The 57671-nt window shown below is 67.4% G+C and carries 53 protein-coding genes, 1 tRNA gene and 4 pseudogenes; 42 read left to right on the plus strand and 16 right to left on the minus strand.

Going from position 1 to position 57671, the window contains the following annotated elements:
* Both A5707_RS01465 and A5707_RS01470 read left to right on the plus strand, forming a co-directional pair.
* On the plus strand, window positions 1-491 hold a 491-nt coding region (locus A5707_RS01465), incomplete at its 5' end, for an MmpS family transport accessory protein (RefSeq protein ID WP_232000591.1).
* Window positions 491-1129 carry a DUF2561 family protein gene (locus tag A5707_RS01470; RefSeq protein ID WP_065012754.1) on the plus strand — a complete coding sequence of 213 codons (639 nt, stop codon included), beginning with the start codon at window positions 491-493 and terminating at the stop codon, window positions 1127-1129. The genes A5707_RS01465 and A5707_RS01470, both read left to right, overlap by 1 nt.
* A gap of 127 nt (window positions 1130-1256) precedes the next feature.
* Here the strand turns inward: A5707_RS01470 and A5707_RS01475 are convergent, their stop codons facing one another.
* From A5707_RS01475 to A5707_RS01490, 4 genes are read right to left on the minus strand one after another with little or no spacing between them, the layout of a single operon-like run.
* A complete protein-coding gene (locus A5707_RS01475) occupies window positions 1257-2903 on the minus strand; it encodes a cytochrome b (RefSeq protein ID WP_065012755.1) in 1647 nt (548 codons plus the stop codon).
* Window positions 2900-4111 carry a ubiquinol-cytochrome c reductase iron-sulfur subunit gene (locus A5707_RS01480; protein WP_065012756.1) on the minus strand — a complete coding sequence of 404 codons (1212 nt, stop codon included), beginning with the start codon at window positions 4109-4111 and terminating at the stop codon, window positions 2900-2902. Before A5707_RS01480 ends, A5707_RS01475 begins: the two co-directional genes overlap by 4 nt.
* The gene (locus tag A5707_RS01485; protein ID WP_065012757.1) at window positions 4108-4959 is read right to left on the minus strand and encodes a c-type cytochrome; all 852 of its coding nucleotides are present in this window, start codon (window positions 4957-4959) and stop codon (window positions 4108-4110) included. The genes A5707_RS01480 and A5707_RS01485 overlap by 4 nt, the downstream gene beginning before the upstream one ends.
* Window positions 4956-5567, minus strand: a complete 612-nt coding sequence (locus tag A5707_RS01490; RefSeq protein ID WP_065012758.1) for a cytochrome c oxidase subunit 3 — start codon at window positions 5565-5567, stop codon at window positions 4956-4958. The genes A5707_RS01485 and A5707_RS01490 overlap by 4 nt, the downstream gene beginning before the upstream one ends.
* A gap of 211 nt (window positions 5568-5778) precedes the next feature.
* Between A5707_RS01490 and trpD the strand changes: the two genes are divergently transcribed.
* Entirely contained in the window at window positions 5779-6789 is a 1011-nt protein-coding gene (gene trpD / locus A5707_RS24300) for an anthranilate phosphoribosyltransferase (RefSeq protein ID WP_232000595.1), read from the plus strand.
* On the opposite strand, the pseudogene A5707_RS01495 reads toward trpD, so the two are convergent.
* A pseudogene (locus A5707_RS01495) lies at window positions 6727-8514 on the minus strand (DEDD exonuclease domain-containing protein); the annotation flags it as partial. The gene trpD and the pseudogene A5707_RS01495 overlap by 63 nt on opposite strands.
* A 140-nt stretch (window positions 8515-8654) precedes the next feature.
* Here A5707_RS01495 and A5707_RS01500 point away from each other — a divergent pair.
* The 4 genes from A5707_RS01500 (at window position 8655) to pimB (ending at window position 12131) form a co-directional block, all read left to right on the plus strand.
* Window positions 8655-8888 carry a hypothetical protein gene (locus A5707_RS01500; RefSeq protein WP_065012759.1) on the plus strand — a complete coding sequence of 78 codons (234 nt, stop codon included), beginning with the start codon at window positions 8655-8657 and terminating at the stop codon, window positions 8886-8888.
* A 126-nt stretch (window positions 8889-9014) separates the two neighbouring features.
* Window positions 9015-10148: a peptidoglycan hydrolase RipC gene (gene ripC / locus A5707_RS01505; protein WP_419866373.1), complete on the plus strand. Its 1134-nt coding sequence runs from the start codon at window positions 9015-9017 to the stop codon at window positions 10146-10148.
* A 64-nt stretch (window positions 10149-10212) separates the two neighbouring features.
* Window positions 10213-10977, plus strand: a complete 765-nt coding sequence (locus A5707_RS01510) for a hypothetical protein (protein ID WP_156657446.1) — start codon at window positions 10213-10215, stop codon at window positions 10975-10977.
* 20 nt (window positions 10978-10997) lie between these two features.
* A complete protein-coding gene (pimB, locus tag A5707_RS01515; RefSeq protein ID WP_065012761.1) occupies window positions 10998-12131 on the plus strand; it encodes a GDP-mannose-dependent alpha-(1-6)-phosphatidylinositol monomannoside mannosyltransferase in 1134 nt (377 codons plus the stop codon).
* 15 nt (window positions 12132-12146) lie between these two features.
* Here the strand turns inward: pimB and A5707_RS01520 are convergent, their stop codons facing one another.
* On the minus strand, window positions 12147-13946 hold the full coding sequence (locus A5707_RS01520; RefSeq protein ID WP_065012762.1) for an AMP-dependent synthetase/ligase: 1800 nt from the start codon (window positions 13944-13946) through the stop codon (window positions 12147-12149).
* A gap of 164 nt (window positions 13947-14110) precedes the next feature.
* On the opposite strand from A5707_RS01520, the gene A5707_RS01525 reads away from it, so the two are divergent.
* The 5 genes from A5707_RS01525 (at window position 14111) to A5707_RS01545 (ending at window position 17610) form a co-directional block, all read left to right on the plus strand.
* Window positions 14111-14500: a polyketide cyclase / dehydrase and lipid transport gene (locus A5707_RS01525; protein ID WP_065012763.1), complete on the plus strand. Its 390-nt coding sequence runs from the start codon at window positions 14111-14113 to the stop codon at window positions 14498-14500.
* A gap of 84 nt (window positions 14501-14584) precedes the next feature.
* A complete protein-coding gene (locus A5707_RS01530; protein WP_065012764.1) occupies window positions 14585-15022 on the plus strand; it encodes an SRPBCC family protein in 438 nt (145 codons plus the stop codon).
* On the plus strand, window positions 15015-16277 hold the full coding sequence (locus A5707_RS01535) for an ArsA family ATPase (RefSeq protein WP_082969186.1): 1263 nt from the start codon (window positions 15015-15017) through the stop codon (window positions 16275-16277). Before A5707_RS01530 ends, A5707_RS01535 begins: the two co-directional genes overlap by 8 nt.
* A 67-nt stretch (window positions 16278-16344) precedes the next feature.
* Entirely contained in the window at window positions 16345-16728 is a 384-nt protein-coding gene (locus A5707_RS01540; RefSeq protein WP_065012766.1) for a hypothetical protein, read from the plus strand.
* 144 nt (window positions 16729-16872) lie between these two features.
* Entirely contained in the window at window positions 16873-17610 is a 738-nt protein-coding gene (locus tag A5707_RS01545) for a lysophospholipid acyltransferase family protein (RefSeq protein WP_065012767.1), read from the plus strand.
* An 11-nt stretch (window positions 17611-17621) separates the two neighbouring features.
* On the opposite strand, the gene A5707_RS01550 is transcribed toward A5707_RS01545, so the two are convergent.
* Window positions 17622-18938, minus strand: a complete 1317-nt coding sequence (locus A5707_RS01550; RefSeq protein WP_065012768.1) for a glycosyltransferase 87 family protein — start codon at window positions 18936-18938, stop codon at window positions 17622-17624.
* Between the two features lie 61 nt (window positions 18939-18999).
* Between A5707_RS01550 and A5707_RS01555 the strand changes: the two genes are divergently transcribed.
* The 3 genes from A5707_RS01555 to A5707_RS01565 all read left to right on the plus strand — a co-directional run bounded on the left by A5707_RS01555 (window position 19000) and on the right by A5707_RS01565 (window position 21990).
* Complete coding sequence (locus A5707_RS01555) at window positions 19000-19896, plus strand: hypothetical protein (protein ID WP_065012769.1); 897 nt, start codon at window positions 19000-19002, stop codon at window positions 19894-19896.
* A 154-nt stretch (window positions 19897-20050) separates the two neighbouring features.
* Window positions 20051-20557 carry a polyadenylate-specific 3'-exoribonuclease AS gene (locus A5707_RS01560; RefSeq protein WP_065012770.1) on the plus strand — a complete coding sequence of 169 codons (507 nt, stop codon included), beginning with the start codon at window positions 20051-20053 and terminating at the stop codon, window positions 20555-20557.
* A gap of 44 nt (window positions 20558-20601) precedes the next feature.
* Window positions 20602-21990 (plus strand): class II 3-deoxy-7-phosphoheptulonate synthase, encoded by a 1389-nt coding sequence (locus tag A5707_RS01565; RefSeq protein WP_065012771.1) that lies wholly within the window; start codon window positions 20602-20604, stop codon window positions 21988-21990.
* Window positions 21991-22021: 31 nt separating this feature from the next.
* On the opposite strand, the gene A5707_RS01570 is transcribed toward A5707_RS01565, so the two are convergent.
* Complete coding sequence (locus A5707_RS01570; RefSeq protein ID WP_065012811.1) at window positions 22022-23221, minus strand: protein kinase domain-containing protein; 1200 nt, start codon at window positions 23219-23221, stop codon at window positions 22022-22024.
* Window positions 23222-23300: 79 nt separating this feature from the next.
* Here A5707_RS01570 and A5707_RS01575 point away from each other — a divergent pair, with 79 nt between their 5' ends.
* Window positions 23301-23705 carry an Rv2175c family DNA-binding protein gene (locus A5707_RS01575; RefSeq protein ID WP_065012772.1) on the plus strand — a complete coding sequence of 135 codons (405 nt, stop codon included), beginning with the start codon at window positions 23301-23303 and terminating at the stop codon, window positions 23703-23705.
* Here A5707_RS01575 and A5707_RS01580 read toward each other — a convergent pair.
* Window positions 23692-25206 (minus strand): alpha-(1->6)-mannopyranosyltransferase A, encoded by a 1515-nt coding sequence (locus tag A5707_RS01580; protein ID WP_065012773.1) that lies wholly within the window; start codon window positions 25204-25206, stop codon window positions 23692-23694. The two genes, A5707_RS01575 and A5707_RS01580, sit on opposite strands and share 14 nt — an antisense overlap.
* A 6-nt stretch (window positions 25207-25212) precedes the next feature.
* Window positions 25213-26292 carry a bifunctional (2E,6E)-farnesyl/geranyl diphosphate synthase gene (idsA2, locus tag A5707_RS01585; protein WP_065012812.1) on the minus strand — a complete coding sequence of 360 codons (1080 nt, stop codon included), beginning with the start codon at window positions 26290-26292 and terminating at the stop codon, window positions 25213-25215.
* A 231-nt stretch (window positions 26293-26523) separates the two neighbouring features.
* Between idsA2 and A5707_RS01590 the strand changes: the two genes are divergently transcribed.
* Window positions 26524-27420 carry a mycobacterial-type methylenetetrahydrofolate reductase gene (locus A5707_RS01590; protein ID WP_065012774.1) on the plus strand — a complete coding sequence of 299 codons (897 nt, stop codon included), beginning with the start codon at window positions 26524-26526 and terminating at the stop codon, window positions 27418-27420.
* Here the strand turns inward: A5707_RS01590 and A5707_RS01595 are convergent.
* Both A5707_RS01595 and A5707_RS01600 read right to left on the minus strand, forming a co-directional pair.
* The gene (locus A5707_RS01595) at window positions 27417-28040 is read right to left on the minus strand and encodes an LppM family (lipo)protein (RefSeq protein WP_065012813.1); all 624 of its coding nucleotides are present in this window, start codon (window positions 28038-28040) and stop codon (window positions 27417-27419) included. The two genes, A5707_RS01590 and A5707_RS01595, sit on opposite strands and share 4 nt — an antisense overlap.
* 102 nt (window positions 28041-28142) lie before the next feature.
* Entirely contained in the window at window positions 28143-28736 is a 594-nt protein-coding gene (locus A5707_RS01600) for a GNAT family N-acetyltransferase (RefSeq protein WP_065012775.1), read from the minus strand.
* Window positions 28737-28936: 200 nt separating this feature from the next.
* Here A5707_RS01600 and A5707_RS01605 point away from each other — a divergent pair, with 200 nt between their 5' ends.
* The 20 genes from A5707_RS01605 to A5707_RS01700 all read left to right on the plus strand — a co-directional run bounded on the left by A5707_RS01605 (window position 28937) and on the right by A5707_RS01700 (window position 50775).
* The gene (locus tag A5707_RS01605) at window positions 28937-29338 is read left to right on the plus strand and encodes a DUF3040 domain-containing protein (RefSeq protein WP_065012776.1); all 402 of its coding nucleotides are present in this window, start codon (window positions 28937-28939) and stop codon (window positions 29336-29338) included.
* Between the two features lie 297 nt (window positions 29339-29635).
* The gene (gene mraZ, locus A5707_RS01610; protein WP_065012777.1) at window positions 29636-30067 is read left to right on the plus strand and encodes a division/cell wall cluster transcriptional repressor MraZ; all 432 of its coding nucleotides are present in this window, start codon (window positions 29636-29638) and stop codon (window positions 30065-30067) included.
* Window positions 30042-31217, plus strand: coding sequence for a 16S rRNA (cytosine(1402)-N(4))-methyltransferase RsmH (rsmH, locus tag A5707_RS01615; protein WP_082969187.1), 1176 nt, complete (start codon window positions 30042-30044; stop codon window positions 31215-31217). The genes mraZ and rsmH overlap by 26 nt, the downstream gene beginning before the upstream one ends.
* A complete protein-coding gene (locus A5707_RS01620) occupies window positions 31217-32275 on the plus strand; it encodes a hypothetical protein (protein ID WP_065012779.1) in 1059 nt (352 codons plus the stop codon). The genes rsmH and A5707_RS01620 overlap by 1 nt, the downstream gene beginning before the upstream one ends.
* A gap of 98 nt (window positions 32276-32373) precedes the next feature.
* Window positions 32374-34272 (plus strand): peptidoglycan D,D-transpeptidase FtsI family protein, encoded by a 1899-nt coding sequence (locus A5707_RS01625; protein ID WP_419866375.1) that lies wholly within the window; start codon window positions 32374-32376, stop codon window positions 34270-34272.
* Window positions 34273-34383: 111 nt separating this feature from the next.
* Window positions 34384-35919: a UDP-N-acetylmuramoyl-L-alanyl-D-glutamate--2,6-diaminopimelate ligase gene (locus tag A5707_RS01630; RefSeq protein WP_065012781.1), complete on the plus strand. Its 1536-nt coding sequence runs from the start codon at window positions 34384-34386 to the stop codon at window positions 35917-35919.
* Window positions 35916-37397, plus strand: a complete 1482-nt coding sequence (locus A5707_RS01635; RefSeq protein ID WP_065012782.1) for a UDP-N-acetylmuramoyl-tripeptide--D-alanyl-D-alanine ligase — start codon at window positions 35916-35918, stop codon at window positions 37395-37397. Before A5707_RS01630 ends, A5707_RS01635 begins: the two co-directional genes overlap by 4 nt.
* Window positions 37394-38473 carry a phospho-N-acetylmuramoyl-pentapeptide-transferase gene (mraY, locus tag A5707_RS01640; RefSeq protein WP_065012783.1) on the plus strand — a complete coding sequence of 360 codons (1080 nt, stop codon included), beginning with the start codon at window positions 37394-37396 and terminating at the stop codon, window positions 38471-38473. The genes A5707_RS01635 and mraY overlap by 4 nt, the downstream gene beginning before the upstream one ends.
* A gap of 1 nt (window position 38474) precedes the next feature.
* The gene (gene murD / locus A5707_RS01645) at window positions 38475-39932 is read left to right on the plus strand and encodes a UDP-N-acetylmuramoyl-L-alanine--D-glutamate ligase (RefSeq protein ID WP_419866374.1); all 1458 of its coding nucleotides are present in this window, start codon (window positions 38475-38477) and stop codon (window positions 39930-39932) included.
* A gap of 15 nt (window positions 39933-39947) precedes the next feature.
* On the plus strand, window positions 39948-41534 hold the full coding sequence (ftsW, locus tag A5707_RS01650; protein WP_419866376.1) for a putative lipid II flippase FtsW: 1587 nt from the start codon (window positions 39948-39950) through the stop codon (window positions 41532-41534).
* The gene (gene murG / locus A5707_RS01655) at window positions 41531-42727 is read left to right on the plus strand and encodes an undecaprenyldiphospho-muramoylpentapeptide beta-N-acetylglucosaminyltransferase (protein ID WP_065012785.1); all 1197 of its coding nucleotides are present in this window, start codon (window positions 41531-41533) and stop codon (window positions 42725-42727) included. Before ftsW ends, murG begins: the two co-directional genes overlap by 4 nt.
* On the plus strand, window positions 42724-44184 hold the full coding sequence (murC, locus tag A5707_RS01660; protein WP_065012786.1) for a UDP-N-acetylmuramate--L-alanine ligase: 1461 nt from the start codon (window positions 42724-42726) through the stop codon (window positions 44182-44184). Before murG ends, murC begins: the two co-directional genes overlap by 4 nt.
* Entirely contained in the window at window positions 44181-45131 is a 951-nt protein-coding gene (locus A5707_RS01665; protein ID WP_065012787.1) for a cell division protein FtsQ/DivIB, read from the plus strand. The genes murC and A5707_RS01665 overlap by 4 nt, the downstream gene beginning before the upstream one ends.
* A 335-nt stretch (window positions 45132-45466) precedes the next feature.
* A complete protein-coding gene (gene ftsZ, locus A5707_RS01670; RefSeq protein ID WP_065012815.1) occupies window positions 45467-46612 on the plus strand; it encodes a cell division protein FtsZ in 1146 nt (381 codons plus the stop codon).
* Window positions 46613-46633: 21 nt separating this feature from the next.
* Window positions 46634-47341, plus strand: coding sequence for a peptidoglycan editing factor PgeF (gene pgeF, locus A5707_RS01675; protein WP_065012788.1), 708 nt, complete (start codon window positions 46634-46636; stop codon window positions 47339-47341).
* On the plus strand, window positions 47338-48111 hold the full coding sequence (locus tag A5707_RS01680) for a YggS family pyridoxal phosphate-dependent enzyme (RefSeq protein ID WP_065012789.1): 774 nt from the start codon (window positions 47338-47340) through the stop codon (window positions 48109-48111). Before pgeF ends, A5707_RS01680 begins: the two co-directional genes overlap by 4 nt.
* 58 nt (window positions 48112-48169) lie before the next feature.
* Window positions 48170-48820 (plus strand): cell division protein SepF, encoded by a 651-nt coding sequence (locus A5707_RS01685; protein ID WP_065012790.1) that lies wholly within the window; start codon window positions 48170-48172, stop codon window positions 48818-48820.
* A gap of 149 nt (window positions 48821-48969) precedes the next feature.
* On the plus strand, window positions 48970-49260 hold the full coding sequence (locus A5707_RS01690; RefSeq protein ID WP_065012791.1) for a YggT family protein: 291 nt from the start codon (window positions 48970-48972) through the stop codon (window positions 49258-49260).
* 254 nt (window positions 49261-49514) lie between these two features.
* Entirely contained in the window at window positions 49515-50321 is an 807-nt protein-coding gene (locus A5707_RS01695) for a DivIVA domain-containing protein (RefSeq protein ID WP_065012792.1), read from the plus strand.
* 85 nt (window positions 50322-50406) lie between these two features.
* Entirely contained in the window at window positions 50407-50775 is a 369-nt protein-coding gene (locus A5707_RS01700) for a hypothetical protein (protein WP_065012793.1), read from the plus strand.
* A 13-nt stretch (window positions 50776-50788) separates the two neighbouring features.
* On the opposite strand, the pseudogene A5707_RS01705 reads toward A5707_RS01700, so the two are convergent.
* Window positions 50789-51487 (minus strand): annotated as a pseudogene (locus tag A5707_RS01705) (phosphoribosyltransferase); the annotation flags it as partial.
* 227 nt (window positions 51488-51714) lie between these two features.
* Here A5707_RS01705 and A5707_RS01710 point away from each other — a divergent pair.
* Window positions 51715-52824, plus strand: coding sequence for an NAD(P)/FAD-dependent oxidoreductase (locus tag A5707_RS01710; protein WP_232000592.1), 1110 nt, complete (start codon window positions 51715-51717; stop codon window positions 52822-52824).
* A gap of 112 nt (window positions 52825-52936) precedes the next feature.
* On the opposite strand, the gene A5707_RS01715 is transcribed toward A5707_RS01710, so the two are convergent.
* The gene (locus tag A5707_RS01715; RefSeq protein ID WP_065012795.1) at window positions 52937-53371 is read right to left on the minus strand and encodes a type II toxin-antitoxin system VapC family toxin; all 435 of its coding nucleotides are present in this window, start codon (window positions 53369-53371) and stop codon (window positions 52937-52939) included.
* A gap of 3 nt (window positions 53372-53374) precedes the next feature.
* A pseudogene (locus A5707_RS01720) lies at window positions 53375-53695 on the minus strand (type II toxin-antitoxin system Phd/YefM family antitoxin); the annotation flags it as partial.
* A gap of 142 nt (window positions 53696-53837) precedes the next feature.
* On the opposite strand from A5707_RS01720, the pseudogene A5707_RS01725 reads away from it, so the two are divergent.
* Window positions 53838-54888, plus strand: a pseudogene (locus tag A5707_RS01725) (IS481 family transposase).
* Between the two features lie 54 nt (window positions 54889-54942).
* On the opposite strand, the gene A5707_RS01730 reads toward A5707_RS01725, so the two are convergent.
* Window positions 54943-55028: transfer RNA gene (locus A5707_RS01730), tRNA-Leu, on the minus strand.
* Window positions 55029-55104: 76 nt separating this feature from the next.
* On the opposite strand from A5707_RS01730, the gene A5707_RS01735 reads away from it, so the two are divergent.
* From A5707_RS01735 to A5707_RS01745, 3 genes are read left to right on the plus strand one after another with little or no spacing between them, the layout of a single operon-like run.
* Window positions 55105-56469, plus strand: a complete 1365-nt coding sequence (locus A5707_RS01735) for a M20/M25/M40 family metallo-hydrolase (protein WP_065012797.1) — start codon at window positions 55105-55107, stop codon at window positions 56467-56469.
* Window positions 56470-56504: 35 nt separating this feature from the next.
* Window positions 56505-57035 carry a YbhB/YbcL family Raf kinase inhibitor-like protein gene (locus A5707_RS01740; RefSeq protein ID WP_065012798.1) on the plus strand — a complete coding sequence of 177 codons (531 nt, stop codon included), beginning with the start codon at window positions 56505-56507 and terminating at the stop codon, window positions 57033-57035.
* A 17-nt stretch (window positions 57036-57052) separates the two neighbouring features.
* Window positions 57053-57658, plus strand: a complete 606-nt coding sequence (locus A5707_RS01745) for an alpha/beta hydrolase family protein (protein WP_232000593.1) — start codon at window positions 57053-57055, stop codon at window positions 57656-57658.
* Window positions 57659-57671 lie beyond the last annotated feature (13 nt).

Consider the following 57671-nt stretch of genomic DNA (forward strand, 5'->3'; position numbering starts at 1 on the left):
TCGAGGACCGGCCGGAGTGGTGCTCGTCGGTGGTGGCGGCGGTGGCGGAGCAGCTGCCGGCGGCGGCTCCGGTACCGCCCACCAGTGAGCCTCCGCCGCCGCCACCGCCCACCAGCGAGGCTCCGCCGCCTCCTGCGCCGGAACCGGCCCCGGCACCGGAGCCGCCGCCGGCAGCTGCTCCGCCACCGCCGCCACCACCGACGAGCACCACTCCGGCCGGTCCTCGACAGGTCACGTATTCGGTGACCGGTACCAAGGCGCCCGGGGACATCATCTCGGTGACCTACATCGATGCCTCTGGCCGGCGGCGCACCCAGCACAACGTCTATATCCCGTGGTCGATCACCGTCACGCCGATCTCGCAGTCTGAAGTCGGCTCAGTGGAGGCGTCAAGCCTTTTCCGGGTCAGCAGGCTCAACTGCACGATCACCACCAGCGACGGAGCGGTGCTGTCGTCGAACGAAAACAACGCACCGCAGACGAACTGCTGATGGTCAACAGATATTCGGACAGCCGAGGCGGGTGGACTATGGCGTCGTCGACCACGGCCGATCGCGTTCTAGTCGGGGTTTGCGCCGCGGTCTGGCTGGTGCTCATCGGCGTCAGCGTGGCCGCCACGGTCGCGCTCATCGACCTGGGACGGGGTTTTCACGAGACGGCGGGTAACCCGCACACCTCGTCGGTGCTGTACGCCATCATCGTCATTTCGGCGCTGATCATCGTCGGGGCGATCCCGGTGCTACTGCGTGCTCGACGCACGACTCGGGCGGTGCCCGCGGCCCAGTCGGGGCACATCTCGGCGCGTGCCGCGGCTGGACCCCCGGTCAGGCCGGGCTATCCGCAGGCCCGCGGCTTCGACGGCCAGACGGAACGGTTGACCGCGCTGCGGTCGGTCAGCGCGTTGACGGACGCGACAGTAGACCGCGTCTGGTTGCGCGGCACCGTCGAACTGGTGACCGCGATGGGGGTTGCGCTGGTCGCCGTCGCGACGGCGACGTACCTGATGGCCATCGGGCATCAGGCCGCGGCCTGGACGGCGTACGTGATCGCCGGCATCGTGACGGTGGCCATGCCGGTGATCCCATGGCGCCACGTGCGGCAGCTCCGCCACATGCTCGCCGACCACTGATTACGCAGAACCGCCGCCGCCAAACTTCCGCCCCGGACACGTTCGAGGCGTTGACGCGCGGGGACACGACGAGGGGCGGCCACCAGCCACCTCAACCCGCGGTCATGGGACCGGGGCCAGCGCGGAGCTAGTGCTCGTGCTCGCCGTCGCGGGAACCGTTGGTGCTGTCTTGGTGCTCGCGAAGCGCGGTGAGGGCACGTTGCTCGCCGGCATGCGCCGCTTCCCGTAGCGCGGCATCTTCGGACGCCGGGTCGGCGAATAGCAGGCTGCCCGAGCCGGGGGAGCCGGCCGAGCCGAGCTTGTTCATCTTGTTGGGAACCGGCGCGCCCTGGTATTCCAGGGGTATCGGGTGGCCATGGCTGTCGACCGGGCCAAGCGGCTGGTGCAACTCGATGTAGGCACCATGCGGCAAACGCTTGATGATGCCGGTCTCGATGCCATGCTCGAGCACCGCACGGTCGCTGCGCTGCAAGCCGATACACCACCGGTACGTGACGAAGTAGATGATCGGCGGAAGCACCACCATCCCGATGCGTCCGATCCATGTCGTCGCGTTCAACGAGATGTGGAATTTCCAGGCGATGATGTCGTTCATCGCCGCCAGGGTCAGCACCATGTAGAACGCGATCGCCATCGCGCCGATCGCCGTACGGACCGGGGCGTCCCGCGGGCGCTGCAGCAGGTTGTGGTGCGCGTAGTCGCCCGTGAACCTTTTCTCCAGGAACGGGTAGATGGTCAGCAGCACGAATACCAAGCCCATGATCAGCGCCACGCCGACCGGGCCGGGAATGGTGTGGTGCCAGAAGTAAAACTCCCAGGCCGGCCAGAGCCGGGCCAGGCCTTCTGTCCACATCATGTAGAAGTCCGGCTGGCTACCCGCCGACACCTGAGATGGCTTGTAGGGCCCCAGGTTCCAGATCGGGTTGATCTGCAGCAAGCCGCCCATCAAGCCCAGGATGGCGGTAGTCAGCGCGAAGAAGGCGCCAGACTTGACCGCGAACACCGGCATGACCCGCACCCCGACGACGTTCTTCTCGGTGCGGCCGGGTCCGGGGAACTGGGTGTGCTTCTGGAACCAGACCAGCGCCAGGTGCGCCCCGATAAGCGCCAGAATGATGCCCGGGATCAGCAGGATGTGCAGCGCGTACAGCCGCGGAATGAGGATGTTGCCGGGGAAGTCGCCGCCCATCAAGGCCCAATGCAGCCAGGTTCCGATCACCGGCATACCCAGCGTGATCGACGACAGCGCCGCGCGAAGTCCGATACCCGACAGCAAGTCGTCGGGCAGCGAGTAGCCGAAGTAGCCCTCGAACATGGCCAGGATCAGCAGCAGCGAACCGATGACCCAGTTGGCTTCCCGGGGCCGGCGGAACGCGCCGGTGAAGAAGATGCGGGCCAGGTGCACCATGATCGCCGCGGCGAACATCAGGGCCGCCCAGTGGTGGATCTGGCGCACGAACAAGCCGCCGCGAATTTCGAAGGAAATGTTGAGCGCGGATTCGTAGGCCCGCGACATCTCCACCCCGCGCAGCGGCTGGTAGACGCCGTTGTAGGTGACCTCCGTCATGGAGGGGTCGAAGAACAACGTCAGGTACACGCCGGTGAGCAGCAGAACGATGAAGCTGTACAACGCGATTTCGCCGAGCAGGAACGACCAGTGGGTGGGGAAGACCTTGTTGAGCTGGCGCCGCACTGCGGCCGACGGGTGATACCGGGTATCGATGTCCTGCGCCTGACGGGCGAGGGTATTGCCAATATCGATTTTCGGACTCATGAGGTGCGCTCCCAAAATGCCGGCCCGACTGGTTCGATGAAGTCGCCGTTGGCGACCAGGTACCCGTTGCTGTCAATGGTGATGGGCAGCTGCGCGAGCGCACGCGCCGCCGGACCGAAAATCGGCTTGGCGTACTGCAACGCGTCGAATTGCGACTGATGGCACGGGCACAGAATGCGGTAGGACTGCTGCTCGTAAAGCGATGAGGGACAACCCAAATGCGAGCAGACCTTGGTGTAGGCGAAGAACTCGCCGAAGTTGAAGCTCTCCTGACCCTTGCGCTTGGTCACCCGCGACATGTCACCGGGTTTGAGGCGGATCAGCATCACCGGGTTACGCACACCCATCATGATCTTGCGCAGCTGTTCACGTGACTCGTGGGTGATGCCGTCGCCGTCAGATTCCCGCCACGGGAAGACGGTTTCCATTCCGCCGGCGTCGATATCTTCCGGACGCATCCGGACGAACGGTGAGCCCAGATGCTCACCGGTAGCACGGGCCAGATAGATGGTCTCGCCGTGATAGCGCGGGGTCCAACCCGAGGTCCACAGCACAGCTTTTTTACCGTCGGCGGTCTGCACGACCGGTTTCCACGGATTTTTGATCAGCCCGCCGATAAATGCGACCAGAGTGCCGAGCCCGAAAGCCCCCAGGCTCAAGCCCAATGACATTCCGATCAGCTTGCGACGCCGCAGGGTCGAGCCCTCGAAAGCGTCGGTCAAATTGGCGACCACTGTCTTGCGGTGGATCTCCGGGGAGTCGCCGTCGTGGCGCTCCTGGATCGAAATCTCTTCGGGGATAAACCGTTTCTGGAACAGCACCGCTCCGACTGCGATCGCGAGGATGGACAGCCCGAATGTTAGACCGTAGAGCGGGGTGGTCAGCGAGTACAAGAAGCTGCCTTCAGCCTCCATCGGCTTGTACTCCCACGGCCAGAACAGGAAAACCAGCAGCAACGCCAGCCCGAAACCGCCACCGGCCAAGAACCACAACGCGATTCCGCGGTCGGCACGCTTCTCGGCCTTGGTCCCTGCGACCGGCCAACGAGATTCCTTGTAAACCGTTTCGACACCGTCGAGTCGGCCACCGAGCTCGACGAGTTCCTCACGCGACATCGCGTTCAGTTCGGCGTCGCTGGGCTGGCCCGGAGCACCCTTCTGGCCGGGGGTGTCGGTGCCCTTGCCCTCTCCGCTGAGCCCGTCGCTCATGATCGCGCCCCAATCCACAACGCCGTACCGATCACGGCAACCATCCCGATGATCCACATCGCCATACCTTCGGGGGCCGGTCCGAAGCCGCCCAGACCGTAGCCGCCCGGTTGCCGTTCTTCGCTGACGGTTTTCACATAGGCGATGATGTCCTTCTTGGCCTCGAAGGACAGCTGACGGTCAGAGAACTTGGGCATATTCTGCGGCCCGGTCAGCATCGCGGTGAGAATCTGCTGCTCATTGGCCGGCTCGAGGTCCGGGGCGTATTTCCCTGACGACAATGCGCCGCCTTTACCGGTGAAGTTGTGGCAGGACGCGCAGTTGAGCCGGAACAAGTCGCCGCCGCGGCCCAGGTCGTAACCGCGCAGGGATTGCATCGCCGGGCTGCCGTCCAGCGTGCGCACCACCGTGGGGCCGCCGCCGTTGGCCTGGACGTAGGCGCCCAGCGCGTCGATCTGTCCGCCGTCGAAGATCGGTTCCTTACGGGGTGCCTGCGCTTCACCGCGTGCGGCGGGCATCCGTCCCGTCGACACCTGGAAGTAGACGGCCGCCTCACCGACGCCGATCAGGCTCGGGCCGCGATCGGGCACACCCTGCAGATTGGCGCCATGACACGTCACGCAGGAGGTGTCGAACAGCTGCTTGCCGGTGCGCAGCAGCGCCGAGGAAGACTCGTCGGCGACGGCCACCTGGGGAGTGGGGGTCAGCACCGCGGCCAGCCCGCCAGCCACCGCCAGCGCCATCAACAGCAGCAGTCCAGCCGACAACCGGCGACGAAGCCGCCGTCGCGAGCGATTACTCCCCAGTGTCTTCAAGCGAACACTCCTGTTCGTTGGCCGGCTGGTCATCGGATGAAGTAGATCGTGGCGAACAGCGCAATCCAGACGATGTCGACGAAGTGCCAGTAATAGGAGACGACGATCGACGCGGTCGCCTGCGCCGGCGTGAACTTGCTCATCGTGGTGCGGGCCAGCAGGAAAAGGAAGGCAATCAGCCCGCCGATGACGTGGAGTCCGTGGAAGCCGGTGGCGAGATAGAAGACGCTGCCGTAGGCGCTGCCGGGAATCGTGGTGCCGTGACCCATCAGGTGGTAGTACTCGTATGCCTGACCCAGGACGAAGAACAGCCCCATCAAAAACGTGACGACATACCAGCGGCGCAGCCCGAAGACGTCGCCGCGCTCGGCGGCGAAAACACCCATCTGGCAGGTGAACGACGAGGCGATCAGCACCAATGTGACCGGAACCGCCTGGTAGAGGTTCAATTCCGTCGGCGGAGGCGGCCAATCACCGCCGGCCTGAGCGCGCGCTGTGAAGTACATCGCAAACAACCCAGCAAAGAACATCAGTTCGCTGGAAAGCCACACTATGGTGCCGACACTGACCATGTTGGGCCGGTTGAGCGAATGCACGCGCGCCGTGATAGCAGTACCCGAGGTCCCTACCGCACTCGTCACATCCGCAAGTATGACGCTTTGTAGTTGTCGAACTCCACCCGGGGCGGTAATTGGCGAGTCGTTCGGCTGCGCCGCGCTTGCGATCGCCCTGGGTTTGGTGGGGCGACCCGCGGCGCCCGGCTGCGCCGCGCTTGCGATCGCCCTGTGGGACCATCGGCGCGTGGCGGAGTCATCTTCCGGGTCGTCCTGGCCGCGGGTACTGGCCGGTCTGATGGCCGGGGAGAACCTGGCGCGCGGACAGGCCGCCTGGGCGATGGAGCAGATCATGACCGGCGCCGCCACGCCGTCCCAGATCGCGGCGTTCGCGGTGGCGGTGACGATGAAGGTGCCCACCGCCGCGGAGGTCAGCGAACTGGCTGAGGTCATGCTGCACCACGCCCATCGGCTGCCCGTTGACGAGATCGGTACCGACACCGTCGATGTGGTCGGGACCGGCGGCGACGGCGTATCCACCGTCAACCTGTCCACGATGGCTGCGATCGTGGTGGCCGCCGCGGGCCTACCGGTGGTCAAGCACGGCAATCGGGCGGCTTCGTCGCTGTCCGGCGGCGCCGACACGCTCGAGGCGCTGGGCGTGCGCATCGACCTGAGCCCCGCGCAGGTGGCCCGCAGCGTCGCCGAAGTTGGGATCGGGTTCTGCTTTGCGCCGCAGTTTCACCCGTCGTATCGGCATGCGTCGACGGTGCGACGCGAGGTCGGTGTCCCCACGGTCTTCAATCTGCTTGGGCCGCTGACGAATCCGGGTAGTCCGCGAGCAGGGTTGATCGGCTGCGCGTTCGCCGATCTGGCCGAGGTGATGGCCGGGGTGTTCGCCGCCCGGCGCTCCAGCGTCCTGGTGGTGCACGGTGACGACGGGCTCGACGAGTTGACCACGACAACCACAAGCACGATCTGGCGGGTGCAGGCCGGCACGGTGGACAAGCTGACGTTCGACCCCGCCGGGTTCGGCTTCGCGCGCGCGGAACTCGACGAGCTGCTTGGCGGCGATGCGGCGGCCAACGCGGCCGAGGCCCGTTCGGTGCTGGCCGGCACCAAGGGCCCGGTGCGAGATGCCGTGGTGCTCAACGCCGCCGGCGCGATCGTGGCTCATACCGGGCTATCCAGCCGCGCCGAGTGGCTGCCGGCGTGGGAAGACGGGCTGAGCCGCGCCGCCGCCGCCATCGACAGCGGTGCGGCCGAACAGCTGCTCGCGCGATGGGTGCGGTTCGGTCAGCAGATCTGAATCGGCGACGGCCTGCTCGGCAGCAGCCCGTGCCGAGCGCGCCGAAGCCGCCCACGCAACCCACGGTCCGGCAGACCTCAACGGCGAACACCAGCCCGCGGCAGTATCCACGATGCGCACTCCCGGCGCGTCGAGCCAGCGCGCGAGCAACGCGGTCTCCTCGACCAGCGCTCCGCCCAGCGGGGCCGACTCCGGCAGGATCACCTGCGCGCCCGCGCGCAACGCGTCGACGACGGGCATCGGCGGTACGCCGCGGGCCGCAATGCCGGCTGCCGCCAGTTGCCCGTGACGGATGACGACGAGCTGCCAGCCGCCCTGCCCGTCGGGTGCGGCGGCCACCAACTCGGCCAGCGCTGCCAGCGACCGCAGGCGTTGGCCACGCCAGAGCACCTCGACGGCCGCACCGGTGTGGTCGCGTAGCCGCGCGGCGCTTTCGTAGCGGCGCCGCTCGGCCAGGGCGGTGATCTGGGCAATCGCGGCTTCCAGCGCAGTGTTATCGCTCCCGTCGATCAACGCGGCGGCGCGCTGCGCCGCGGGCCCGTATTCGGCGGCGGTCAGCTCGCGACCGGCCGGACACGGTGACACTTCCCGCAGCGGACACGCCGGGCCGTGCAGCGCCGAACGGGCCAGCCGGGCGGTGCAGGTGCGCACCCCGGTGAACCGGGCCAGCAGCGCCGCGGTGTCGGCGGCGTCGGCCCGGGAACGAAACGGCCCGACGGCACGCTGGTGTCGCGGTGCGCGCACCACCGCGAAGCGGGGGAACGCCTCGTCGGTCAATACCACCCACCACCACCGGTGCGGGAATCTCGAGCGACGGTTATACGGCGGGGCGTGCGCGGCCAACATCCGCAGTTCGCGCACACCGGCTTCCAGAGCGTGTGCGCATACGACGTGATCGACGGCGCTGGCCAGCGCGACCATCTCCTTGGTGCGGCCGCGCGGGTCGGAGCCGTTGAAGTACTGGGCGACCCTGCGCCGCAAGTCGGTTGCGGTGCCGACGTAGAGCACCTCGCCGGACGGCCCGCGAAACAGGTAGACGCCCGGCCGGTGCGGCAGGCCCTGCGCCAGCACTCGCTTGCGGCGCTGAGCCGTCGTCACACCGGGCAGATAGGACCGCAACTCGGGGTAGGTGTGCACCCCTTGGTTGCCCACCCGCTCGATCAGCGCGTGTAGTACCTCGACGGTGGCGCGGGCGTCGTCGAGCGCCCGGTGGGTGGGCTCATTGGCGACGGCGAAGAGCCGCGCCAACGCGGCCAGACGCACGCTGGGGGCTTCCTCGCGGGTGAGCACCCGACGGGCCAGCCGGACCGTGCACAGCACCTGCGGCCGGGGCCAGGGGATCCCGCACCGATCGGCGGCGGCACGCAGGAAGCCCACGTCGAATCCGGCGTTGTGGGCGACCAGCACCGAGCCGCGGGCGAATTCGAGAAACATCGGCAGCACCGCGCGGATCGTCGGCGCATCACACACCATCGCGGTGGTGATCCCGGTGAGTCGCACGATCTGTGGCGGAATGCTGCGCTGCGGGTCGACCAGAGTGGCGAACTCGCCCAGTACGGCGCCGCCGCGAACCTTGACCGCTCCGATCTCGGTGATCGTGTCGGCTGTCGCTCGCCCGCCGGTGGTTTCCAGGTCGACGACGACGAAGGTGGTCTCGCGCAGTGACACGTCCTTGAGCGCGTCGAGGCCGGCGAAGCTCAGCTGCTCGGGGGCGGGCACACCCATGGCCGAGACGTTAGGCAGCGCCACCGACAGCCGGCGGACCCGGTGCGGCGCGTCGGGCGCGATCACCGCGGCGAAACCTTGTCGGTGGTGGCCGCTAGCCTGCGGGCAGATCGATTGACCAGAGCGAAAGGACCAGCCAGATGGCAGAAACCGCCAGGCCCGACGGCCCGGCCGGGCCGCCAGGACCGATGATCATCGACTGCGACGATTGCGCAGTCCGCGGACCGGGATGCCGTGACTGCGTCGTCAGCGTGCTACTCGGGGTACCGGAAACTTTGCTGGCCGATGAGCGGGCCGCCTTGGAGGTACTCGCCGACGCAGGTATGGCGCCCAGGCTGCGGCTGGTCCCCATCCATCGACCCGGGGTGGCCTGACGGCCGTCAAAATCTTGGCGATTTCTTAATGTTCCACTGTTGGACAATGCCTATACCGTTTCGTAACCTGTCTGAGACCTAAAGCAAATTCGACGTCTTGTCGACGGGTTTGAAGGATACGAAATTTTGGGGTCGGGGCATGACGGTAGACGCTGGGCTGGACGCACCCACAAGCGATTTGCCGTCGCCGCGATAGCGGGCTTTATCACCATCTTTTCCGGCGCGGTCACCGGCAATGTGCTGGCCGATCCGGCCGATGACGCCATGGCAAAGCTCAACGAGCTGTCCCGTCAGGCCGAACAGACGACCGAGGCGATGCACAGCGCCCAGCTCGACCTCAACGACAAACTGGCTGCGCAGCGCGCCGCGGACAAGAGGCACGCCGACGACCAGGCCGCCGCGGAAGCCACCAAAGCCCGTTTGGCTACCTTCCAGGCCGGTGTCAACAAGTTTGCTGCCGCGATGTATATGGGCGGTCGAACCGACGGCATGGACGCGATCCTGACCGCCGAATCGCCCCAACAGTTGATCGGCAAGCTGGCCGTGCAGCGGGTGATCGCCACCGAGATGTCCGCGCAGATGGCCAGTTACCGGGTAGCGGGCGCCCAGGCCGTCAAAGCCGAGCAGGCGTCGGCGAAATCAGCGGCAGACGCCAAGACCGCCGCCGAGCAGGCCGCCGCTGTGCGGGCCAGTCTGCAGTCCAAGCAAAGTCAGCTGCAGGTGCAGATCGCTGTCGTCAAGTCGCAGTACCTGTCTTTGTCGCCGGGGCAGCGCACCGCACTGGCCGCACCCGGGCCGGCCCCGCAGCCCGCTGCGCTGGCAGCCGCCGCCCCCGCACCCGAAGCCTTGCCGCCCGGTGGTGGGCCCGGCGCAGAGGCGCCCGAGGCGTTTCCCGGCGGGGTGCCGGGCAGCGGCCAAGGGGCGACGGCCGTACAGGCCGCGTTGACCCAGGTCGGCGCGCCGTACTCGTGGGGTGGCGCCGCGCCCGGGGGCTTTGACTGTTCGGGCTTGGTGATGTGGGCCTTCCAGCAGGCCGGCATCGCGCTGCCGCACTCCAGCCAGGCGTTGGCCCACGGCGGGCAGCCCGTTGCGCTGTCGGACCTACAGCCCGGTGACGTGCTCACCTTTTACTCCGACGCATCGCACGCCGGCATCTACGTCGGCGACGGCCTGATGGTCCATTCCTCCACCTACGGTCAGCCGGTGCGGGTGGTGCCGATGACCTCGTCCGGCCCGATTTACAACGCTCGCCGTTACTGACGCCCAGCCCCAACGGCGGTGGCCGTCGATACTGCTGGCCTCCACCCTTGCCGCGGAGTTGGTCTTGGCCGCAGTGCTGCTGATCGGCGCTCCGCGCGTTGCCCCTGCCGCGGGGCCGCTCACCGTCGACGGGCGCACTATCCGGTTGGTCAACCTCGGCGGGCCGGACACCGAGTCGCTGCTGAGACGCGTCGCGGCGAACATTGGTACGGCTGTCGAAGCGGTCCAGACGTTCTGGGGTGCCGACTGGCCGCGCGAGATCACGATCGTGGGCACCGGCTCGCAGCAGCAGTTCGCGACTGAGGCCGGCGGGTCAGCCGCGCAGTGGGCCGACATTGCGGCGATCGCCGTCGCCGACCAGGTCGATCCGGCCCGCCGGGTCGCCGTCGGCCAGCGGATCGTCTTCGCGCCGGGCGCAGCCGGAATGAGCGAATCCGCACTACGAATTGTGTTGAGCCATGAGCTTTTCCACTACGCCACCCGCGCAGCCACCGCGCTGGACGCGCCGCGCTGGCTGACCGAGGGCGTGGCTGACTTTGTGGCACGACCGCCCACCGCGGTGCCCGCGGGCACACCGTTGCCCACCGCTGTGCCATCCGATGCCGAGCTCGACACCCCCGGGCCGCAGCGCTCACTGGCCTATGACCGGGCATGGTGGTTCGCCCGTTTCGTCGCCGACAGCTACGGGACGGCGACCCTGGCTGGGTTCTACCGGACCGCGTGCGGTGTTAAGCATGTCGACCTGCCCACCGCCGTGCGTGACATGCTCGGCACCGACATGGCCGGCCTCGTTGCCCACTGGCAGCAGTGGCTGACCCGCTCGTCCTGACGCCGGGCTAGCCTACCCAGGTGTCCCGGGTCCTGCTGGTAACCAACGACTTTCCTCCTCGACGCGGCGGCATCCAGTCCTACCTGGGTGAGCTTGTGGATCGGATCGCCGGTTCCGGGACGCACGAGGTGACGGTCTACGCGCCACAGTGGAAGGGCGCCGACGTCTTCGACGCCCGCGCGACCTACCAGGTGGTGCGCCATCCTGGCACGCTGATGCTGCCGGGTCCCACCGTTGACACCCGCATGCGCCAGCTGATCGCAGACCAGCGCATCGACACTGTCTGGTTCGGAGCGGCCGCACCGCTGGGGCTGCTGGCGCAGCGCGCCCGGGGGGCGGGCGCCGCCCGGGTGCTGGCCAGCACGCACGGCCATGAAGTGGGCTGGTCCATGCTTCCACTGGCGCGGTCGGTGCTGCGCCGCATCGGTGACGGCACCGACGTGGTCACCTTCGTCAGCCGATACACCCGGGAACGGTTCGCCTCGGCGTTCGGCCCGGCTGCGTCGTTGGAGCACCTGCCGCCCGGGGTGGACACCGACCGGTTCTGTCCCGATCCCGCCGCGCGCATCGAGCTGCGTGCCCGCTACCGGCTGGGTCAGCGACCCACTGTCGTGTGTTTGTCTCGGCTGGTCCCGCGCAAGGGCCAGGACATGCTGATCCGCGCGCTGCCGCAAATCCGGCGGCGCGTCGACGGCGCGGCGCTGGTGATTGCCGGCGGCGGCCCGCATTTGACGGCGCTGCGCCGGTTGGCGGACGGCTGCGGGGTGGCCGAACACGTCACGTTCACCGGCGGAGTGGCCGCCGACGAGTTACCCGCCCATCACGCGATGGCCGATGTGTTCGCGATGCCGTGCCGCACCCGCGGTGCCGGGCTGGATGTCGAGGGGCTGGGCATCGTGTTTCTGGAGGCCTCGGCGACCGGCGTACCGGTGATTGCTGGGCGTTCGGGCGGTGCGCCGGAGACCGTGCGGCACGGCGAGACCGGTTTGGTGGTCGACGGCCGGTCGACGGATCAGGTCGCCGGCGCCGTGGCCGAGTTGCTGTCCGACCCCGATCGTGCCGCCACGATGGGAGCCGCCGGCCGACATTGGGTGATGGCGCATTGGCGTTGGGACATGCTGGCCAACCGGCTCGCCGACCTGCTGCACGCCTAACGAGACCGGGCCGTCTTAATTGCTGTAGATCGCCTCGATGTCCTCGGCGAACTTCTCGGCCACTACCTTGCGCTTGACCTTCATCGTCGGGGTCAGCTCGCCGGTGTCCTCGGTGAAGTCGACGGGCAGAATGCGGAATTTGCGGATCGATTCCGCATGCGAGACTGCCAGATTGGCTTGTTTGACGGCGGCATCCACCTCGGCGACCAGGTCGGGGTCGGTCACCAGATCACCCACCGAAGTACCCGCGGCCTTGCTGTTGCGTTGCTTCCAGCCCTCGAATGCCTCGGGATCGATGGTGATCAGCGCGCCGATGAACGGCTTGGCGTCGCCGACGACCATCGCCTGGCTGATCAGTGGATGTGCGCGCAGCTGGTCTTCCAACACTGCTGGCGCGACGTTCTTGCCGCCGGCGGTGACGATGATCTCCTTCTTGCGGCCGGTGATCGTCAAGAAGCCGTCTTCGTCAATGGCGCCCAGATCACCGGTCTTGAACCACCCGTCGGCCATCGCGTCGGCGGTGGCCTGCTCGTTGCGCCAATACTCGCTGAACACCACGCCGCCTCGCACCAGCAATTCGCCGTCATCGGCGATGCGCATGCTGTTGCCCGGCAACAGCTTTCCGACCGTGCCGATCTTCAGGCTGCCCACCTGGTTGACGGTGATGGCCGCACTGGTCTCGGTCAGCCCGTAGCCCTCGTAGATGGTCAGGCCCACACCGCGGTAGAAGTGGCCCAGCCTGGCTCCCAGCGGTCCGCCTCCGGAGACCGAGGCGCGGCAATCGCCGCCCAACGCCGCGCGGAGCTTGTGGTAGACCAGCCGGTCGAATAGCGCGTGTTTTGCCCGCAACAGCAGGCCAGGGCCACCGCGGTCGCGAGCCTCGCTCCAGTCGACCGCGGTTTGGGCGGCCATCTCGAAGATCCGGCCTTTGCCGTCGTTGGCGGCGTTCTGGGCGGCGGTGTTGTACACCTTCTCGAACACCCGCGGCACCGACACCACGACCGTCGGCTTGAACACCGCGAACATCGGCACCAGATTCTTGATGTCGCTGGTGAACCCGACGGTGACCTTGTTGGCGAAGGCGGCCAAGGTGATCGCGCGGGCCAGCACGTGGGCCAGCGGCAGGAAGATCAGCAGTCGCTCACCCTTGGCCAGCAGCGTCGGCAACGCTTCTTTGGCGCCCCGCATCTCGTAGACCAGGTTTGAGTGCGTCAGCTGGCAGCCTTTAGGCCGTCCCGTGGTGCCGGATGTATAGATCAGCGTGGCCGGATCGGCAGCCCGCAGCGCCTCGATCCGGGCGGTCAGCTCGGCCGAATCCACCGACGCACCGGCCTCGGCAAGCTGGTCGAGGGCTTTGGGGCCCGAACCGTCGATGTGAAGCACCCGGCGCAGCGTGGGCAATTCGCCGGTCAGCTCGGTGACCATCGTGGCGTGGGCGTCGGTTTCGGCGCACACCAGGATTGCCTCGGAGTCCTGCAGGACCCAGCGCACCTGCTCGGCCGACGAGGTCTCGTAGATCGGCACGGTCACCGCGCCCACCGCCAGGATCGCGAAGTCGAGGATCGCCCATTCGTATCGGGTTGCCGAGAAGATCGCCACCCGATCGCCGGCCTGTACACCCTCCGCGATCAAACCCAGAGCCACCGAACGGATTTGAGCAGCCGCCTCGGCGCAGGTGACATCGGTCCAGGTGCCGTCGACCAGGCGCTGGAAAATCGCCAGGTTGGGATCGTCGCGCTCATGCTCGAAAACCGCGGCGACGACGTTGTCGCGCTCGCCCACCTCGAATGGGGCGGGAACACTCAATTCACGCACTCTTCTGACCTCGCTTGACGTCTCTGGGCCTGGTGCCCACCAGCCTAGTCTGGCGACGATGCATACCGGCACGGTCTGAGGAGGAGCCGGACAATCGACTCGAGTCTGGCGACGATGCATACCGGCACGGTCTGAGGAGGAGCCGGGTGTGTGAAGCTAGGGCCGTGCACAGCATCCAAGTCGCCGATCAGACCTTTGTCGCCGCCGATCCTGCGCGGGTCGGTGCTGCCGTCGCCGACCGAGCCAGCTGGCGGCGCTGGTGGCCTGATCTGCGGCTGGAGGTCGTCGAAGACCGCGCCGACAAAGGACTCAGGTGGGCGGTGACGGGACCACTGACCGGCACTATGGAGGTCTGGCTGGAGCCGTCGCTCGACGGGGTACTGCTGCATTACTTCCTCCACGCCGAGCCCTCCGGGGTCGCGGCCTGGCAGCTGGCCCGGATGAATCTCGCCCGAATGACCCACCGGCGCCGGGTGGCGGGAAAGAAAATGGCTTTCGAGGTCAAAGCGCAGCTGGAGCGGTCCCGCCCGGTTGGGGTTTCTCCGGTGGCTTGAGCCCATCCGGGTTGGTACGGGGAGTACCGTTTCTGACCGAGACTGGGGGTAGCGCCCGCTTACGGGGGAGAGGGAAGCAGCCAGGTGGCGGAGAAGACGACGCAGACCATCCACATCGATGCCGACCCCGGCACGGTGATGGACGTGATCGCCGATATCGGTTCTTATCCAGAGTGGGTCTCGGAGTACAAGGAGACGGAGGTGCTCGAGGCCGACGCTGACGGCTACCCCAAGGTGGCACGCATGGTGCTGGACACCACCGTCCTCAAAGACACCCTGGTGTTTTCCTACGACTGGCCGAAAGACCGCCGCTCGGTTCACTGGTCGCTGGTCTCCAGCTCGTTGCTCAAGGCCCTCGACGGCGTATACCGCTTGTCCCCCAAGGGGTCTGGCACCGACGTCACCTACGAGCTCACGGTCGACCTGGCTGTGCCGATGATCGGGTTGCTCAAGCGCAAAGCAGAGCGCAGGCTGACCGACAGCGCATTGAAGGATCTGAAGAAACGAGTCGAGGCTGAGTGAGTCGGCAGCGCCCGCCCTGGCCCGGATTAGTCTCTTCGTCGGCAAGGGTGGGGTAGGAAAATCCACCCTGGCGGCCGCCACGGCGGTCACCGATGCCCGCGCCGGCCAACGGGTGCTGGTGGTTTCCACCGACCAGGCGCATTCACTTGGTGACGTACTGGGCGTCCCCGTCCCGCCGACCGGCCGCCGCGATCCGGTGCGGGTTCTCGCCGACGACGTGGACATGGGCGGCGGGTTCCTCGACGCGCTGGCGATGGACACCCTGGCGCTGCTGGAGGCGCGCTGGCGCGACGTGGTCGACACCGTCGGTCGGCGTTTTCCCGAGTCGGAGCTGAACAGCATTGCCCCCGAGGAACTCTCGGCCCTGCCGGGCATCCAGGAAGTTCTCGGTTTGCACGAGGTCGGCGAACTGGCCGCCGCGGGACGGTGGGACCACGTCGTCGTCGACTGTGCCTCGACCGCTGATGCTCTGCGGATGCTGACCCTGCCGGCCACCTTCACGCTCTACGTCGAGCGCGCGTGGCCACGACACCGTCGGCTCTCCGCCGCTGCTGACGATGCCCGATCCACCGCAGTTGTTGCACTGCTGGAGCGGATCAGCGCCGGCGTCGAACGGCTCAGCGCCCTGTTGACCGACCCTGCGCTGGTCGGGGCGCATCTGGTCTTGACCGCCGAACGGGTGGTCGCCGCCGAGGCGGCCCGAACCCTGGGCTCACTAGCGCTGATGGGTGTCCGGGTCGAGGAGCTGATTGTCAATCAGATTCTGCTGCAAGATGATTCGTACGAGTATCGAAATCTGCCGGATCACCCTGCTTTCGACTGGTATGCGGAACGCATCTGTGAACAGCGCGCGGTGCTGGACGAACTGAATACCACCATCGGCGACGTGGCGCTTGTGCTGGCTCCGCACCTGGCTGGCGAGCCGATCGGCCCCAAGGCGCTGGGCGAATTGATGGACAGTGCGCGTCGGCGCGGCGGAGCGGCACCGCCGGGACCGTTGCGTCCCGTCGTCGACCTCGAATCCGGATCGGGTCTGCAGTCGATCTACCGATTGCGACTAGAGTTGCCGCAAGTCGATTCCGGCGGACTTGCCCTGGGTCGGGTCGACGACGACCTGATCATCAGTGCCGGCGGAATGCGGCGCAGAGTGCGGTTGGCCTCGGTGCTGCGGCGCTGCACGGTGTTGGACGCCCACCTTCGAGGTAGCGAGCTTACGGTGCGTTTTCAGCCTGATCCGGACGTGTGGCCGACGTGACCGCCGGCGACGATGTTGCGGGGCGCCCGCGAAGCTGGGGACGAAGCGATAAGGAGAAGCGGCGCAGATGAGCGGCGTTCACCCCGACATCGGTCCGGAATTGCGGAAACTTGCGCAGAGCATCCTCGACGGAATCGACCCTGCAGTGCGCGCCGCGGCGATGCGGGCGTCGGGCCGCGGCCCGGGTACCGGCCAATGCCAACAGCTCTGGTGTCCGGTCTGCGCGCTGGCGGCCCTGGTCACCGGCGAACAGCACCCGCTGCTGACCGTCGTCGCCGAACACAGCGTCGCGCTGCTGACGGTGATCCGGGCCGTCATCGAGGAGGTGGATCAGTCGGTGCCGCCTCCGCCACCGGACGGTCCGTCCGGCGGTGCGACGACTAGTGGACCCGATGGCGCGCCAAGCCCAAAAAGCCGTTACCAGCCCATTGCGGTTACCGTAGAGGAGTAACGGCGAACGCCGGCGCGGTGCAGCCGGGCGCGACGGCCCGCCGCCCGAGGAGCTGGGCAACCCACAGCGGTCCTATGGTCGCATCCAGACTCGATGGGTACTCTTGGCGCAGAACACTATCCGGGGCGGGCGAGAGGGAGGGCCATGTGGTACTGGCTTTTCAAGTACATCTTCATGGGCCCACTGCTTGCGATGCTCGGGCGGCCGAAGGTCGAAGGACTGGAAAATATCCCGCAGTCCGGACCAGCCATACTCGCCAGTAACCACCTGGCGGTGGCCGACAGCTTCTACCTGCCGTTGGTGGTGCGCCGCCGGATCACGTTTCTGGCCAAATCCGAATATTTCACCGGCACTGGGCTCAAGGGCTGGTTCATCCGCTGGTTCTACAGCACCACCGGACAAGTTCCGATCGATCGCACCGACGCCGACACCGCCGAGGCCGCGTTGAACACGGCGGCGAGGCTGCTAGGCGAAGGCAAATTGCTGGGCATGTATCCGGAGGGCACCCGCTCACCCGACGGCCGGCTGTACAAGGGAAAGACAGGCCTGGCCCGGCTGGCGTTGCATACCGGCGTACCGGTGATCCCGGTGGCGATGATCGGCACCAACGTGGTCAATCCGCCCGGCAGCAAGATGTGGCGGTTCGGCCGGGTGACGGTGCGGTTCGGCAAGCCGATGGAGTTCTCCCGGTTCGACGGGCTGGCCGGTAACCGGTTCATCGAGCGCGCCGTCACCGATGAGGTGATTTACGACTTGATGGGGCTATCCGGTCAGGAATACGTCGACATCTATGCCGCCACCGCCAAGGACCACGGCAACGGTGCCGAGCCGCTGCCGGCCGGCAAGCCACCAACCCGGATCCCCGAGACCGCTGCGGGCTAGCTCTGCCGATCTCAGCTGACCGCTGAGACTGCTGCCGGCTCCGGCGCGGCCGACCCGCGCGGCACTGTGCGAGCAGTGACGGCGAGCCCCGCGGTGAGGATGGTCGCTAACGCCCACCACACGTAGGACATCCCGGCCAGCTGGCGCCACCCGGCCGCCGACGTCTCGTGGTGTTTGGGCATCAACTCGATCGGCGTCCACACCATCAGCGCTATGCCGACCGCGGTGACCACGGCCAACGGCGCGTTGCGTCGCCGCCACGCCAGCACGCCGGTGACCACCAACGCCGGCAGTACCCACACCCAATGGTGCGACCACGACACCGGCGACACGACCAATCCGAACAGCGCAATGCAGATCACCGCCACCGCCGGCTCGCCGGCGGCCAATACCCGTCGCGCCGCCCACACCGTCAACGCCAGCACCAGCAGGCATCCCGCCGCCCAGAGCAAGAACCGTTCCTGCTCGCCCAGCCCTAGTCGGGCCAGTGCACCGGCGAGATTCTGGTTGGTGTTCAGCGTCGCGTTGCCGATCCGGTCGGTGCGCTGGACGGTGCCCGTCCAGTATTGCCAGGAGTCACGCCACGCCAGCGCGAAACCCGCGGCGGTGGCCGCCGAGAACGACGCGATCGCCGTCAGTGCTGCGCGGCCGTCCCGGCGCAGCAGGAAATAGAGCAGGAACACCGCGGGAGTGAGCTTGAGCGCGATGCCCACGCCCAGCAAAAGCCCCCGCGGCCACGGTGTGCGGCGCGGCATGCAATCGGCGAGCACCAACGCCATCAGCACGACATTGATCTGGCCGAACCCGAAGTTCGACTTGATGGGCTCCAGCCAGACCGCCGCTGCCGCAACGATGACGACGGCCAGCCACCACCGCCGCAGCCACGCCGGCCCCGGCGCCACGCGCGAGGTGGCCCAGACGTCGAGTCGGGTCAGCACCATCACGGTCGAGACGATCAGCAACGCCAACGTCATACACGTGATCACCACGCTGGCGGCCGGCAGTCCCAGCCACGCGAACGGACAGAACACGATCGCCGCCAACGGGGGATAGGTGAACGGCAGATTCAGGCCGATCGGAGTGTGGAACGTTGCGCCGTCGGCGTAAAGCGGACGTCCATCCAGCCAGGCCTGGCCACCCATGCGGTAGACGTCGATATCGATGCGGTACGGGGCGTGGCCAAGCAGTAGCCAGGCCGCGTAACCGAGCGCCGCCACGGCGGCGGCAGTGAGCAGGCCCCACACAACGACCGGCCGCTTGGCTAGCTGCCCCCGGTTGGCTAGCTGCCCCCGCCGACTGCCCACGTCGGGCGACCGCCTCGTACTCATGTCGGAGACAGCTTATCGGTGCCGTAGGCCGCACGCGGTGTCGTGACGAGCGGCGCGTTGGATGACGGCGTACTTTTTTAAGGTGCTCAGGTGGTTTCAAGACGACATCATCAATAGCGGCAGGTTGCCGCTGCTGTGTTGTCTGGTCGCCTTCATTTTGACATTCTTTGTCACCCGATCTTTTGTGCGCTATATCCGCTATCGCGCAGACCGGGGCGTGGCGCCCAGATGGTGGGAGCCACGCAATATCCACATCGGATCACTACATATTCACCACGTGGTGGTGGGGGTGATTTTGGTGATGGTGTCCGGTATCGCGTTGGTGTCATTGGACGTCGATAGCCGTGGAATCGAATTTACTTTGGCAGCAACGCTTTTCGGTGTCGGCGCAGCACTCGTTCTTGATGAGTACGCGTTGATCCTGCATCTCTCGGATGTCTACTGGGAAGAGGATGGCCGCACGTCGGTCGACGCTGTCTTTGCCGCCACCGCAGTGGGGGGCCTGCTGGTGCTGGGCTTGCATCCGCTGATGTTCTTCATCTCCTTCTGGCATGACACCCACTCGCTGTTGCTGCACGGCGCGGTGATCGTCGGGCTGGTGCTGATGCCGCCGCTGGCGGTGGTGGTGTTGCTCAAGGGCAAGGTGTGGACGGGTCTGATCGGAATGTTCTTCGTTCCGCTGCTGGTCATCGGAGCGATCCGGCTGTCACGTCCACACGCCCCGTGGGCACGGTGGCGCTACAACCGCCAGCTGGACAAGATGCGGCAGTCACTGCTGCGGGAACGCATGCTGCGCCGGCCGGTGGTGCGGGCCAAGCTGTCGCTGCAGTCGGCGATCGCCGGCACGCCGCGCCGGCCCGACGATCGCACCGTCGACGCACAGCTGGACCGCGAGGTCCATGCCGCGCCACCGCCCGACGGCACGCAGCGCGCCCTGGCGGCCGGCGGGCCGGGCTGAGTCCGGCAATCGGCGAGGTCGGGCTAGGTCGGATCGCCCGACTTCTCCTCAGACCGCTCCGCGGTCTGCATCGTCGTCGGGCTAGGTCGGATCGCCCGACTTCTCCTCAGACCGCTCCGCAGTCTGCATCGTCGTCGGGCTAGGCTTCCCCGGCGTGCGGTATTTCTACGACACCGAGTTCATCGAGGACGGCCGCACTATCGACTTGATCTCGATCGGGGTGGTGGCCGAGAACGGCCGCGAATACTACGCGGTTTCGACCGAATTCGACCCCGATCGGGCAGGCAGCTGGGTGCGCACCCATGTGCTGCCCAAGCTGCCGCCGCCGGCGTCGCAATTGTGGCGTAGCCGCGCCCGGATCCGTTCGGACCTGGAGGAGTTCTTCGGCGTCGACAACGACGAGCCGATCGAGCTGTGGGCCTGGGTAGGCGCCTACGACCATGTGGCGTTATGTCAGCTGTGGGGGGCGATGACGGATCTTCCAGCGGCGATGCCCAAGTTCACCCGGGAATTGCGCCAGTTATGGGAGGAGCGGGGACGCCCTCGGATGCCACGACGGCCGGCCGACGTCCATGACGCCCTGGTCGACGCCCGCGACCAGCTGCGGCGGTTTCAGATCATCACCGCAAACGGTGATCCGGCCGGTCAGCGTCGCTGTTGAACAGCGCTGGTCAGAGGGCTGCAACGCCCGGTTACCATAGACAGGTGAACTGGACCGTTGACGTACCGATCGACCAGCTGCCGTCGCTGCCACCGTTGCCGGCCGATCTGCGCGCCCAACTCGACACCGCCTTGGCCAAGCCCGCTGCTCAGCAACCGAGCTGGCCGAGCGACCAGGCCAAGGCGATGCGCACCGTCCTGGAAAGCGTCCCACCGATAACGGTGGCCTCCGAGATCGTGCGGCTGCAGGAGATGTTGGCGCAGGTCGCGCGCGGTGAGGCGTTCCTATTGCAGGGCGGTGACTGCGCCGAGACATTCGTCGACAACACCGAACCGCACATCCGCGCCAACATCCGCGCGCTGCTGCAGATGGCCGTGGTGCTCACCTACGGTGCCAGCCTGCCGGTGATCAAGCTGGCCCGCATCGCGGGGCAATACGCCAAGCCGCGGTCGGCTGATCTCGACGCGCTGGGCTTGCGGTCCTACCGCGGTGACATGGTCAACGGGTTCGCCCCGGAGGCCGCAGCGCGCGAGCACGACCCGTCGCGACTGGTGCGTGCTTACGCCAACGCCAGCGCGGCGATGAACCTGGTACGCGCACTCACCTCGTCGGGGCTGGCCTCGCTGCACCTGGTGCAGGACTGGAACCGCGAATTCGTCCGAACTTCACCGGCAGGCGCCCGCTACGAGGCGCTGGCCGCTGAAATCGACCGCGGACTGCAGTTCATGAGCGCCTGCGGGGTGGCCGACCGCAATCTGCAGACCGCGGAGATCTACGCCAGCCACGAGGCGCTGGTGCTCGATTACGAGCGCGCCATGCTGCGGATGTCAGACGGCCAGGACGGCGAACCGCAGCTGTACGACCTGTCGGCGCATTACCTGTGGATCGGTGACCGGACCCGGCAACTCGACGGCGCACACGTGGCGTTCGCCGAGGTGATCGCGAACCCGATCGGCGTCAAGATCGGGCCGACGACGACACCGGAGCTGGCCGTCGAATACGTCGAGCGGCTCGACCCGCACAACAAGCCGGGCCGGTTGACGTTGGTGAGCCGACTGGGCAACAACAAGGTGCGTGACCTGTTGCCGCCGATCATCGAAAAGGTCCAGGCCACCGGTCATCAGGTGATCTGGCAGTGCGACCCCATGCACGGCAACACCCACGAGTCGTCCAACGGCTACAAGACCCGGCATTTCGACCGCATCGTCGACGAGGTTCAGGGCTTCTTCGAGGTGCATCGTGCGCTGGGCACCTACCCGGGCGGCATCCACGTCGAGATCACCGGCGAGGACGTCACCGAATGTCTCGGTGGGGCGCAAGACATTTCGGATACCGACCTGGCGGGCCGCTACGAGACGACGTGTGACCCGCGGCTGAACACCCAGCAGTCGCTGGAATTGGCGTTCCTCGTCGCAGAGATGTTGCGCGACTAGCTACCCCGATCACGCTCGCGGCGTACGAGGCTCACAGCAGGCCGCTGAGGTTGCTGCCGATCGTCCAGGCCGCGGCCGCAACCAGGCCTGTGAGCGCCAGCACCACCGCGAGCCAAATCAGCACCATCCGCCGGGCATGCTGACGCGCCCAGACGAATTCGCTCATCTCGATGCCCGCGAATTGTTCCGCCTCGACCGGATTTTCGGGTTCCTCCGGCCAGTCGTCGCGGGTCAGCTGCCGGGTGGGGTGGCGCACCGGGCCGGGCCGGGCCGAGCGCCGATGCTCATCGGCGGCCTGGTCTTCCTCAATTCGATTGTGGGAGGCGGCGACTGACCGATGCTGGGCGGAGTTGCGGGGTGCCGGCACCCGGAAATCCGGCAGCCCCATCTCCTCGACGATGTCATCCAACTCGGCGCGCATGTCGGCGGCGTCAGCGTAACGGTCGGCGGGATCGCGCGCTGTCGCGCGCGCCACCAACTCATCGAACTCGCTTGGCACACCATCGATCACCGTACTGGGTGCGGGCACATCGGAATCCAGCCGCTGATAGGCCACCGATAACGGCGAGTCGCCGGTAAACGGCGGCTCCCCGGTCAGTAACTCAAAAGCCATGATGCCGACCGCATAGACATCGCTGCGCGGACTGGCATCGCCGTCGCGGACCTGCTCCGGAGACAGGTAGGCCGCGGTGCCGAGAATGACACTGGCCGAGGTGATTCCGGCTGCCGCCACGGCCCGGACCAACCCGAAGTCGGCGATTTTGACTTCGCCGTCGTCGGAGATCAGCACGTTTTCCGGTTTGACGTCACGATGAACCAGTCCGCCACGGTGAGCAACCGCTAGCCCGCCGAGCACCGGGAGAAGCACTGCGGCAACCGCGTGTGGCGGCATCGGGCCCCGCTCGGTCAACAACTCCCGCAAGGTGCCGCCGTCGATGAGCTCCATCACCAGGAAAGGATGTCGAGCGTCGAGGCCCTGGTCGTACACCGCGACCAGGCCGGCGTCCTTGAGCCGCGCCACGGTGCGGGCCTCGAGCCGGAAGCGGGTCAGGAACTGCTCGTCGCCGGCGTAACGCGAATCCATCACCTTCAGCGCGACGGGCCGGTCCAACCGCAAGTCCACCCCCCGATACACCGTCGAGGTGCCTCCGGTGGCGATCTTGGTCGCAACGCGGTACCGCCCGTCGAGCAATGTGCCCTCCAGGTCGTCCCCGACGCCCGCTCCCCTCACGGAGCCATCGTAGGCGGCGGCGAGAATTCCGCCCGAAACGTGCACTCAGCGCGCCGGAATCGGCTCTAGACTGGGCGCGGTGAGCAGTATTCCGGCTGGCGACGACGTTCTGCAGCCCGACGAACCCACCTACGATCTGCCCGACGTGGCCCGGCTGTTGGGTGTGCCGGTGACCAAGGTGCACCAGCAATTGCGTGAAGGCCATCTGGTTGCGGTGCGACGTGCCGGCGACGTGCTGGTGCCGCAGGTCTTTTTCACCGAATCCGGACACGTGGTCAAGAGCTTGCCCGGCTTGCTGATGGTCCTGCACGACGGCGGCTACCGCGATACCGAAATCCTGCGTTGGCTGTTCACGCCTGATCCATCGCTGACGGTCACCCGCGACGGGACCCGCGACGTCATCAACAACGCGCGCCCAGTCGATGCCCTACACGCTCACCAGGCGCGCGAAGTATTGCGCCGAGCACAGGCTATGGCGTACTGACACTTTCGGCGGTGTCCGCCTCGGGCTGCGGTGTGCGGTATAGCGCGTACCACGCGATCAGCGCACAGCTCGTCGCGATCATGACGTGGGCCCACGAGTACATGCCATGAGCACCATCGGGTTTGAAGATGACCATGATCCACGTCGAGAACCCGGCGATCGCCGCCACCGCCCGCCGCGACTGGGCCAGCGGGGCCGCCACCGCCAGCGGCCAGGTGTAATACCACGGCAATGCCGCCGGCACGAACAAGACTACGACCAGCATCGCCCAGGCGATGCCGGTAAGCGCTGCACGGTCGTCGCGGCGGAATCGCCACCACAGCAGTGGAAGTGAGACGGCAATAATTGCGATGCCCGCGATACGCGTAACTTGCAGCACCGCGTAGAAGTTGACGGGGACAAACCACCCGCCGATGGCATGGGCCAGATTCGCCGTCGCCGTCGGCACGGTCAGCCAGTTGATGATCTTCACTGAGCCGGCCAGCGCGCTCAGCCAGCCGAGGCCCACGCCCGCCGCGGCGGACAACACCACGAAGACCGCGACGAAGATCAGGACCGAGGTGACGGCCGCGACGGCGAACGCGCGCAGCTGCCGGTATCCGCGCCGGTCGCGAAGCTGACGCATCCACACCCACACCAGGAACGGCAACGCGATGCCGGCAGTCGCCTTCACCGCGACGGCCACGGCGACCACCGCGACGCCCGCGACAGGGTGACGTTCGAAGGTCAAGGCGATGCCCGCAGCCATCAGGCCCACCATCAGCATCTCGTTGTGTACGCCGCCCATCAGATGGATGATCACCAGCGGATTGAGCACGCAGATCCACAGTGCCGTCGGCACGTCGGCGCCCAGATGGCGGGCGATGCGTGGGGTGGCCCAGATCAACAACGCCAGCCCGGGCAGCATGCACAACCGCAATAGCATGGTGCCGACGATCACGTGATTGCCCACTAGCATCGTGACGAGCTTCGCGATCAAGATGAACGCCGGACCGTAGGGTGCGGTGGTGATGGTCCAGATGGGACTGACGTTGTCCAACAATGCGTTCGGGTTCTCGACCGGGCCCACCGCATAGGGGTCTAGGCCGTCGCGCAGCAGCGCGCCCTGGGCCAGATACGAGTAGGTGTCCCGGCTGAACACCGGCACCGACAGCAGTAGCGGCGCCAGCCAGAAACCGGTCGTGACCACCATGGTGTATTCGGTTGCAGCGCCGGCAATCACCCGACGGCCCAAGCTGAGCCATGCGATCAGCATCAGCGCGACACCCAGCCACAGCAATACCGACGACAACACCAGCCCGTGGCCGAACCGCAGCCAGGATAAGTGGATCGACTCCAGCAGTGGGTCGTGCGGTTTGGTGCTGCCGGCGCCGAGTCCGCCCGCGGTGATCAGTATCGCTCCCAGGCAGCCCTGCAGGGCTGGTCGCGCCTCGGAGCTGGCGACAAACTCACGCAGACGTGAAAAATGTTGAGTAGCAAGGCCAGGCGACGGAGTGGACATCGGAGCTCAGGCGGTCCGGTTAGCGGTCAGTCTGGCCAGTTCGGACAGCCCGGTCTTGGCCGCAGCTTCGATCGGCGCCGACGCCAGGGCGGCAAGTGCGCGTCGGGTCAGCCGTTCGATACGGTCCTCCACGATTGTCAAAGCGCCGGTGGCTTCGATGACGCCGCACAGGTCGCGCACCTGAGCATCGGTCAGTTCGGTGCCAACCGAGGTGCGCAACAGATTGGCCGCCGCCGGATCGGACTTGTCGGCCAACCCGATTGCCTCGGCGAGCAGCACGGTCCGCTTACCGGCCCGCAAGTCGTCGCCGGAGGGTTTGCCGGTGACGGCCGGATCCCCGAACACGCCGAGCACGTCGTCGCGCAACTGAAACGCCACACCCAAATCGGTGCCGACGTCCTGGAAAAGGGCGTGCACCTCGGGCCGGTCCGCAGCGGCCGCGACGCCCAACTGCAGCGGTCGCGACACCGTGTAAGAGGCCGTTTTGAACGTATTGACAGTCATTGCCGAAGCGATCGACTCCGCGCCGCTGGCCTCGGCCACGATGTCCAGATACTGGCCACCGAGCACCTCGGTGCGGATATCGGCCCACACCCGCCGGATCCGACGGCATGCATCGGGCGGCAGGTCGACGCCGGCGACGATGTCGTCTGCCCACGCCAGTGCCAGGTCGCCGAGCAGGATGGCGGCCGACGTCCCGAACCACTCAGACGATCCCTGCCAGCGCCGACTGCGGTGCAGCGCAGTGAATTTCATGTGGGTGGTCGGTTGGCCGCGACGGGTGGCCGACGCATCGATCACGTCGTCGTGCACCAGCGCCGAGGCGTGCAACAACTCCAACGCCGAAAACAGCAGCAGCACAGTGGTTCCCGGAGTTTGAGTGGATACGGCGCGCCACCCCCAATAAGCGAACGCCGGCCGGACTCGCTTGCCGCCGCTGGTGACGAACTCTTCCAGCCCGGCGATCAGGCCCTCATACTCGGTGCCGATATGGGCGGCGTCCTTGCGGCGCTCGCGCAAATACGCCCGCAACTGGTCGGTGATGGCGTCGGCGAACTCGACGGTCGCCGCTGCTTCGACGCTCAGCGCCGCGCCCCTTTCTGCTCTAGCTGCCCTGGGCCGACAGTCTATGTCGCTCGACGCCGGACCAGTTGCTTCGACAAGCTCACTATTCCCCCGCAAGCCGGTGGTACCCCCAGCCGCCTATGCTGGCCTGAAACCTGCGCAAGGTCGCCCGGTGTTCGAGAAGACGCGGCGGAGGCGCGGCGCGGCAAAGACTGCCGTTGCAAAACTAGTCATTCGACGAGGAGCAACCTTGTGACTCTGAACACCATCGCGCTCGAGCTGGTGCCGCCGAACGTGGATCGCGGCCCGCAACAGGCCATCGAAGATGCCCGCAAAGTGCTGCAGTACTCCGCGGCGGCAGGCATCGGCGGCCGGATCGAGCACGTGATGATGCCCGGGATGATCGCCGAGGAAGACGATCGGCCCGTCGAGATGAAGCCGAAGCTCGACGTGCTGGACTTTTGGCAGACGATCACGCCGGAGTTACCCGGGGTGCACGGGTTGTGCACCCAGGTCACCGCGTTCTCCGACGAGCCCGCTCTGAGTGGGCGGCTGCGCGATCTGGTGGATGCCGGCATCGAGGGCGTGGTCTTCGTCGGAGTGCCCCGCACCATGCAGGACGGCGAGGGGTCCGGCGTCGCGCCCACCGACGCCCTATCGATCTACCGCGAGCAGGTGGCTAATCGCGGCGTGATCATGATTCCCACTCGGGAGGGGGAAGCCGGTCGCTTCAATTTCAAGTGCGATCAGGGTGCGACGTTCGCCTTGACCCAGCTGTTGTATTCCGACGCGATTGTGGGGTTTTTGACCGACTTCGCCAAGCAGAACGATCACCGCCCCGAGATCCTGCTGTCATTTGGTTTCGTGCCGAAGGTCGAAAACCGGATCGGCCTGATCAATTGGCTCATCCAGGACCCGGGCAACGCCGCGGTCGCCGACGAGCAGGCCTTCGTCAAGACATTGGCGAACAGCGAACCTGCGCAGCGGCGCAAGCTGATGGTCGACCTCTACCAGCGGGTGATCGACGGTGTGGCCGAGCTCGGCTATCCGCTGAGCATTCATTTCGAGGCGACGTATGGCGTCTCCGCGGCGGCTTTCGAAACGTTCGCAGAGATGCTGGACTACTGGTCGCCGCCTGCCACGGCTTAGTCGGGCGAATGGTCGCTGGGCTCGACGAACCGGGGCGAGCGGTCGCGCCCTAACCAGGCCAGCACGGCCACTAGGCCGGCGACTCCGAACGAGGCCAGACCCAGCCACCACGCGGCGCCCCGGAACGAGCGGGTGCTGGGATCGGTATACCGAGCCTGAGCGGTCATGGTGCTGACGATGCCGGGCTTGAGCTTCCATGCGACCAGCTCCGAGTCGATCCGCTCGCCGTTGGTGGAGGTCACTGGCCCGGGGAAGGCCACCGTCAGTTCGACGTCCGCGTCGGGGTCGGTCAGCGACGTCAGATCGGCCCGGCCTTCCAGAATCACCAGGTTGCCGGCCCTGCGCAACGTCAGATTCACGCCCTGGGCGTCGGGATTCATGTTCGCCAGCTGCGGCAGTTCGGCGAAGGTCAGATCGGAGAACACCGCCTGCGACCCCACATAGCCGTCGCGGTCGTATTTGGAGATCGCCACCTTTTGGCTGAATGCCAGGTTGGGGTCGAGTTGTGGTCCGGCGTCCTTGTCGGAGCGTGGTTTGGCCGCGGCAATGATGCTCCCGGAGACCGTGTCGTCGGGCGAGATCGTGATCGATGCCTTGACCCGCAGGCATCCGGCTGCCATGGGCACCACCACCAGCAGCAGCGCCGCCGTGAGCAGGCGGCGGCCGGCAAGCCGTCCGGTCAGTAATGGGGCGCGCACCAGGTCATCGTGCCAGACGCAGCGCTACAGCGGCAGCGTGCGGCCCAGGATTGCGAATGCCCGTGGGTCGCCGGCGAAATGGTAGCCGCGGATGAGGTCGGTGAACCCGAGCCGCCGGTACAACCGCCAGGCACGATTGGCCTCACCGTTGATCTCCGGCGTGGACAGCAGCACGTTGGCTTCCTCGCGGCCCGCCAGTAGCCGTCGCGCCAGCGCCTCACCCAGTCCTCGGCCCTGTGCCCGTGGGTGTATGTGCAGTTCGGTCAACTCGAAGTAGCTGGCCATCAGGCTGGCGATCTGCGGGCCGGGAAATCCTCCGCGCTGCAACCCCACCACCACTTGCTGCTGCCACCACTGATCCGGGGAGCCGCAGTAGCCGTAGGCGACCCCCAGAAGCGGCGCAGCGCCCAGTTCAGCGGTCGACGGAGGGTCAGCACTATCGACTTCGACGACGCCCACGGCCTGCCAGCCGTGTCGGCGCGAGTGTTCCAACCACACCGCGGCGCGCTGATTTTCGGTGCCGGGCGGATAACGCATCGCGTCGACGTACACACCCAAGGCGTCACCGAGTCGGCGCTCCATCTCGTGCGGCGGCAGGTCGATGAAGAATGTCGCCACCTGACGGTGCCTCCTCGGGGTCATTTGGTGCGCTGCTTCTACCGTCATTATCGGACGGGCAGTCTCGTGCCGACCGCCAATCAGCGCGGCTACAATCAGCTGTCGAACCAGTGGTATGGCGTAGATCCACCTCGTATCATCTGAGTTAGATGCCCACACAAGGGCATGTCACGCAACAGCTTGTCGGCAAGGAGGGACGAATGCCACTCTCCGATCATGAGCAGCGGATGCTCGACCAGATCGAGAGCGCTCTCTATGCCGAAGACCCCAAATTTGCATCGAGCGTCCGTGGCGGGGGATTCCGCGCGCCGACTGCGCGGCGGCGCATCCAGGGCGCGGGGCTGTTCCTCGTTGGGCTGGCGATGTTGGTGTCGGGGGTGGCGTTCAAGGCCACGATGGTCGGGAGCTTCCCGGTTCTTTCCGTCCTGGGATTCGTCGTGATGTTCGGCGGTGTGGTCTTCGCCATCACCGGCCCGCGGCTGTCTGGCCGCCGTGACCACCCGGGATCGGCGCCGAGTGTGCGCCAGCGCCGCTCCAAAGGGGCTGGCGGGTCCTTCACCAGTCGGATGGAAGACCGGTTTCGCCGCCGTTTCGACGACTAGCGGTTAGCTGATCAAGGGGTGGCCTCGGCCGCCCCTTTTTTGTTGCCGCCCGAAAGCTGCGGTGGCGATAGGGCTGCTGCCCCCACAACGCCCCACTCGGCAAGACCTGGCCGCTGACCTGTGTTTTTCCTAGTCAAACCACCTGCCAGAGACGGCTGCGTAGCCGGTCATGGGGCTCGACTCCCGCGAAACATGAATTTGACGCGTCTAAATGGGGCAAAGTGGGGGATTGTGGGGTATGGTGGCTGAAGTCGGGGTGAGGAGGGTCCGAGACTCCGCACGGTGGGAGGTGGCCAGATGTTTCTGGGCACCTACACGCCCAAGCTCGACGACAAGGGGCGGCTCACGCTGCCCGCCAAGTTTCGCGACGCGCTGGCAGGGGGGTTGATGGTCACCAAGAGCCAAGACCACAGCCTCGCCGTCTACCCGCGGGCGGAATTCGAGCAGGTCGCGCGTCGGGCAAGCAAAGTGTCGAGGAGCAACCCCGAGGCCCGGGCGTTCCTGCGCAACCTGGCCGCCGGGACCGACGAGCAGCACCCCGACGCGCAGGGCCGGATCACGTTGTCGGCCGACCATCGCCGTTACGCCAACCTGTCGAAGGATTGTGTGGTGATCGGGTCGGTCGACTACCTCGAGATCTGGGACGCGCAGGCCTGGAACGACTACCAACAGACCCACGAAGAGAACTTCTCCGCGGCCAGCGATGAAGCACTCGGCGACATCATCTGAGGCGCATGCCCGTGCACCGTGGCCTCTGCCCGAACCGACCCTGACGTACTTCCCCAACGCCAGGTTCGCGCTATCGGACAGGGACCTCGATGTGCGGGCGATGTCCCACCGACCGGCCATTCGTCGGAGAGTTGATGCCATGCCTGACGCCACAAACGATTTCGGCCATGTACCCGTACTTGCCGACCGCTGTGTCGAACTGCTCAGCCCTGCGTTGACCAGACATCATTCCGATGGAACCGCGGCGACCCTCGTCGACTCCACCATCGGCGCCGGTGGGCACGCGGAGCGCTTCCTTACCGCACTGCCGGGGCTGCGCTTGATCGGCCTCGACCGCGATCCCAGTGCGCTCGACATCGCCGGTGCACGGCTGGCGCGCTTCACCGACCGGGTCAAGCTGATCCACACCCGCTATGACGGCATCACCACCGCGTTAGCTGAATCAGGTTATCTGCCAACGGGGTCGGTGGACGCAGTGCTCTTCGACCTCGGGGTCTCGTCGATGCAACTGGACCGCGCCGAGCGTGGTTTCTCCTACGCCCAAGATGCCCCGTTGGACATGCGGATGGACCCGACGTCACCGCTGACGGCGGCCGACATCGTCAACAGCTATGACGAGCGCACGCTTAGCGATATCTTGCGCCGATACGGCGAGGAGCGATTCGCGCGCCGCATCGCTGCCCGCATTGTCCGCCGCCGCGCCACCGCTGCGTTCACCACGACCGGCGAGTTGGTAGAGCTCATCTATCAAGCGATTCCGGCGCCGGCCCGGCGCACGGGCGGCCATCCGGCCAAACGAACGTTTCAGGCGTTGCGGATAGCGGTCAACGCCGAATTGGATTCGTTGGCCGACGCGCTACCGGCTGCGCTGCAGGCCCTTGCCGTCGGTGGGCGAGTCGTGGTGCTGGCGTACCAGTCGTTGGAAGACCGCATCGTCAAGCGCGCCTTCGCCGAAGCTACCTCCTCGCGCACGCCGGCCGGTCTGCCAATCGAACTACCGGAGCATTCAGCGCAATTCACGTCTTTGACGCGTGGCGCCGAACGTTCCGGCGATGCCGAGATATTGCGTAATCCGCGTAGCGCCGCCGTACGGCTGCGGGCCCTGCAACGAACCGAACCTGGGCGACGGCCTGCAAGGAGGGGTGATTGATGAAGGCCAAACGCGAAGCGCCGCAGCGCAGTGGGGGCGATCGCCGTCGCGCGCACGACGAGGCCGGCCGCAAGGTGAGGCGTCGGCCCGCTGAGACCCCGGCAGGCCGCCGCACCCGGACGCGGGCGGGGAGGGGCTCGGCGCCGGCCCGGGAGCCGCGGGGACCACGATCCGCACCGCAAACCACGCCGATGTCTCGGCCTGCCGAGCGGATGGCCCGGCCGAAGACCGCCAGTCAGGCCAAAGCCCGTGCGAAAGCACGGAAAGCGAAAGCGCCCAAAGTTGTTCGTCCGCCCTTACGCGATCGGGTACTGAGCCGGCTGGCCTCGATCGATCTGCGGCCACGCACATTGGCGGCCAAAGTGCCGTTCGTGGTGCTGGTCATCGGTTCGCTTGGTGCCGGGCTGGGTGTCACGCTGTGGTTGTCAACCGACTCCGCCGAGCGGTCCTACCAGCTGGGCGCTGCACGCCAGACGAATCAGCTACTGCAGCAACAAAAGGAAGCACTCGAGCGCGACGTGCTGGAAGCGCAGGCGGCGCCGGCGTTGGCCGAAGAAGCCCGCAGCCTCGGCATGATCCCGACCAAAGACACCGCCCACCTGATCCAGGACCAAACGGGTGCCTGGGTGGTGGTCGGCACGCCCAAGCCTGCCGAGGGAGCGCCGCCCCCGCCGCTGAACACCAAGCTGCCGGATGAGAAACCGGTGCCTCCGCCGGCGAATGCGGTGGAAGTGCCGGTGCCGATCTCGCCGGGGAATGGCGGGCCGATCGGACCGGGAACGTCGGGGCCGCAAGTTCTGGTCCGCGATCCCAACGGTGCCACCACGCTGGGCATCCAGCACCTGCCGACCAATGCCGCGCCCCCGGCGCCCGGCGCACCGGTCGCGGGTCCGCCGCCCGGTCCGCTTCCGGCACCGGCGGTGATGCCCGCGCCGCCAGCTGCGGTGCCCGCTCCGGCCCCTGCCGGGCCCGCCGCGCCGCCGGCTCCTGGCGTTCCGCCGACTAACGGTGAGCAGTTCGGCCCGCTGGCCGTCACGAGCCCCGGGGGTCCCAGGTGAAGGGCGCAAGCCGCTCACGGCGCCGCAAACCACAGTCGCAACCGGGACGTGGAACCCGGAAGGCAAGGCGGGCAACCGACGTCGAGCGGGCTAAAGGGATCAAAAAGCCGAAAGCGACGGCGCGAACCAAAGGCGCGCCAGCCGGCCACTCCGCGCGGGTCCGGCGTACTCGGCAGGCGGTGGACATAGGAGTACGCGGCGCGTCGTTCGTCTTTCGGCACCGAACCGGCAACGTGGTGATCTTCGTGGCGCTGATCGTGGCCGCCGTGCAGCTGTTCTACTTGCAGGTGCCGCGCGCCGCCGGTCTGCGGGCCGAAGCGGCCGGACAACTGAAGGTCACCGACGTCGAAAAGGCGGTGCGCGGCAGCATCGTCGACCGCAACAACAACCAGCTCGCGTTCACCATCGAAGCGCGCGCGTTGACCTTCCAGCCGCGCAAGATCCGCAAGCAGCTCGCGGAGGCCAAGGAGAAGAAGGCCAGCAGCCCCGATCCCCAACAACGCCTGCGCGATATCGCCAAAGAGGTCGCCACCCGGCTGAACAACAAACCCAATTCGGCGACGGTGCTGAAGAAGTTGCAGAGCGACGAGACGTTCGTTTACCTGGCGCGCGCCGTCGACCCGGCCATTGCGAGCGCCATCATCACCAAGTACCCGGAGGTCGGCGCCGAACGCCAGGACCTGCGTCAATATCCGGGTGGATCGTTGGCGGCCAATATCGTCGGCGGCATCGACTGGGACGGTCACGGGCTGCTCGGCCTGGAGGATTCACTGGACGCCGCGCTGGCTGGAACCGACGGTTCGATTACCTACGACCGCGGCTCCGACGGTGTGGTGATCCCCGGCAGTTACCGCAACCAGCACAAGGCGGTCAATGGGTCGACTGTTCAGCTCACCATCGACGACGATATCCAGTTCTATGTCCAGCAACAGGTGCAGCAAGCCAAAAACCTGTCTGGAGCACACAACGTGTCGGCTGTCGTGCTGGACGCCAAAACCGGTGAAGTACTGGCGATGTCGAACGACAACACTTTCGACCCGTCGCAGGACATCGGACGCCAGGGCGACAAGCAGATGGGCAACCTGCCGGTGTCCTCGCCATTCGAGCCGGGTTCGGTCAACAAGATCATCACCGCGTCGTCAGTCATCGAATACGGCCTGAGCAACCCAGACGAGGTCCTGCAGGTGCCCGGCTCGATCCACATGGGCGGCGTCACCGTGCACGACGCCTGGAACCACGGCGTGACGCCCTACACCACCACAGGCGTGTTCGGGAAGTCGTCCAACGTGGGCACATTGATGCTGGCCCAGCGGGTTGGCCCGGATCGCTGGTTCGACATGCTTCGCAAGTTCGGTCTGGGTCAGCGCACCGGCGTTGGCCTGCCTGGTGAGAGCGCGGGGTTGGTGCCGCCGATCGACCAGTGGTCAGGCAGCACATTCTCCAACCTGCCGATCGGACAAGGACTTTCGATGACGCTGCTGCAGATGGCCGGTATGTACCAGGCCATTGCAAACGACGGGCTGCGGATGCCGCCCCGCATCGTCAAGGCGACGATCGGACCTGACGGTACTCGAACCGAAGAGCCGCGGCCGCAAGGCGTCCGGGTGGTCTCGTCACAGACCGCGCAGACCGTGCGCAACATGTTGCGCGCGGTCGTGCAGCGCGACCCGATGGGGTATCAGCAGGGCACCGGGCCGGCCGCCGCCGTCGAGGGCTACCAGATCTCCGGGAAGACGGGTACGGCCCAACAGATCAACCCCGCCTGCGGCTGCTACTTCGACGACGTCTACTGGATCACCTTCGCCGGCTTGGCGACGACCGACAACCCGCGTTACGTCATCGGCATCATGATGGACAACCCCCACCATGCCGCCGACGGGTCGCCCGGGACGTCGGCCGCTCCGCTGTTCCACAACATCGCCGGCTGGCTGTTGCAGCGCGAGAATGTCCCGCTGTCAGCCGATCCCGGACCGCCGTTGACGCTGCAAGCGCTGTAGCGGCGGGCCACGAAAAAAACCCACGACCGCCCCCGGCAAGGCCTGTACCGTCACATGGCTCGATAGGGTGTCATCGCTGATCGTGGCGGCTTCAGATCATGGCGGGAGGTGATGACGGTGGCTACGGTATTGCGGCCCAGCACCGTCGACGCCGTGCCGCTGCCGACGCTGGCTGCCCAGGTAGGCGCCGTTCCGGCCGAAGGCAGTGCCGTCCCTCAGGTGCACATCAGCGGCGTGACGTTGCGGGCACAGGACGTGCGGCCAGGAGACCTGTTCGCAGCGTTGACGGGTTCGTCCACGCATGGCGCCCGTTATGCCGGTGACGCGGTCGAGCGTGGCGCGGTGGCGCTGCTCACCGATGCCGACGGTGTTGCCGAATTAGACGCCGCGGTCCTCGGACGGGTGCCGGTGCTGATTCACCCGGACCCGCGGCGCGTCCTGGGTGAGCTTGCGGCCACGGTCTATGGACGGCCCTCCGATCGGGTGGTCGTCGTCGGGGTCACCGGAACGTCGGGTAAGACCACGACGACCTATCTGCTTGAGGCCGGTTTACGGGCGGCCGGCCGCACGGTGGGATTGATCGGGACGATCGGTATCCGGATCAATGGGGCCGATGTTCCCAGCGCGCTGACCACACCCGAGGCGCCCGCGCTGCAGGCTCAGCTCGCGGCGATGGCCGAACGCGGGGTGGACACGGTGGTGATGGAGGTGTCCAGTCATGCGCTGGCCCTGGGGCGTGTCGACGGAACGACTTTCGCCGTCGGCGGTTTCACCAACCTGTCCCGCGACCACTTGGACTTTCACGCGAGCATGGCCGACTACTTCGAGGCCAAAGCCCGGTTGTTCGACGCCGCGTCGCCGGTACACGCCCGCACCGCGGTGGTCTGCGTCGACGACGATGCCGGCCGCGCCATGGCCGAGCGCGCCGAGCGCGTCGTGACGGTCAGCGCTGCGGGCCGGGCCGCGGATTGGCGCGCCGAAGGCGTGGCCGCCGACGGCGCCGGGCAACAGTTCACCGCCGTCGACCCGGCCGGCGTGCACCACCGGGTGGGCATCCGGTTGCCGGGGGGCTACAACATCGCCAATACCCTTCTGGCACTGGCTATCTTGGATGCGCTCGGGGTGTCTCCCGAGCAGGCCGCGACCGGACTTCGCGACACCGCCGTCCCAGGGCGGCTCGAGCAGATCGACCGCGGCCAGGATTTCCTGGCGCTAGTCGACTACGCCCATAAGCCGGGCGCGCTGGGTGCGGTGCTGCAATCGTTGCGCCGCCCCGGTAGCCGGCTGGCGGTGGTCTTCGGGGCCGGCGGCGACCGCGATCCGGGCAAACGCGCACCGATGGGCAGAATCGCCGCGGAGTTGGCCGAGTTGGTCGTCGTCACCGACGACAACCCGCGCGGGGAGGACCCGGCCGCGATTCGCCGCGAGATCCTGGCCGGTGCTGCTGAAGCAGGCAGCGCCGCAAAGATCGTCGAGATCGGCGACCGGCGCGCGGCGATCCGGCACGCGGTCGGCTGGGCGGGCCCCGACGACGTCGTGCTGGTCACCGGTAAAGGCCATGAAACCGGGCAGAGCGGCGGCGGGCTCACCCGCCCGTTCGATGACCGGGTCGAATTGGCCGCCGCGCTGGAGGAGCGGCGCCAGTGATAGCGCTGACCGTCGCGCAGATCGCCGAGATCGTCGGCGGCGAGCTGGTCGACATCTCGCCGGAAGCAGCCGCGGACTTGCGCGTCACCGGAACAGTCGAATTCGACTCTCGCAAGGTCGCATCCGGTGGCTTGTTCCTGGCCCTGCCGGGGGCCCGCGCCGACGGGCACGACCATGCCGCGGCGGCCGTGACGGCCGGCGCGGTCGCAGTGCTGGCCGCCCGGCCGGTCGGCGTGCCCGCGATCGTGGTGCGTCCCGACGCCACCGCCGCCCGACGGGCCAGCGTGCTCGAGCACGACACCGACGGATCGGGCGCGGCGGTACTGGCGGCGCTGGCCAAGCTCGCCGCAGCGGTGGCGGCTGAACTCGTCGCGCAAGGACTGACCATCGTCGGGATCACCGGCTCGTCGGGGAAGACGTCGACCAAGGACCTGCTGGCTGCCGTGCTCGCCCCGCTGGGCGAGGTGGTCGCACCGCCCGGGTCGTTCAACAACGAACTGGGCCATCCCTGGACCGTTTTGCGCGCCGACGAGAACACCGACTACTTGATCCTGGAACTGTCGGCGCGCCACCCGGGCAACATCGCCGCGCTGGCCGCCATCGCGCCGCCCACCATCGGGGTGGTGCTCAATGTCGGTACCGCGCACCTGGGCGAGTTCGGCTCCCGGCAAGCCATCGCCGACACCAAAGCCGAACTCCCACAAGCCATTCCGCAATCCGGCGTGGTCGTGCTCAACGTCGACGACTCGGCAGTGGCGGCCATGGCCGACAAAACCGCGGCCCGGGTGGTGCGCGTGAGCCGCCAGCCCGCCCACGTGTGGGCGGGCCCGGTCACCCTCGACGAATTGGCCAGGCCGCAGTTCACGCTGCATGCCGGCGACCGCGCGGTCGATGTCGGGTTGGCCGTACACGGCGACCACCACGTCAGCAACGCGTTGTGCGCGGCGGCGGTCGCCCTGGAGTGCGGGGCCACCGTCGACCAGGTGGCGACTGCGCTGGCCAGTGCGCACCCGGTGTCGCAGCACCGCATGCGGGTGACCAGCCGCGACGACGGGGTGACGGTCATCGACGACGCCTACAACGCCAACCCGGATTCCATGCGCGCCGGCCTGCAGGCATTGGCCTGGATGGCCCGCGGCCAGCGGCGCAGTTGGGCGGTGCTGGGCGAGATGGCCGAACTCGGTGAGGACGCGATATCCGAGCATGACCGCATCGGTCGGTTGGCGGTGCGCTTAGATGTGACTCGACTCATTGTCGTGGGAACGGGGAGGTCGATGAGCGCCATGCACCAGGGCGCGGTCATGGAGGGCTCATGGGGCGGCGAGGCCAGTATCGTCGCCGATGCCGATGCCGCCCTGGCACTATTGCGGTCCGAACTGCAATCCGGAGATGTGGTGCTGGTCAAGGCCTCCAACGCCGCCGGGCTGGGAGCGCTCGCCGACGCGCTGATGGCCCCGGCCGACGGTGACGCCCGATGATTCAAATCCTCATCGCCGTCGGCATTGCGCTGACGGTCTCCATCGTGCTCACCCCGCTGTTGATCCGGCTCTTCACCATGCAGGGATTTGGCCACGAGATCCGCGAGGACGGTCCTCCGAGCCACCAGACCAAGCGCGGCACGCCGTCAATGGGCGGGGTGGCGATCCTGGCCGGCATTTGGGCGGGTTACCTGGGGACCCACGTCGTCGGCCTGGCACTCGACGGCGAGGGGCCGTCCGCGTCGGGGCTGCTGGTGCTGTTCTTGGCCACCGCACTGGGCGCCGTCGGATTCGTCGACGACCTGATCGGGATCCGCCGCTCCCGCAACCTCGGGCTGAACAAGACGGCCAAAACGGTCGGGCAGATCACCGCCGCCCTGCTGTTCGGGGTGCTGGTGCTGCAGTTCCGCAACAATGCCGGCCTGACACCGGGCAGCGCCGATCTGTCCTACGTGCGTGAAATCGCCACCGTCACACTGGCGCCCGCGCTGTTCGTGCTGTTCTGCGTGGTCATGGTCAGCGCCTGGTCGAATGCGGTGAACTTCACCGACGGCCTCGACGGGCTGGCGGCCGGGGCGATGGCGATGGTCACCGCCGCCTACGTGCTGATCACGTTCTGGCAGTACCGCAATGCCTGCGCCACCGCGCCGGGCCTGGGTTGCTACAACGTGCGCGACCCGCTGGACCTGGCCCTGATCGCTGCCGCAACGGCCGGCGCCTGTATCGGGTTTTTGTGGTGGAACGCCGCGCCGGCCAAGATCTTCATGGGCGACACCGGATCGTTGGCGCTGGGCGGCATCATCGCCGGGTTGTCGGTGACCAGCCGCACCGAGATCCTGGCGGTGGTGCTGGGTTCGCTGTTCGTCGCCGAGATCGTCTCGGTGGTTCTGCAAATCCTGACGTTTCGCACCACCGGGCGCCGCGTTTTCCGGATGGCGCCGTTTCATCACCATTTCGAGCTGGTCGGCTGGGCCGAAACCACGGTCATCATTCGGTTCTGGCTGTTGACCGCGATCAGTTGCGGCCTGGGTGTGGCGCTGTTCTACAGCGAGTGGCTCGCGGCCGCCGGCGACTGACGTGACTCATGAGCTGGTCTCCGCCGGCACCTCGGTGCTGGTCACCGGCGGTGGTGTCACCGGAAAGTCGGTGCTGACGGCACTGGCCTCCCTGGGCGCGACGGCCACGCTGTGCGACGACGACCCGACCACCCGGCAGTTGCACGCCGACGCCGGCGTGGCGACGGTGACGCCTTCGGCGGCCGCCGAGCGTATCGACGACTACGCCCTGGTGATCACCAGTCCGGGTTTCCAGCCCACCGCGCCGGTGCTGATGGCCGCCGCGGCAGCCGGCATCCCCATCTGGGGCGACGTCGAGCTGGCCTGGCGGCTCGACACCTCCGGTCATTACGGGCCGCCGCGGCGCTGGCTGGCCGTCACCGGCACCAACGGCAAGACGACCACCACCTCGATGTTGCACGCCATGCTCAGCGCCGCGGGCCTGGCTGCCCGGCTCTGCGGCAACATCGGCAAACCGGTTCTGGACGCGCTTCGCGAGCCCGCTGAGATGCTGGCCGTGGAACTGTCCAGTTTCCAGCTGCATTGGGCGCCGTCGCTGCGGCCCGAAGCCGGTGCGGTGCTCAACATCGCCGAGGACCACCTGGACTGGCATGCCACGATGGCCGACTACACCGCCGCCAAAGCCCAGGTGCTCGGCGGTCGGGTGGCGGTCGTCGGGCTGGACGACACCCGGGCGGCGGCGCTGCTGGACACCGCGCCGGCCCCCGTGCACGTCGGATTCCGCCTCGGCGAACCCGCTACCGGGCAACTGGGCGTGCGGGACGGCATGCTGATCGACCGCGCCTTCGCTGACGACCTCGCGCTGGCATCCGTCGCCTCGATACCGGTGCCACCGCCGGTCGGCGTGCTCGATGCGCTGGCCGCGGCGGCGCTGGCCCGCAGCGTCGGGGTCGGCGCGGACGCGATCGGCGACGCCCTGGCGACGTTTCGCGTCGGCCGGCATCGCGCTGAGGTGGTCGCCGTCGTGGACGGGGTCAGCTACGTCGACGACTCCAAGGCCACCAACCCGCACGCCGCCGAGGCGTCGGTACGGGCCTACCGGCGGGTGGTCTGGATCGCCGGTGGGCTGCTCAAGGGCGCGTCCGTCGATGCGACCGTGGCCAGGATCGCTAATCGCCTGGTCGGGGCCGTGTTGATCGGCCGTGACCGGGCCGCGGTTGCGGAGGCGTTATCACGACACGCGCCCGATGTCCCCGTCGTACAGGTTGTGACAGGCGAGGATATTGATATGCAAGCGACTGCTGAGTCTTCTGTTACTCCTGTGACAAGAGTTGTTCAGGTGCCCGACGACGCCGTCGGCAGTCGCGTGATGCACGCGGCCGTGGCCGCCGCCCGCGATCTGGCCGCCCCTGGCGACACCGTGCTGCTGGCACCGGCCGGCGCATCCTTCGACCAGTTCAGCGGCTATGCCGACCGGGGCGACGCATTCGCGGCTGCCGCACGCGCCACGACCCGGTAGCCACTGGTGAGCAACGTGCTGACCCGGTTGCTGCGCCGGGGCACGAACGACGGCGAGCCGCCGGAGACGGGCGCGCCCGACAAGGCGCCGGCCGCCAGCGACTCCCGCGTTCCGCGGACCCGGTTCGGCGCCTGGCTGGGCCGGCCCATGACGTCGTTTCATCTGATCATCGCCGTGGCCGCGCTGCTCACCACGCTCGGCCTGATCATGGTGCTCTCGGCGTCTGGCGTGCACTCCTATGACGCCGACGGGTCGGCCTGGATCATCTTCGGTAAGCAAGTGCTGTGGACGGTGATCGGCCTGACCGCCTGCTATGTGGCGCTACGGATGCCGGTGCACTTCATGCGCCGGGTTGCCTTCACCGGCTTCGCATTCACCATCGTCTTGCTGGTGCTGGTGCTTGTCCCGGGCATCGGCACCGTCTCCAACGGCTCCAGCGGGTGGTTCGTGATCCATGGGTTCTCGATGCAGCCGTCCGAGCTCACCAAGATCGCCTTCGCCATCTGGGGGGCGCATCTGCTGGCAGCCCGGCGCATGGAGAGGGCCACGCTGCGGGAGATGCTGATTCCGCTGGTGCCGGCCGCGGTGATCGCACTGGCCCTGATCGTGGCCGAGCCCGACCTGGGGCAAACGGTGTCGCTGGGCATCATCTTGTTGGCCCTGCTGTGGTACGCCGGATTGCCGTTGCGGGTGTTCTGCAGCTCGCTGCTCGCGGTCGTGGTGGCCGCGGCGATCTTGGCGGTGTCCGAGGGCTACCGCTCCGACCGGGTGCAGTCCTGGCTGGATCCCGGCGCCGACTCACAGGGCGCCGGGTACCAGGCCAAGCAGGCCAAGTACGCGCTGGCCAATGGCGGGATCTTCGGTCACGGCCTCGGCCAGGGCACCGCCAAATGGAATTATCTGCCCAACGCCCACAATGACTTCATCTTCGCGATCATCGGTGAGGAACTGGGCTTTGTGGGGGCATTCGGGCTACTGGCGCTGTTCGGGCTGTTCGCCTACACCGGCATGCGCATCGCACGGCGCTCCGCCGACCCGTTCCTGCGGCTGCTGACCGCCACCATCACCTTGTGGGTTTCCGGTCAGGTGTTCATCAACGTCGGCTATGTGATCGGGCTGCTGCCGGTCACCGGGATCCAGCTGCCGCTTATCTCAGCCGGTGGAACCTCCACGGCCACAACACTTCTGATGATTGGCGTGATGGCCAACGCGGCTCGCCACGAACCCGAGGCCGTTGCTGCCCTGCGCGCGGGGCGCGACGACCGGATGAACCGGCTGTTGCGACTGCCGCTGCCCGAGCCTTATTCGCCGACCCGGGTCGAGGCGCTGCGCGACCGCCTGCGGTCCCGCCCGCAATCGCCCAAACAGCAACGCAAAGCCGACCGGGCGCCGTCGGCCGGCCGATCGGGCAGACCCCCGAAAATGGATCGGCGGGTCCGAGGGGCCGGCGGGGGCGCCCGCCGGTCAGGGGGCCAGCATCCGGAGGGAGGTGCCGCCGCGCGCGTGCGGGGGCGGCATTATGGACGTGAACAGCGCTTCGCCGACCAGCCTCAGCTACGCGGCAAGCGCGCTCGCGCACTGGAAGGTCAGCGTTACGGGTGAACGACTCTGTCACGGAGCCGACCAGCGGGGTGAACAGCGACTCGGGGAGCCGGCCCGGTGGCGGGTCATTGTCGGTAGTGCTGGCCGGCGGCGGTACCGCCGGGCACGTCGAGCCGGCGATGGCGGTCGCGGACGCGCTGGTCGCGCTGGATCCGCAGGTCCGCATCACTGCATTGGGAACGGCGCGAGGTCTGGAGACCAGGCTGGTGCCCGAACGTGGTTACCGTCTTGAGCTGATCACCCCGGTGCCACTGCCGCGCAAGCCGACTGCCGATCTGGCCCGGCTGCCGGCGCGGGTGATGCGCGCCGTGCGCCAAACGCGTGCGGTGCTCGACGGCGTCAATGCCGATGTGGTGATCGGATTCGGCGGTTATGTGGCGTTGCCGGCCTACCTCGCGGCCCGTCGCCGTCGCGTTCCGGTGGTGATTCACGAGGCCAACGCCAGCGCGGGGCTGGCCAACCGGGTCGGCGCACGCCGCGCGCAGCGGGTGCTCTCGGCGGTGCCCGATCCCGGCCTGCCGCACGCCGAAGTGGTCGGCGTGCCGGTGCGGGCGGCGATCACCACGCTGGACCGCGCGGCGTTACGGGCCGAAGCACGCGCGCATTTCGGCTTCGCCGACGACGCCCGGGTGCTGCTGGCGTTCGGTGGTTCGCAGGGCGCCGCGTCGATCAACCGGGCCGTCGCCGCGGCCGCCGGCGAGCTGGCCGCCGCCGGAGTGGCGGTGTTGCATGCCTACGGCGCCAAGAACACCATCGAGCTGCGCACGCCGCAGCCCGGCGACCCGCCCTATGTGGCGATGCCCTACCTGAACCGGATGGACCTGGCGTATGCGGCGGCCGACCTGGCGATCTGCCGCTCCGGAGCGATGACGGTCGCCGAGGTCTCCGCTGTGGGCCTGCCCGCGGTGTATGTGCCGCTGCCGATCGGTAACGGCGAGCAGCGGCTCAACGCGTTACCGGTGGTCAGGGCCGGCGGCGGCCTGCTGGTCGCCGACGCCGACCTGACCCCGGGATTCGTGGCCGAGCAGGTCGCCGGACTGCTGGGTGACGTGTCGCGGCTGTCGGCGATGACGGCCGCCGCGGCGCTGGCCGGCCACCCCGATGCGGCCGAGCAGGTGGCGCTCGCCGCGCTGGACGTCGCGCGCGAGGCGCGGGACGGGAAGCGCGCGCGAGCTGGGCGGGGGCGGCGTTGAACGCCGAGTCGCTGCCGCCCGACCTGCAGCGAGTCCACATGGTCGGCATCGGGGGAGCGGGCATGTCGGGGATCGCCCGCATCCTGCTCGATCGCGGCGGCCAAGTGTCGGGGTCCGACGCCAAGGAGTCGCGCGGAGTGCGTGCGCTGCGCGCCCGCGGTGCACTGATCCGGATCGGCCACGATGCGTCGTCGCTGGATCTGCTGCCCGGCGGCGCCACCGCGGTCATCACCACGCACGCCGCGATCCCGAAAACCAACCCCGAGCTCGTGGAAGCCCGTCGGCGCGGCATTCCGGTGGTGTTGCGCCCGGCGGTGCTGGCCAAGCTGATGGTCGGACGCACCACGTTGATGATCACCGGCACGCACGGGAAGACGACGACGACGTCGATGCTCATCGTCGCGTTGCAACATTGCGGGTGTGACCCGTCCTTCGCGGTCGGCGGCGAGATGGGCGAGGCGGGCACCAACGCCCACCACGGCAGCGGCGACTGCTTTGTCGCCGAAGCCGACGAAAGCGACGGCTCGCTGCTGGAGTACACGCCCAACGTCGCCGTCGTCACCAACATCGAGGCCGATCACCTGGACTTCTTCGGCAGCGCCGACGCCTACGCCGCGGTGTTCGACTCGTTCGTCGAGCGTCTTGCCCCGGGCGGCGCACTCGTCGTTTGCACCGACGATCCTGGTGCGTCGGCGCTGGCGGAACGCACTGCGCCGCTGGGCATTCGGGTGCTCCGCTATGGAAGCGGCGATCCGGAGCAGTTAAGCGGTGCGCTGCTGTCGTGGGAGCAGCAGGGCACCGGCGCGGTTGCCCACATCCAGTTGGCCGGGGAAGCCCATCCGCGGGTCATGCGGCTGGCGGTGCCGGGCCGGCACATGGCGCTCAACGCCTTGGGGGCGCTTTTGGCCGCGGTCGAGATCGGTGCGCCGCCCGACGCGGTGCTCGACGGGCTGGCCGGTTTCGAGGGTGTGCGCCGCCGATTCGAGTTGATCGGGACCGCGGGCTCGGTGCGGGTGTTCGACGACTACGCGCATCACCCGACGGAGATCGACGCGACGCTGGCCGCCGTACGCACGCTGCTCGAGCAGGCCGGCAGCGGCCGGTCGCTGGTGGTTTTCCAGCCGCATCTGTATTCGCGGACAAAGGATTTCGCCGTTGAGTTCGGGCACGCTCTGAACGGCGCCGACGAGGTTTTCGTGCTCGACGTCTACGCCGCCCGCGAGCAGCCGCTGGCCGGTGTGAGCGGAGCCAGTGTCGCCGAGCACGTCAGCGTGCCGGTGCACTACCTGCCGGATTTCTCGACGGTCGCCGGCGCGGTGGCTGCGGCGGCCGGTCCGGGCGATGTCGTCGTCACCATGGGTGCTGGCGATGTGACGATGCTCGGGCCGGAGATCGTGACGGCGCTGCGGGTGCGGGCCAACCGCAGCGCGCCGGGCCGGCCGGGGGTCTTGTGGTGAGCGAACCGAACGACAGCCCGACGTCTGAGGCGGTCACCGAACCGATTACCGCGCCGGCCTCCGACCAGGAACCGGTCGAGCAGCCGGCCGAGCAGCCGGGCGGCGAAGGGCAAGCCCCGCAGCCGGAGCCCGTCGAGGGTCCGCGGCGACGCGCGCGCAGGGAACGCGCCGAACGCCGCGCCGCGCAGGCCCGCGCCACCGCGATCGAACAGGCTCGACGGGAGGCCAAACGGCGGGCCCGCGGAGGTGGTCCCAGCGAACCCAAACCCGTTCCGCGGGGCGCGGTTCGAGGACTGAAAATGGTGCTCGCGTCGGTGCTGGTGGCCCTGGCCGCCACCGGGCTGGGGCTGATCCTCTACTTCACACCGGTGATGTCTGCGCGCAGCATCATCGTGACCGGGATCGGAGCGGTGACGCGCGAGGAGGTGCTCGACGCGGCGCAGGTCCGGCTTGGCACCCCGCTGTTGCAGATCAACACTGACGGAGTCGCCGACCGGGTGGCCGCGATTCGGCGGGTGGCCAGCGCGCGGGTGCAGCGCCAATACCCGTCGGCGCTGCGGATCACCATCGTCGAGCGGGTTCCGGTGGTGGTCAAGGACTTTCCCGACGGGCCGCATCTCTACGACCGCGATGGCGTGGATTTCGCCACCGCGCCGCCGCCGCCGGCGCTGCCCTTTCTCGATGTCGACAATCCAGGGCCGAACGATCCGGCCACCAAGGCGGCGCTCGAGGTGCTGACGGCGTTGCGCCCCGAAGTCGCCGGTCAGGTGGGCCGGATCGCGGCGCCTTCGGTGGCCTCGATCACGCTGACGCTCACCGACGGGCGCACGGTGATCTGGGGGACCACCGACCGCACCGAGGAAAAAGCCGAGAAGCTGGCGGCGTTGTTGACCCAGCCAGGGCGGACATACGACGTGTCCAGCCCAGACCTACCGACGGTCAAGTAGTCGCGACCTGCCCACGCCGCAGCGCCCAGACCGCCGCCGCCCGGGCCGCCGCTCGCCGAGCGTGAACCTGGCTTCACTCTCGACGTCGGGCGTGAAGCCAACTTCACACTCGAGGCTGCGGGTGGCTGTGACGCTCGGCATGTCGCGGCGAAAAATTGGCCGAAATTCGCCCGCGCCGTCTCGGCGCGCCTGCGTCGATCGCGTCCGCCGTGCCCATACCGTTCTGTTTGCGCGAAACAACTTGACATAACTCTAAGCCTCTAGTTGAGGTTGAGGTTTGCCAGGGGTGGACCGCCACACCAAGCCGAGTCCCATCTAGGGAGGAAGACGCAATGATGACCCCCCCGCACAACTACCTGGCCGTCATCAAAGTCGTGGGTATCGGCGGCGGCGGTGTCAACGCCGTCAACCGGATGATCGAGCAGGGCCTCAAAGGCGTGGAGTTCATCGCCATCAACACCGACGCCCAGGCGCTGTTGATGAGCGACGCCGACGTCAAGCTCGACGTCGGTCGCGACTCCACCCGCGGCCTGGGCGCCGGCGCCGACCCTGAGGTCGGGCGCCGGGCCGCCGAGGACGCCAAGGACGAGATCGAAGAGCTGCTCCGCGGCGCCGACATGGTGTTCGTCACCGCCGGTGAAGGCGGCGGCACCGGCACCGGCGGCGCTCCGGTCGTCGCCAGCATCTCGCGCAAGCTCGGGGCGCTGACCGTCGGCGTCGTCACCCGGCCGTTCTCGTTTGAGGGCAAACGACGCAGCACCCAGGCCGAAAACGGCATCGCGGCCCTGCGGGAAAGCTGCGACACCCTGATCGTGATCCCCAACGACCGGCTGCTGCAGATGGGCGATGCCGCCGTATCGCTGATGGACGCCTTCCGCAGCGCCGACGAGGTGCTGCTCAACGGTGTGCAGGGAATCACCGACCTGATCACCACCCCGGGACTGATCAACGTCGACTTCGCCGACGTCAAGGGCGTCATGTCCGGTGCCGGCAGCGCGCTGATGGGCATCGGCTCGGCCCGCGGCGAAGGCCGGGCGCTCAAGGCCGCCGAGGTCGCGATCAACTCGCCGCTGCTGGAAGCCTCGATGGAGGGCGCGCAAGGCGTGCTGCTGTCGATCGCCGGCGGCAGCGACCTGGGGCTGTTCGAAATCAACGAGGCAGCCTCGCTGGTGCAAGACGCTGCCCATCAGGACGCCAACATCATTTTCGGGACCGTCATCGACGACTCGCTGGGCGACGAGGTGCGGATCACGGTCATCGCAGCGGGCTTCGACGCCACCGGGCCGGGCCGCAAACCGATCGTCGGCGGCGGTCAAGCGCAGTCCCAGACGATCGCGCCGGCCAAGGCGGGCAAGGTCACCTCGTCGCTGTTCGAGCCGGCCGACGCGCTCAGCATGCCGTTGCAGACCAACGGTTCGACGCTGGATATCGGCGGCGACGACGACGAGGACGTCGACGTCCCGCCGTTCATGCGGCGCTAGCCCGCCGACGATACTGAGCAGGTGAGCGTTCGCATCCGGCGCGTGACGACCACCCGGTCGGGCGGTGTCTCGGCGCCGCCGTTTGACAGCTTCAACCTCGGTGACCATGTCGGTGACGACCCGGCTGCGGTCGCGGCCAATCGGGCCCGGCTGGCCGCAGCGCTGGGACTCGCTACTGATCGGGTGATCTGGATGAACCAAGTTCACAGCGACCGGGTCGAGGTGGTCGACGGTCCGCGCGAGGCACCGGTGGATGACACCGATGCCTTGGTGACCCGGACGCCGCGGTTGGCGCTGGCCGCGTTGAGTGCCGATTGCGTGCCGGTGCTGATGGCGGACGCGCGTGCCGGGGTCGTCGCCGCCGTGCATGCCGGTCGCGTGGGCGCGGCGAGCGGCGTCGTGGCCCGTGCGCTGGAAGCCATGCTGGCCCTCGGCGCCCAGGCCGAGGACGTCTCCGCGCTGCTCGGCCCGGCGGTCAGCGGCCGCAACTATGAAGTGCCCGCGGCAATGGCCGACGAGGTCGAAGCCGCGCTGCCGGGCAGTCGGACCACCACCTCGGCCGGCACGCCCGGACTTGACCTTCGAGCCGGAATCGCCTGCCAGCTCAAGAATTTGGGCGTGACCGCCATCGACGTCGATCCACGTTGCACAGTGGAGGACACCAACCTGTTCAGCCATCGCCGGGATGCGCCCACCGGGCGACTGGCCTCGGTGGTGTGGATGCAATGAGCGCCGCGGCGGCAAACCTCGCACCGCACCGGGAGCGGGAATCCGAATTGGCCAAAGCTTTGCGCGCAGTGCGGGAGCGACTTGCCGCCGCCGCGGACGCGGCCGAGCGGAATGTCGACGGAATTGAACTTCTGCCGATAACCAAATTCTTTCCGGCATCAGATGTCGCGATTTTGTCGGCATTGGGATGCCGGGCCTTTGGCGAATCCCGCGAGCAGGAGGCTGCAGCGAAGGTCGGTGAAGTCGCCGGACTGCTGGGGTCCGATGAACCCGGTGTGCAGTGGCACATGGTGGGCCAGGTCCAGCGCAACAAGGCCCGGTCGCTGGCCACCTGGGCGCACACCGTCCACTCGGTCGGCAGTGTGCGCATCGCCGATGCGCTTGACCGCGCCGTCAGCGCGGCGCTGGGCGACGGCCGCCGGACGGCGCCGCTGCGCGTCTATGTCCAGATCAGCCTCGACGGCGACGTGTCGCGCGGTGGCGTCGACGTCGCCGAACCCGCCGCGGTCGACGAGGTCTGCTCCCGGGTGGATGCGGCTGAACACCTGGAACTTGTTGGCCTGATGGGTATCCCGCCGCTGGACTGGGAACCCGACAGAGCTTTCGAGCGGCTGCGATCCGAGCACGAACGGGTGCGCCAAACCCATCCGAACGCGGCGGGATTGTCGGCCGGTATGTCAAACGACCTGGAAACGGCGGTCAAACATGGTTCGACGTGTGTGCGTGTCGGTACCGCGTTATTGGGACGAAGACCGCTACCGTCACCGTGAATAGTCACTCCAGTCACATCTTCATCACAGACACCAGCAGCCGAGAAGGGGTCCCGCGATGAGCACACTGCACAAGGTCAAGGCCTACTTCGGTATGGCTCCGATGGAGGACTACGACGACGAGTACTACGACGACGACCGCGCACCCGCCCGTTCGGGCTACGGGCGGCAGCGGTTCGCCGAAGACGGCTACGGCCGCTACGAAGACCGCTTCGACGGGCACGACTACGACGATCCGCGCGGTGAACCGGGCGACTATCCGCCCGGCAGCTACCGGAGCGGTTACTCCGACGACCACCGTTTCCGGCCGCGCGACTACGAGCGCACCGAGTTGCCCCGTCCGCGGTTCGCCTCGCTGCGCTCGGCCACCCGTGGCGCGTTGGCGATGGATCCGCGTCGGATGGCGATGCTCTTCGACGAGGGCAGCCCGCTGTCGAAGATCACCACGCTGCGTCCCAAGGACTACAGCGAGGCTCGCACTATCGGCGAGCGGTTCCGCGACGGCACTCCGGTGATCATGGATCTGGTGTCGATGGACAACGCCGACGCCAAACGTCTTGTCGACTTCGCGGCGGGCCTCGCCTTCGCCCTGCGCGGCTCCTTCGACAAAGTCGCCACCAAGGTGTTTCTGCTCTCACCCGCCGATGTCGACGTCTCGCCCGAGGAACGCCGCCGGATTGCCGAGACCGGCTTCTACGCGTACCAGTAAGCACCGCGCGCCGCGGCGGCCACGGCGTAGGCAGCGTCTTGCCTCGTTTATGGCTCGCCGGAGGGAGTCGGTAGGCTGACGATCATCGCGCCGGCCGCGGTCGGTGCTGTCGTGATCGTCACATCCTCATCAGTAAGGTCGGTCTCTCGTTGGCGCTGTTCATCCACATCCTGGGTTTTGCGCTATTCATCTTTTGGCTGCTGTTGATCGCTCGGATCGTGGTCGAGTTCGTCCGGTCGTTCAGCCGCGACTGGCGGCCACGCGGCCTTACCGTGGTGATCCTGGAGATCATCATGTCGATCACCGATCCGCCGGTGAAGCTGCTGCGCCGGCTCATCCCGCAGCTCACCATCGGCGCTGTCCGGTTCGACCTATCGATCATGGTGCTGCTGCTGGTGGCGTTCATCGGCATGCAAATCGCGCTCAACTACTCGGGGTAGCCCGCGCCCGCCCGTCCTCTCGGCGGGGGCGGCGGCGTCGCTTAACTGCGTTTGGGTCAGTGCATTTCGTTGTCTTATCGCCCTGATTTCGTGTTTCTTAAAGATTGAAATTCGGTCTTATTTATTGACCGATTCGGCGACCGGCGGGTCTGGTGTGACAGGATGGGCGGCAGTTGCAGTATGGCTACCACACCGTTCATACCGATCTAGACTTTGCAGGTTGGTTTGATCGTCCAGACTCGAGGGGGCAAACAATGCCGCTGACACCAGCCGACGTTCACAATGTGGCGTTCAGCAAGCCGCCCATCGGCAAGCGCGGCTACAACGAAGACGAGGTCGACGCCTTCCTCGACTTGGTAGAGAACGAGCTGACCAGGCTCATCGAGGAGAACGCGGATCTGCGTCAGCGGGTCAACGAACTCGACCAAGAGCTGGCCGGCGCGCGCTCGGGTGGTGGCGCCCAGCCCAGCCAGGCCGCGCCCGTCTACGAGCCCGAGCCCGAGCCGGAGCCCGCCAGGCCCGCGCCGCAGCCGGCCGCCGCGCCCACGGCTTCGACCAGCGAGGAACAGGCCATGAAGGCCGCCAGGGTGCTCAGCTTGGCGCAGGACACCGCCGACCGGCTGACCAGCACGGCCAAAGCTGAGTCCGACAAGCTGATGGCCGATGCCCGGGCCAACGCCGACCAAATCCTCACCGAGGCCCGGCGGGAAGCCGACACCACCGTCGCAGAAGCCCGCCAGCGCGCCGACGCGATGCTGGCCGACGCGCAGACGCGATCGGAGACCCAGTTGCGCCAGGCCCAAGAAAAGGCCGACGCACTGCAGGCCGATGCGGAGCGCAAGCACTCCGAGATCATGGGCACGATCAACCAACAGCGCACCGTTTTGGAAGGCCGCCTCGAGCAGCTGCGCACGTTCGAACGCGAGTACCGCACCCGGCTCAAGACCTACCTGGAATCGCAGCTCGAGGAGCTGGGCCAGCGTGGATCGGCGGCTCCGGTCGATTCCAGCGCCACCAACGATGCCGGGGGGTTCAACCAGTTCAATCGGGGTAATAACTAAGCAGGCCGAGGGCGCCGGGCCGGACGGTCCGTATCGTGCAGTCTTGGCAACAGTGGTGCATGCCCCGTCGGCTGGAGGTTAACCGATGCTGATTATCGCGCTGGTGTTAGCGGTGATAGGTCTCGCCGCGCTGGTGTTTGCCGTCGTCACGAGCAACGAGCTGGTGGCCTGGGTGTGCATCGCCGCCAGCGTGCTGGGCGTCGTGCTGTTGATCATCGACGCGTTGCAGGAACGGCGGCGACGCGAAGCCGGCGCACCCGTCGACAGACCCGCCGCGGATGAGGGAGCTCAGCGCGAGGTCAGCAGCACCGCCGAGAGCGGCGCCGACGAGAACGTCTACGCCGACTATCCCGAGGACACCGCCGACGAAGGCGAGGAATCCGTGCCCAACGGTGTGGGCACTGGACAACGGCCGGCCCAGTCCGCCGAGTCCCGGTCCGAGGACGAAGAATAGGCCAGCTGGCCGGTCACCCCTTGGGGGCGGTCGCAGTCGCCAGCAGTTCGCGGACCTCGTCGTCGGTCACCTGATGAAAGTCGACGAACACCTGCCCCACCGCCTCGAAGTCGGGCGGCATCGTCGCACAGATCACGTCGTCGGCTTCCTGTGCCAGCTGGTCGCAGGCGGACGGCGGCCCCACCGGCACGGCCACAACGACTGACTTGGGGCCGATCGCTTTCAGCGCTCGCACCGCAGCCAGCATGCTTGCGCCAGTAGCGATTCCGTCGTCAACCAGGATCACCGTCTTGCCGCGCGGGTCGGTGAGCGGTCTCCCCCCGCGATAAAGCTGCTCGCGGCGCTGCAGTTCGGCCGCCTCTCGGTCGATCACCGCGCGCACCTGCTCGTCACTGATGCGCAGGCTGGACAGCACATTGTCGTTCATCACGATGCCGCCGCCGCTGGCCAGCGCGCCCATCGCCAACTCCGGCCACTGCGGCACGCCCAGTTTGCGGACCAGGAACACGTCCAACTCGGCGTGCAGGGCCGCCGCGACTTCATAGGCCACCGGAACGCCGCCGCGGGCCAACCCGAGCACGAGTACCGACTGGTCGCGGCGATACGACGACAGCTGCTCGGCCAGTGCGCGGCCGGCATCCCGGCGGTCACTGAACGTGCGCCGGGATGCCCGGTGCAAAAAGCCACTCGATCGGTTCATGCGTCGCAACTTGTGGTTTCTTGGGCGCGTTGACCGTTACCAGCCTACGGCCGAAGTCATCGCCATACTGCGACTTCCCCGCCAGGAAACCGCCGAAACCCGGTCCGGCGCGCCCGCTGCGGCCCGGCCAGGCCCCGCAGCCGATGACGACGGTAGGCGCAATGCCACGTAACGGCTTGCACGCCAAGGATATTGGTGACGGCGGTTTGAGATCGGTCCGCGCGGAGCACTCTGTCGAGGTGTTGAACGGCGCGGACGTCGGCGTCGTCGGCGCCGGAATCGTCGGGCTCTCGACGGCCTGGGCGTTGACCGAAGCCGGCGCATCGGTTCGGGTGTATGAACGCGGCGTCCCGGGCAATGGGCAGTCCGGCGGCGAGTCGCGAATTTTCCGCCACGCCCACGATGACCCGCGGTTGGTCGCGTTCGCGCGGGACAGCCGCGCAGTGTGGGACGAGTGGGCCGAGCGGCTCGGCAGCGAGTTGGTCTCCGGCGACGGCGCGGTTGCGATCGGTTCGGCCGTGGAGCGGCGGTTGCCGATCCTCGAGCAGGCCGGCGGGGTCCGCGTTCGGCGGATCGGGTCCGACGAACTCGCCGAGCGATTACCAGTGCTGGCCGGCTACGCCGGCCCGGCGATGCTCGACGAGGCCGGCGGGGCCATCCGGGTGCGCGCGGCGATCGACGCGCTCACCGAGTGGATCGGCGACAGTCTGGTCGCCGACGAGGTGATCACCATACGGCCCACCCGTCGCGACACGGTCGAGGTGGTGTGCGGCGGAAGCCGCACCGAGCATGCCCGAGTCGTCGTGTGCGCCGGACGCGAAACGGCGCGACTGGCTCGAAGCGTCGGGCTGGCGCTGCCGGTGCGACTGGCCGCGCATGCCCGCTTGACTTTCGAGGTTCGCCACCACGCCCCGCTGCTGTCCTGCCTACAAGACAGCAGCGGCGAGTTCGGCGAAACCGGGATATACGCCGCTGCGACACCCGGAAACCGTTGCTACGCAGTCGGTTTGAGTGAAGCCGCGGCGGCCAAAGACGACGGCAGCTTCCCCGATCCGGCCGGGCTGGTCGCGTTGGCCGACCGGGCCGGCGAATATGCGCGACGCGCGCTTCCCGGACTTGACCCGCGGCCGGTGGACGCCCGGTACTGCTGGGTGACGACGCTGCCGTGGAGCGACGACGGCTTCGCCGTCTGGGAGCGGGAGGGCCTGTTCTTCGTCGCCGGCCACAATTTGTTCAAACAGGCGCCTGCCCTCGGCCGAGCGCTCGCGCGGTTGGCGCTGGGGGAGGACCCCGGCATCGACCTGCGGGCCGGGTGCGAACTTGGCCGGGCGCCGGCGGAGTCGTCGTAAACCGGTGTCCGAGGGGGACTTGGCCATCTACGACACGAGCCCTGACCTGGCGAATCGGTACCTGATCGTCGTCCGTGCTGGGGTTGACCCACTCAAATGCCGAGCGGTCGGATCAGGGGTCGAGTTGGGCGGGGGCGACTCGGCACCCGGCGGCTTGGGCTCCGGCGTGCAGGCGTCGGTCCCAAACGGCGACGATCAGGCCGGGTTCACCAACAGCCAACGCGCTGGCTAGATGAACAGCGTCGGCTCCGCGCAAAGCATAGGCGCGGGCGAGGCGGCCCGCGTGCTGTTCAACCCTCGCGGTGAGTTCGACTGGGCGGGTGGCGGCCCAGAAGTCCTCCCAGTCACGCTCGGCAGCGGCGAGCTCGGATTCAGTTAGGTCGTGATTGCGGGCTGCTGCAGCGAGTGCGGCCCGGACTTCGGGGTAAGCCAGACGGCTGGACAATGCGGCGTCGCAGCCGTCCCATAGAGCGGACGCCAGCGAACTCCCCGTCTCGGTGGTGAGAAGTTTGACGAAAGCGCTGGCGTCGAAGTAGACGAGCGGCACCAGTCAGCGCCGCTGGTCGCTGACCCGGTCAGACACCGGCCGCCGCGGCCGGGGCCTGGGTCGACTCGCAGCGACGGGCCGCTGCGCGGCGGCCTTGCCAATCACGCCTTCGGCCGTGAGACGCTCCAAGGTGCCTGCGCTGTCCAGTGCTGCCAGCCGCGCGACCGGAATCCCACGGTCGGTGATGACGACCTCACCACCAGCCCGAGCTCGATCCAGCCAATCGCTGAGGTGCGCGCGCAACTCGGTGACGGATACCTCCACGCAGTGAACTGTACATTCATTGAATCGTAATTTGTACATATCACTACAACTGCGCCGTGACGAGAGCGTTCATTTCGCTCGACTCATCACAAGGGGTGTCCGAGGGGGTGTGTGAGTTCACGACATAGGTGACAGATGAGTCGCGACATGGGTGACGCCTGTGAAGGGCAGCGATGAGTCGCGTCATAGGTGACAGTCATGGATGTCCAAAGCTCGCGCGGTCGTTCTGGAAGTCACTAGTGGTCGCCTCACGGTCACCAAGGCGGGGCAGGTCTACGGGCTGTCTCGCCAACACATCTACCGGCTGCTGTCCCGCTACCGCCAAGGCGGTCTTGAAGCCGTTGATCCCCGCTCACGACGGCCTGCCAGCAACCCCCGCGCCGTCAGCGATGAGGTGATCGCCGCGGTCGTGCTGACGCGTAAACAACTCGTCGATGACGGTCTGGATGCCGGCCCGGTCACCTTGCAATGGCACCTGGCTCACCAAGGGCTGCCGGTGCCATCGACCTCGACGATCCGGCGCATCCTGGACCATCGCGGCCTGGTCACCGCCCAACCACGCAAACGGCCCAAAAGCTCATTTATCCGTTTCGAGGCTTCCAACCCAACGAATGCTGGCAATCCGACTTCACCCACTGGACTTTGACCGATGGCAGCGATTTCGAGATCCTCAACTGGCTCGACGACCACTCCCGATACCTGCTTTACTGCGCCGCTCATCACCGCGTAACCGGTCCTGACGTGGTAGCCAGCTTTACCACCATCGCCGCCGAATTCGGCCCACCCGCCTCCACACTGACCGACAACGGCGCCGTCTACACCTCACGATTCACCCACGGCCACAACGACTTCGAACGCCTATTGGCCAGCCTGGGCATCACCCACAAAAACGGCCACCCCGGCCACCCCCAAACCCAAGGCAAAATCGAACGTTTCCACCAAACCCTCAAACACTGGCTAACACCACGCCCGCGACCCACCACCTTGGCCGATGCCCAGACCTGCTCAATGACTTCCGCGAGCTTTACAACACCGCCCGGCCCCAACGCGCCCTACCCCACCACCGCACACCCGCGCAGGCCACCTCGGCATCGGAATCATCCACGCCCACCCCAGTGCTAATCCTGGTAACCACACACACCATCACCGTGATCAGCAAAACCGGCCACCACGTCCTAAGCAGCCACACCATCGACCCCGAGAAAAACTACTGGCGCAACCAAAACAAAAACCCCGGCCGATGGCCGGGGTGATCTGTCACCGATGACGCGACTCATCTGTCACCTATGACTCGACTCATCACAGGGTGTCCGAGGGGGGACTTGAACCCCCACGCCCAGTAATAGGGCACTAGCACCTCAAGCTAGCGCGTCTGCCATTCCGCCACTCGGACCGACGCCAACCACGCAAGTTGGCAGCTAAGGCTATCGGATCGGCGAGCCCTGACCCAAACCCGCCGGACGGCTCCAATGGTAGGAAAGGTGACTGTGAGTGTTGCAACCGGTGACCGCACCGACCCAGCGGACGACATCGTCGACGTCGTGAGCACACTGATCCGGTTCGACACCACCAACACCGGCGATCTCGCCACCACCAAAGGCGAAGCGGAGTGTGCCCGCTGGATCGCCGGTCAGCTCGAAGACGTCGGCTACCAGGTGGAATACCTGGAATCCGGTGCGCCCGGGCGCGCCAATGTATTCGCGCGGCTGGCCGGCGCCGACAGCTCCCGCGGCGCCTTGATGATCCACGGCCACCTCGACGTCGTCCCGGCGGCGGCCGCCGACTGGAGCGTGCACCCGTTCTCCGGCGCGGTGGAGGACGGCTACGTCTGGGGCCGCGGAGCCGTCGACATGAAGGACATGGTGGGCATGATGATCGTGGTGGCCCGCCAGTTCCGGCGCGCGGGGATCGTGCCGCCCCGCGATCTGGTGTTCGCGTTCGTCGCCGATGAGGAGCACGGCGGCACATACGGCGCGCACTGGCTGGTCGACAATCGCCGCGATCTGTTCGACGGCGTCACCGAGGCAATCGGAGAGGTCGGCGGCTTCTCGCTGACGGTGCCGCGCCGCGACGGCGGGGAACGCAGGCTCTACCTGATCGAGACCGCCGAAAAGGGCTTGCAGTGGATGCGATTGACGGCCCGGGGCCGGGCGGGTCACGGGTCGATGGTGCACGACCACAACGCTGTGACGATCCTCGCCGAAGCCGTCGCGCGGCTGGGCCGCCACCAGTTCCCGCTGGTGCTGACCGACGCGGTCGTGCAGTTTTTGGCGGCGGTCGGCGAGGAGACCGGGCACAGCTTCGACACCGATTCCCCCGACCTGGAGGGCGCGATCGACAAGTTGGGGCCGATCGCCCGCATCGTGAAGGCCACGCTGCGTGACACTGCCAACCCGACCATGCTCAACGCCGGCTACAAGGCCAACGTCGTGCCGGCCACGGCCGAAGCCGTCGTGGACTGCCGGGTGCTGCCCGGCCGGCAAGCGGCGTTCGAGGCCGAGGTCGACGAACTGATCGGGCCCGACGTGGCTCGCGAATGGGTCGTCAGCCTGCCGTCCTATGAGACCGGTTTCGACGGTGATCTAGTCGATGCGATGAATTCGGCGCTGCTGGCGGTGGATCCCGATGCCCGCACCGTGCCCTACATGCTGTCCGGCGGGACGGACGCGAAAGCTTTCGCGCGGTTGGGGATTCGCTGTTTCGGCTTCGCTCCGCTGCGTCTGCCGCCGGAATTGGATTTCACTGCGCTGTTCCACGGCGTGGACGAACGGGTACCCATCGACGCACTGAGGTTCGGTACCGAGGTGATGTCGCGCTTTTTGACAAACTGCTAGTCGGAAATCAAGCCGGAAAGACGAGAGGACTGACCATGATCGCACCGCCCGACCCCTACGCCACGCTGCCCAAGCTGCCGTCGTTTCACCTGCAATCGGCGTCGATCACCGACGGACAACCGATGGCCAGCGCTCAAATCAGCGGCATCATGGGCGCCGGCGGCGAGGACGTCAGCCCGCAACTGAGCTGGTCGGGCTTCCCGGAGGAGACCCGCAGCTTTGCGGTCACGGTGTACGACCCCGATGCGCCGACGCTGTCGGGTTTCTGGCACTGGGCGGTGGCCAACCTTCCGGCCGATGTCACCGAGCTGCCCGACGGCGTGGGCGACGGCCGTGAGCTGCCGGGCGGCGCGCTGACGCTGGTCAACGACGCGGGCATGCGCCGCTACGTCGGCGCGGCGCCGCCGCCGGGGCATGGCCCGCACCGCTACTACGTCACGGTGCATGCGGTGAAGGTGGAAAAACTCGACCTCAACGAGGACGCCAGCCCGGCGTTTCTCGGGTTCAACCTCTTCCAGAACGCCATCGCGCGTGCCGTCATCTACGGCACCTACGAGCAGCGCTAGCCGCCGAAGCACCGCCAGTGGTCACCGACAACGCGATGCCCGCGTGCGTGTTGGTACTACCCGGCGGCGAGGTCCGCAGCGAACGGGCTTTCAAGCCTTGGCGGTTGGCCAGCTTGCGAATGATGTTCGTGGCACGGGCATTACGGCGCCGATTGGGGCGCCAGGTCGAGGTTCGGCAGGTGCGCTATCGCGTCTGCGGATGGAACAGCCCGCGGTTGGATCCCGTGCAGGACGCCAAGAAAGTGCTTGACGACGTTCAAGGCCGGTTCCAGCCCGAACGAATCGCGTTGGTGGGCCACTCCATGGGTGGGCGGGTCGCGGCCCACCTGGCCGCCGGCGGGGGAGTCGGTGCGGTGGTGGCGCTTGCGCCGTGGTGGGCCGGGCAGGACGGTGACCTGATCCCGGCATCCACCCGGCTCCTGGTCGTGCACGGCACCGCCGACACCACCACCGACCCGGCCGATTCACAGGCGCAAACCAAGCGGGCCTGCCGACGCGGGCTGGATGCCCAATGGGTGGCTTTGGACGGAGTCGGCCACCACATGGTGCGCCGGTGGCGCGACTGGCACCTGCTGACCACCAAATTCGTCGCTGAACACCTGGCGGCCACCGCAAAGAGTTAGTCGACGCGCCGCG

Source organism: Mycobacterium kyorinense (assembly GCF_001672775.1).
Classification (GTDB): Bacteria; Actinomycetota; Actinomycetes; order Mycobacteriales; family Mycobacteriaceae; genus Mycobacterium; species Mycobacterium kyorinense_A.

Bases quoted from the DNA above. Each gene is read 5' to 3' on its own strand.
- ftsZ (WP_065012815.1), top strand. From the start codon at position 45,467: ATGACCCCCCCGCACAACTACCTGGCCGTCATCAAAGTCGTGGGTATC.
- A5707_RS01680 (WP_065012789.1), top strand. From the start codon at position 47,338: ATGAGCGCCGCGGCGGCAAACCTCGCACCGCACCGGGAGCGGGAATCC.
- A5707_RS01630 (WP_065012781.1), top strand. From the start codon at position 34,384: ATGACGGTGGCTACGGTATTGCGGCCCAGCACCGTCGACGCCGTGCCG.
- A5707_RS01605 (WP_065012776.1), top strand. From the start codon at position 28,937: ATGCCACTCTCCGATCATGAGCAGCGGATGCTCGACCAGATCGAGAGC.
- A5707_RS01740 (WP_065012798.1), top strand. From the start codon at position 56,505: ATGATCGCACCGCCCGACCCCTACGCCACGCTGCCCAAGCTGCCGTCG.
- A5707_RS01735 (WP_065012797.1), top strand. From the start codon at position 55,105: ATGGTAGGAAAGGTGACTGTGAGTGTTGCAACCGGTGACCGCACCGAC.
- A5707_RS01480 (WP_065012756.1), bottom strand. From the start codon at position 4,111: ATGAGCGACGGGCTCAGCGGAGAGGGCAAGGGCACCGACACCCCCGGC.
- A5707_RS01555 (WP_065012769.1), top strand. From the start codon at position 19,000: ATGACGGCGTACTTTTTTAAGGTGCTCAGGTGGTTTCAAGACGACATC.
- mraZ (WP_065012777.1), top strand. From the start codon at position 29,636: ATGTTTCTGGGCACCTACACGCCCAAGCTCGACGACAAGGGGCGGCTC.
- A5707_RS01545 (WP_065012767.1), top strand. From the start codon at position 16,873: ATGTGGTACTGGCTTTTCAAGTACATCTTCATGGGCCCACTGCTTGCG.
- mraY (WP_065012783.1), top strand. From the start codon at position 37,394: ATGATTCAAATCCTCATCGCCGTCGGCATTGCGCTGACGGTCTCCATC.
- rsmH (WP_082969187.1), top strand. From the start codon at position 30,042: ATGAAGCACTCGGCGACATCATCTGAGGCGCATGCCCGTGCACCGTGG.
- trpD (WP_232000595.1), top strand. From the start codon at position 5,779: ATGGCCGGGGAGAACCTGGCGCGCGGACAGGCCGCCTGGGCGATGGAG.
- A5707_RS01595 (WP_065012813.1), bottom strand. From the start codon at position 28,040: ATGGCAGCCGGATGCCTGCGGGTCAAGGCATCGATCACGATCTCGCCC.
- A5707_RS01700 (WP_065012793.1), top strand. From the start codon at position 50,407: ATGCTGATTATCGCGCTGGTGTTAGCGGTGATAGGTCTCGCCGCGCTG.
- A5707_RS01580 (WP_065012773.1), bottom strand. From the start codon at position 25,206: ATGTCCACTCCGTCGCCTGGCCTTGCTACTCAACATTTTTCACGTCTG.
- A5707_RS01540 (WP_065012766.1), top strand. From the start codon at position 16,345: ATGAGCGGCGTTCACCCCGACATCGGTCCGGAATTGCGGAAACTTGCG.
- A5707_RS01695 (WP_065012792.1), top strand. From the start codon at position 49,515: ATGCCGCTGACACCAGCCGACGTTCACAATGTGGCGTTCAGCAAGCCG.
- A5707_RS01470 (WP_065012754.1), top strand. From the start codon at position 491: ATGGTCAACAGATATTCGGACAGCCGAGGCGGGTGGACTATGGCGTCG.
- A5707_RS01475 (WP_065012755.1), bottom strand. From the start codon at position 2,903: ATGAGTCCGAAAATCGATATTGGCAATACCCTCGCCCGTCAGGCGCAG.
- A5707_RS01485 (WP_065012757.1), bottom strand. From the start codon at position 4,959: ATGACCAGCCGGCCAACGAACAGGAGTGTTCGCTTGAAGACACTGGGG.
- A5707_RS01550 (WP_065012768.1), bottom strand. From the start codon at position 18,938: ATGAGTACGAGGCGGTCGCCCGACGTGGGCAGTCGGCGGGGGCAGCTA.
- A5707_RS01685 (WP_065012790.1), top strand. From the start codon at position 48,170: ATGAGCACACTGCACAAGGTCAAGGCCTACTTCGGTATGGCTCCGATG.
- A5707_RS01620 (WP_065012779.1), top strand. From the start codon at position 31,217: ATGAAGGCCAAACGCGAAGCGCCGCAGCGCAGTGGGGGCGATCGCCGT.
- A5707_RS01500 (WP_065012759.1), top strand. From the start codon at position 8,655: ATGGCAGAAACCGCCAGGCCCGACGGCCCGGCCGGGCCGCCAGGACCG.